Consider the following 57,671-nt stretch of genomic DNA (forward strand, 5'->3'; position numbering starts at 1 on the left):
CTGAAGAGAGAAATACCAGCTTTTGCAGGTATTTTAAGGAATTTAAGGGCTTTGTGATTGACGAGCTAGGACAAAAAAGAGAAAAAAGGATAAATTATTATGTAAGAGACTTGGAAAAAGCCTATGTATGCAGCCTTGATAAGATAAATGAAATCGTGCGGCAAACAAGGTATTACAAAAGCATAAAATTTGCAGGAGATTTTCTAGAAAGCTATGATGCTAAAGAATATGTCAAAGCCATAGGCAACGCCCTTAAGCAGGATAAATTTGCCATATATGAAAAGCTTCTTTTATGAAAAACATTTAAAGGTAGTTTATGAAATATTTACTTGAATTTGAAAATAAAAAATACTCCACTTACGACTTCATAGAAACTTTTTACAAACTAGGACTACAAAAAGGCGATACCTTGTGTGTGCATACTGAACTTTTTAATTTCGGTTTTCCCTTGCTTTCTAGAAATGAATTTTTACAGACTATATTAGATTGTTTTTTTGAAGTTATAGGCAAAGAAGGCACTTTGATCATGCCAACCTTTACTTATAGTTTTTGCAAAAATGAAGTTTATGACAAAATAAATTCCAAAACAAAAATGGGAGCATTAAATGAATATTTTCGCAAACAAACAGGAGTAAAACGCACAAACGATCCTATATTTTCTTTTGCTATAAAAGGAGCAAAAGAAGAATTATTTTTAAAAGATACAACAAGTTGTTTTGGGGAAAATTGTGTTTATGAGGTTTTAACCAAAGAGAATGGAAAATATATGACATTTGGAGGCCAAGGACACACACTAACACATTATGCAGAAGAACAATTTAATGTATTTTACAGATATCATAAAATTTTCTCTGGAATTTTAATTGATGAAAACAATATATCATACAATAAAACCATTAGTTATTATGTTAGAAAACTTGACATATCTTCTGAGCCCAATTTAATTAACATTATCAATATTGTTAATAATACTAAAAATTTTAAAAAAAACAATTTTGCAGGAGATCATATAAATATTTACAACGCTAAAGAATATATAGAAATTTTATGGAAAAAATTAGATATAAACCAAACAATTCTAATAGAAAATTATGATACAATATATTAATTTTCAACATTCTCAAGAAAGTGGTATACAATGGAAAAACAATTTTATGAAATTTTAGAAAATATACTTGAAACCAAAGTAGATGAAAATACAAATTTAAGCATGGAAAACTGCAAGAACTGGACTTCTTTAGCTCATATTGATATCATCATGAGTTTAGAAGAAGAATTTGAAATCAAATTTAACAAAGAAGATTTAAGTCTCTTAAAATCTCAAAGCACTTTACTAGAAAAAATTCAAACCCTAAAGGCAGAAAAATGAAAGAAAATATTGAAAAATTATTTCAAGCCATCGCTCAAAAAAATCCTATCCATTCTAAATATCTTAAAAAAATTGAATTTCCACAAGAAGACGAAGAAGAATTTGATAAATTAATTTCTTATTATATTCAAGATGGTATCAGTATAAAAGAACAATGCGATTGTTATTTATTGATCCTTAACGATACTTTAGAAGAAACAAAATTTTTCATAGAAAATGGGGCTTATCGTTATTCTAGCTTTGATGAAGTTAAGGATAAAGTTTATTTTAATGAAAGTTATATGAAACAATACATGATAGGCCTAGCTCTTTCTTCTTTTGTTTGGATAGCTCATATTAAAGTGAGAAAGTATTTTTCGCAATATTTAAAAAATTTTACTCCAAAAACAACTTATTTTGAAATAGGCCCTGGCCATGGAGAATATTTTGCAAGAGCAGTTAAAAGTGGTAAATTTTCCGCCTTTTATGGACTTGATATCTCTCCAACAAGTTGCGAACTTACTCAAAAAATGGTAAAACAACAAGTAGGGGGATTGATTACAAAATGTGATTTTTTATGTCAAGATTTTTTTATTTATGATTTTGATAAAAAAGCTGATTTGATAGTGATTGGAGAAGTGCTAGAACACGTAGAAAAACCTCTTGAATTCCTTAAAAGATCTAAAGAGCTTCTTAGCGATGGAGGGGAAATTTTTGCAACTATCCCTATCAATGCTCCTGCTATTGATCATATTTATTTATTTTCCCATCCTGATGAAGTTAAAGATTTGATAGAAAAATCAGGCTTAAAATTTAAAGCTTATGAATGTTTTATGGCAAATGATTATAGTTTGGAAAAAGCATTGAAATTTAAAAATGCTATCACTATGGCAGTAGTTTTAAATGCTTAATACAACACTCAATTTACCCCTTCATCATATAGGCGTGGCTTGTAAAAATTTAGAAAAAGAAAGGGAATGTTTTTTTAAACTAGGTTTTTATAAAGAATCAGAATTTATAGATGAAAAACAAGGGGTAAGAGGCGAATTTATCATTCCTTGTAATGAAGCATTTCCACAGTATAGATTTGAACTTTTGCAAAATTTAAACGATAAAGGACCACTAGATAGCTATTTGAAAAATAATACCAAAATGTATCATTTAGCCTATGAAAGTAAAAATATCGCCCAAGATTTAATTCTTTTGGAACAACAAGGAGGCATTTGTATTGTTCCTATTATGCAAGCAAGCTATTTTGCTAAACTTTGTTTTATCATGATGCCAAATAGGCTTTTAATCGAACTTGTGGAGCTAAAATGAATCTTTTTTCACCCCATTTAAAACGCAATGAGCTTATAAAATTCGCCAAAGAATTAGACTTTAGTAAAAGTCAAGATCTTCTTATTAATGTCCATAGAAATCATGCTTTTGAAGGAGTGCAAAGTATCATTGCTCCTTTTTTACATTTTGCTAATTTAAGAGCTGAGTTTAATTTCAGCTCTTATGATGATAGCTTGAGTTTTGATAACTTTAAAGAAGCTAGTTTAGAACTTTTATGGCTAGATTTAACCCGCTATAAAAATAATGTGCAAAATTTTATAGAAGAAAGACTTTTAGAACTAAGAAAAATTTCACAAAACCCTATTTTAGTTCTTAGTTTAGGAGAATTTAAAACAGATAAAAAAATTTTAAATTGTGAAATTTTTAACATAGAAAAACTCATAAAAGAGTATTTTGATGAAGAAGATATTTTAGACTTAGCTAAAGAAGAACTTACAGGCTCTAAGCTTAATAATAAAGCCTTGATTTTTTTAGCACAAATTTTAGGACTTAGTCTCATCCCTGCACTTGTAAAACCCGCTCTTAAAGCTCTTGTACTTGATCTTGATAATACCTTGTATCAAGGAATTTTAGGTGAAGAGGGTATAGATAATCTTAATTTAAGTCCTTTGCACAAAACCTTACAAGAAAAAATTAAAACTTTTAAAAAACAAGGGTTTTTACTTGCCCTAGCTTCAAAAAATGAAGAAAAAGACGCAAAAAAACTTTTTGAAATAAGGAAAGATTTCATCTTACAATGGGATGATTTTGATGCTAGAATGATCAATTGGGAGCCAAAAGGTGAAAATATCTTAAAAATTGCTAAAAAATTTAATATAAATACTAACGCTATGCTTTTTATAGATGATAATATCGCCGAGCTTGAAAATACCAAAATTACAGGCGTTAAAACACTTTTATGCGATGAAAATATACTTTATAAAATCAAACTTTTTCCTAATCTTTTAAAACTTTCAAATACCAAAGAAGATCAAATTCGTGCCAAAGATATAGCAGCCAATGCTTTAAGAGAAGAGCTTAAAAGCTTAAGCGATGAAGAATATTTTCAAAATCTTGAAATCAGCTTAAATTTTAGCAAAAATGATCTGCAAAATATCCCTCGCATTAGCGAACTTTTAGGCAAAACCAATCAATTTATCGCTAATTACACACGCTTAAATCAAGAAAAAGTCGCACAACACATGCAAAAAGAACTCATTGTAAGTGTGAGTATGAGTGATAAATTAAGCGATAGTGGGATTATCGCTATTTTTGTTTTTTCTTGTAAAGAAGGAAATTTATTTATCGATGATCTTTGCATTTCTTGTAGGGCTTTAGGTAGAAAACTTGAAACTAGAATGTTTTTTAAAGCCTTTGAACTAGCTTTACATTTCTTTGATCTTAAAAACAATAATGCAAGGCTTTATTATCAAAAAGGCGAAAGAAATATGCCATTTTTGAGCTTTTTAGAACAAATTTCCAAAGAATTTGAAAAAAACTCAGCCCTTATTCCATTTCAAAATTTAAACTTCAAAGGACTTATAATCCATGAAAACTAGATTTGATAAAGCTAAAATTTCAGGCATTTGCGTAAGCGTACCTGAACATAAAATTTGCATTGATGATGAGTTAGAAAGCGTTTTTTCAAACGATATCAAAACCCTTAAAAGAATGAAAAAAGTCATAGGTTTAAACACGCGTTATATTTGCGATGAAAACACTTGCGTAAGCGATCTTGGAAAACACGCAGCCAATACACTTTTACAAGGTTTAAATATAGATAAAAATAGCCTTGATGCACTCATCGTAGTAACTCAAAGTCCTGATTTTTTCATGCCTTCTACGGCTTGTTATTTACACCAACTTTTAAATTTAAGCTCCAAAACTGTAGCTTTTGATTTAGGGCAAGCTTGTGCAGGGTATTTATACGGCTTATTTGTCGCTCATTCTTTAATACAAAGTGGCTTAGGTAAAATTTTACTCATTTGTGGAGATACTTTAAGCAAATTCATCCACCCTAAAAATATGAATTTAGCTCCTATTTTTGGTGATGGAGTAAGTGCAACTTTAATTGAAAAAACGGATTTTAACGAAGCTTTTTTTGAGCTTGGAAGCGATGGAAAATATTTTGATAAACTCATCATTCCAAAAGGTGCGATGAGAATACCTAAAGCAGATATTTTTAACGATGATTCGCTCATGCAAACTGAGGAGTTTAGACAATTAGAAAACCTTTACATGGACGGAGCAAATATTTTCAATATGGCTTTGGAATGCGAACCTAAAAGCTTTAAAGAAATTTTAGAATTTTCTAAAGTAGATGAAAAAGACATTGCTTTTCATCTTTTTCATCAATCCAATGCGTATTTGGTTGATTGCATCAAAGAAGAATTAAAACTTAATGATGATAAAGTTCCTAATTTTATCATGGAAAAATACGCTAATTTAAGCGCTTGTTCACTACCTACCCTACTTTGCGAACTAGATACTCCAAAAGAATTTAAAGCGAGTTTAAGTGCTTTTGGTGCAGGGCTTAGCTGGGGAAGTGCGGTGTTGAATTTCAAAGATTTATACACAAAAAATATTTTAATTTACACAAAGGAGAAATAATGACAAAAACTGAATTTTTAGAAGAGCTTAAAGAAGCTATGCATAGAGATGAAGACTTAAATGAAGATATGCTACTTGATGATATAGATGAGTGGGATAGTTTGGCTTTTGTATCTGTGATGGTGCTTTATAAAAATCTTTTTACTTTAAAAATCACAGCCGAAGACTTGAAAAATTGTCAAAAAGTAAGTGATTTAATCAATTTAGCAAAGCTTGATTAAAACCTTTAAGGTTTTAATCTTTTATCACTAATTCAAATTTGTCACCCACATCTTTAAATATAAACACTTTATTTCCACAAGGATAAGAGATGGAATTTTCTTGCATAAAAGATTTTCTTTTTTGCAATTTTTCAAGCATTAAAGGAAGTTCTTTTCTAAATAAGGCTTTATCAGGTATACCACAACCATGATCTAAATTTTTAATAAATTTTCCATCAATTTTATTTTCATCTATCAAATTTAAGCTTACATCATATCCTAAAATTTTTAATATTTGCATGGTTTGTTGTTTAAAATTGGCAGGCGTTAGAGGATCTTTATCGCTATGATAACTCACATAAATAATATTTTTATTTTTTTGACTTTGCAAAATCAAATGATCCTTATTTAACAATGTTCTAATAAAATAATTTTCATTATTAAAAAAATAAGGTGAATTTTCTTTACGAGTCCAGTGGGTTTTTAGAAAAAAAATAATCCTATTATGTGGAAAATCTTCATAATAATCACCGTAACTATGTTCCATTTCTCTTCCTAAAATATAATTTAAAGGTGGCAAAGCCGAACCCGAATTATCAATCACACCATCCACATACCAAGGAGCTATCTTTGCTATGAGTAAAGATAGGTATCCTCCATAAGACCCCCCCCCATAAATTTTTGGTAAATCTGCAAATTTTGGAAAGCGTTTAACTAGATCTTTTAAAGCATTGATATGATCAATAGCTGCCATAATGCCATAGTTTTGATAATCTCCATTAGGTGGGATAAAAGTTGAAGTAAAATTTAGTTTAAAGTTATGATCGAGTTTATTTTGCATTTTTAAATTTTCTACATGTTTCACTAAAGAATTCGCTAAAAAAAGCGCATTATCATTATTTATTTCACCATAAGAAAAATGAAACTGATTTAATAAATTTTTAATATTTTCAATATCTTCCTCTTGAAAATATTTGTATGCACTATATTTCTCAACATCTGAACGCCTTTGACAAAAACAATGATAAAAAACATGCACTGCTACAACATCAAAATTTTTAGCAATATAATTTCTATAAGAGTCTAAAAAATATATATTTGCATTAGCTCCATAACCTCCTATTATAAAAACTATAGCTTTAATCTCTTTTTCATCATCATAACTTATACGGTATTCAAGTTTGCTAGTTCTTTTTATATTTAATTCTACATCATCACAAGAATCAATTTCAAAGGTTTGGTTTATGAGCATATATTTTCCTTTTTAATTAATGATCAATTTTAACTGATTTTCTACATCTTTAAAAGTAAACACTTTATTTCCACAAGGATAAGAGATGGAATTTTCTTGCATGAAAGATTTTCTTCCTTGTAGTTTTTCAAGCATTAAAGGAAGTTCTTTTCTAAATAAGGCTTTATCAGGTATACCACAACCATGATCTAAATTTTTAATAAATTTTCCATCAATTTTATTTTCATCTATCAAATTTAAGCTTACATCGTAACCTAAAATTTTTAATATTTGCATGGTTAGTTCTTTAAAATTTGCTGGAGTTAAAGGATCTTCTTTACTATGATAACTCACATAAATAATATTTTTATTTTTTTGACTTTGCAAAATCAAATGATCCTTATTTAACAATGTTCTAATAAAATAATTTTCATTATTAAAAAAATAAGGTGAATTTTCTTTACGAGTCCAGTGGGTTTTTAGAAAACAACTCACAAAAAAATGATCGCCCTGCATATACATATCCCCATTAGTATCTTTGCTTTTAAATTCCAACTCTCTACCAATAATATAATTAAGCGGTGGAACAGCCGAACCCGAATTATCAATCACGCCATCCACATACCAAGGAGCTATTTTTGCTATGAGCAAGGCTAAGTATCCTCCATAAGACCCCCCCCCATAAATTTTTGGTAAATCTGCAAGTTTTGGAAAGCGTTTAACTAGATCTTTTAAAGCATTGATATGATCAATAGCTGCCATAATGCCAAAATTTTGATATTCTCCACGCGAAGGAATAAAAGTTGCACTTAGTCTTTCTTCAAAATCATAAGGCAATCGATTTAACATTTTTAATTCTGTCATAATCTCGCTCAAATATTCACAATGACTAACTACAGTATTATTGGCTAATTGATCACATGGAATATTGTATTTACGAAGCACTTTTTCTATTAATTTTAAATCATCTTTTGTAAAATCTGCTAATGTTGAATACTTTTCAACATCCGAACGCCTTTGACAAAAACAATGATAAAAAACATGCACTGCTACAACATCAAAATTTTTAGCAATATAATTTCTATAAGAGTCTAAAAAATATATATTTGCATTGGCTCCATAACCTCCTATTATAAAAACTATAGCTTTAATCTCTTTTTCATCATCATAACTTATACGGTATTCAAGTTTGCTAGTTCTTTTTATATTTAATTCTACATCATCACAAGAATCGATTTCAAAGCTTTGGTTTATGAGCATATAAAGGCCTTTTTTATTAATTTATCGATATTATATTACAAAAAATTAAAAAGGTAAATCATGACAACTCATATCTATGATTTTTTAGAAAAAAGTTTAATCAAATTTAGCGAAAAAACTGCTTTTGTAGAACCCTTTGTCAAAGAAAGAAAGGAAATCACTTACAAAGACTTTGATCTCTTTTCTAAAAAACTAGCCAGTGAAATTTTAAAAACTTTAGGAAATGATAATCCTACTCAAGCTCCTGTTTTAATCATCTTGCCTAAAGGGATTGATTGTTTGATTTCATTTTTTGGAGTGGCACTCAGTGGAAATTTTTATACACTTTTAGATGAAAAAAGTCCTAAAGAAAGAGTAGAAAAAGTCATAGAAGTTTTAAAGCCTAAACTTTTTATCACTTCAAAGGACTTAAATTTTAACTTAGATTTACCTACGCTTTATACACAAGACTTTGAAAGTTTTAATATAGATGAGAGTTTAATAAAGCATGCCAAAGAAAAACATATAGATACTAATTTACTCTATGTTTTCTTTACAAGTGGGAGCACAGGCATTCCTAAAGGAGTAAGCATAGCTCATAAGAGTGTGATTGATTATACTTTTTGGGTGTGTGAGACTTTTAAATTTGATGAGAATGAAATTTTAGCCAATCAAGCGCCATTTTATTTTGACAATAGCATTTTAGATATTTTTTCAAGTGTAAAATCAGGAGCGACTTTACACCTTTTACCTAATCATCTTTTTGCCTTTCCAAATAAAATTTTAGAATGCCTTGAAAAAGAAAAAGTAAGCACTATATTTTGGGTACCTTCGGTGCTGATTTATTTTGCAAATACTGAAGCTTTGAATAATTTTAGTTTAAACGCCTTAAAAAAGATGCTTTTTTGTGGTGAAATCATGCCCAATAAACAGCTCAATATTTGGCGTAAACACTTACCCAATGCCTTATTTGCCAACCTTTATGGCCCAACAGAAATCACTGATGTATGTTCTTTTTATATCATCAATCGCACTTTTAAAGATGAAGAACTTTTACCGATAGGAAAAGCGTGCAAAAACACAGAACTTTTAGTTTTTGATGAAAATATGAATTTCATAAGTCCTAAACAAATAGGTGTTAAAGGGGAGCTTTTCGTGCGTGGAACTTCTTTGTCTTTAGGGTATTATAATGACAAAGAAAAAACCAAACAAGCTTTTATTCAAAATCCTTTACATGATAATTATTTAGATTTACTCTATAAAACAGGAGATATCGTTTCTTATAATGAATTTGGAGAGCTTTTATGCTACGGAAGAGCAGATAATCAGATAAAATATATGGGACATAGAATAGAACTTGGAGAAATAGAAAGCGTGATAAATTCTCATGTGAATATTAAAAACAGTGCTTGTATTTTTAAAGAAGATATTATTTGTTTTTATGAAAGTGAAGAAGAAATTAATTTTAAAGATTTTTTGAAAGATAAATTACCTTCTTATATGATCCCAAAAAATTTTATTAAACTCGACAAATTTAAGCTTAATCAAAATGGTAAAATTGATAGAAAGGTTTTAAAAGAACTTGTTTAAATAAATATTTTATAATTTCAAAAAACTAAAGGAGAAAAAATGCAAGAAATCAAACAATTTTTTATCAATATAGAAAGAACAGATATCAATGAGAGTATGGAAAATCTAGTAAGTGAAGATTTTATCGATAGTATCGATATCATGGCTTTGGTTGCCGAAATAGAAAAATTTTATAAAAAACCCTTAAAAGCAGAATTTATCACACCTGAAAATTTTGAAAGCTTTGAAAATATCAAAAAAATGCTTGAAACTGCAATGAAAGACTAATCTTTCCTTGCAAGTTCAAGCTGTTCTTTTAAAGAACTGATGATTTCATTTTTAGAAACAATAATTTGTGCTATAAAATCCGCCACATCATCCCAATCTTTACTTAGCATATGGGTTAAAGTATAATTTTGTTCATATTCTTCCCAATTCACAGGAGTAAAAAGAGAATTTTTATGCGGGAAATATTTGTTTTTTACCCATTCAAGTGAAGAAGCAAAATAATCCACATAAGCTTTAGCAATATCTTTTTGCACTGCAAATTTTAATCTTTTTTCTTTGCTGCCTTCAAATTTTCTTCTTGCCATAAAAAGCAAAGAATTAAGATTATCCTGCTTTAAATCTTTTTGATTTAATCTTGACATAAGCTCCATTCCTAAAAGATTAAAACTTTCATTTTTGGTTTGTTTTAAAACAAAACTCTCATCCCATTCAAGTCCTAAATGATAAACAAAATCCTTAAGTAAAGTCCCTCCTACATAATCCTCCCTTAGAAGTCTTACTATCAAATTTTCTTCTCCAAATACCTCAGCATGAGTTTTGCAAATCCATTCATAGTCAAAAATATATTTTCTAGGATGATCTTGCGGAGCAAAATCAGCAGAATAATACCCCATATTGTTTTTATGGTCTTGAGAACAATGTGAGTTTAAATAACCCAAAGTATCTCTAAAATACACAATAATATAAATTTGAGTAAAACCTAACTCTCTCATAATCTTTTCTAAAATTTCTACATGTTTTTTGGTAGAAAAATCCCAAACTATACCCTCAGCTGAAAAAATAAATTTTTTATCTTTATGTAAAGCACTTTCACTTTTAAAATTTTCTATAGCTCTAAGAAGTCTTTCATTTGTGATATGACTTAAAACACTCTCTTTTTTTAAAATATCTTCTTTTTGAACCAATTCTAAAACCATATCCACCAAAGCCCAATGCCTATTTGCCACTCTAAGACTTTTTGGGTAAATATAAGCTTTTTGCAAAAGCTTTTCTTCGTTTTGCATCAAGAAGCCTTGTTTTTCTTGATTTCCTGTATTAGTAGTTCCTATATGTAAATATGCTGTCATTTTATATCCTTTATCTTTATTTTAATTTATCATCTCTAACTCAAATTTATCTTCTAAATCCTTAAACACAAATACTTTATTCCCACAAGGATAAGAGATAGAATTTTCTTGCATAAAAGATTTTCTTCCTTGTAGTTTTTCAAGCATTAAAGGAAGTTCTTTTCTAAATAAAGCCCTATCAGTCATTCTAAGTCCATGCTCTAAACTTTTTACAAATCTACCATCTATATCATTTTCATCCTTTATTAAATGTAAAGTTGCATCATATCCTAATTCCTGATAACACTTATAAAGTTCTATTTTATTTTGCACTGGCGCACCCATATCTTGTATACTATGATAGCTTACAAAAATGGTATTTTTATTTAAATTTGATTGAATTTGAAGATGGTTTGAATTTAAAACTGCTCTGATTAAATAATTTTCATCACCAAAATAATAAGAAGAATTCATATTTCTATTCCAGTATTTATATACAAAACAATAAAGTCTATAACCACTTCCTTCGAAATAAAATTCCCCTTGATTCATTTCTCTTCCTAAAATGCACGCCAAAAATGGCAAGCAAACACCTGAATTATCAATCACACCATCCACATACCAAGGAGCTATCTTTGCTATGAGTAAAGATAGGTATCCTCCATAAGACCCCCCCCATAAATTTTTGGTAAATCTGCAAATTTTGGAAAGCGTTTAACTAAATCTTTTAAAGCATTGATATGATCAATAGCTGCCATAATGCCATAGTTTTGATAATCTCCATTGGGTGGGATAAAATCACAAGAAAGTTCTATTTTTTGGCTTTCATCAACCAAACCTGCTTGTTTCATTTTATTAACTTTTTGCTCTATAAGAGGAATAATTTGTTCAAAATTATCTTTATTAACCGATAAATGTCCTAAATTAATATTTTTTAAAATGCCATTTACACGCTCTAAATCATCTTGATTGGGAATAAGCTTTGGATTATACTTTTGATCAATACTTTGTCTTGCACAAAAACAATGATAAAAAACATGTACCACTACAACATCAAAATTTTTAGCAATATATTCCCTATCAAAATCTAAAAAAGAAATATTTGCATTAGCTCCAAAACCACCCACTATAAAAACTATGGCTTTGATATCTTTTTCATCATCATAACTTATGCGATATTCAAGCTTACTGGTTCTTTTAATACCTAGTTCTACATCATCACAAGAATCAATTTCAAAGGTTTGGTTTATGAGCATATATTTTCCTTTTTAATTAATGATCAATTTTAACTGATTTTCTACATCTTTAAAAGTAAACACTTTATTTCCACAAGGATAAGAGATGGAATTTTCTTGCATGAAAGATTTTCTTCCTTGTAGTTTTTCAAGCATTAAAGGAAGTTCTTTTCTAAATAAGGCTTTATCAGTAATCCTCATACCATGATTTAAATCTTTTATAAATCTTCCATCAATCTCACTTTCGTCTTTTATTAAATGTAAAGTGGCGTCATATCCTAGCTCTTTATACGCTAAAAAAAGAGTTTGTTTATCTTTTGCTGTATTAAATGGATCTTTTAAACTATGATAAGATACTAAAATAATATTTTTATTGACACTAGCTTGTATAGTTAAATGGGAAGAATTTAACAAAGAACGAATCATATAATTTTCATTAGTAAAAAAATAAGATAATCTTTCATCTTCTCTAGTCCAGTACGTTTTAATAAACATGCCTACCAATTTATTTAAATCACTAAAAAAAAATTCGGGTCTACTTAAATCTTTTCCTATTATACATTCCAATAATGGCAAAACAGTTCCTGAATTATCAATCACGCCATCCACATACCAAGGAGCTATCTTTGCTATGAGCAAGGCTAAGTATCCTCCATAAGACCCCCCCCCATAAATTTTTGGTAAATCTGCAAATTTTGGAAAGCGTTTAACTAAATCTTTTAAAGCATTGATATGATCAATAGCTGCCATAATGCCATAGTTTTGATAATCTCCATTAGGTGGGATAAAAGTTGAAGTAAATTTCGCTTGATAATTTTGCGCTAATTTTCCTTGTGATTTTAAAGTAATAATATGCTGAATAAGCAATTCATAATACTTGGTAGAATTTTTACAATCAAGATTCTGTGGATTAATGCCAAAATCTAACAAAATCTTAGATAGACTTAACAAATCCTCCTCCATGAAGCTAATAGAAGCACTATACTTTTTATTATTTGATATTCTTGCACAAAAACAATGATAAAAAACATGTACCACTACAACATCAAAATTTTTAGCAATATATTCCCTATCAAAATCTAAAAAAGAAATATTTGCATTAGCTCCATAACCTCCTATGACAAAAACTATGGCTTTGATATCTTTTTCATCATCATAGCTAATGCGGTATTCAAGTTTGCTAGTTCTTTTTATATTTAATTCTACATCATCACAAGAATCAATTTCAAAGGTTTGGTTTATGAGCAATTTTAAGCCTTTTATTGTATTTTAAAGACAATTATACTTAAATTTTAGTAAAATAAAACACAAAAACAAGGCTTAACTATGAAAAATCTTTGCATAATCCCTGCTCGTGGTGGATCAAAAAGAATTCCTAGAAAAAATATCATTGATTTTCTAGGTAAACCTTTAATCTCTTATAGCATAGAAAATGCTTTAAATTCAGGTATTTTTGATGAAGTGGTGCTTTCAAGCGATGATGAAGAAATCATAGAAGTAGCCTTAAAATACGGTGCAAAAGCTCCTTTTGTGCGTGATAAAAATTTAAGCGATGATTATGCTTCAAGCACTGCTGTAGTGCAAAATGCCATAGAAATTTTACAAAGCCAAAATCAAATTTATGATCATGTCTGCTGCCTTTATGCTACTGCTCCTTTGTTAAATAAAGACATTTTAAAACAAGCCTATGAAAAATTTATACAAAATCAAAGCAAGTTTTTATTTGCTGCTACTGAGTTTGAGTATCCTATACAAAGGGCATTTTATCTAAATGAAAACAATCAAGTTTATATGTTTGATGAAAAACATTATAAAAGTCGTTCACAAGATCTAACAAAAGCTTATCATGATGCAGGAGCTTTTTATTTTGGTACAAGCAAAGCTTGGCTTGAGGAAGATTTTATATTTAAACCTCATTCTAGCGTGTTTGTATTGCCAAGAAATTTAGTTTGCGATATAGACACCATACAAGATTTGGAATTTGCAAAAATACTTTATAAGGTAAATCATGAAAGTGCTTTTTAGAAGCGATAGCTCCAGTCAAATAGGCTTTGGACACATTAAACGCGATCTAGTCTTAGCTAAACAATATAGCGATGTAAGTTTTGCTTGCTTGCCTTTAGAAGGCTCCTTGATCGATGAAATTCCTTATCCTGTTTATGAGCTTAGTAGCGAAAGTATCTACGAGCTTATCAATCTCATCAAAGAAGAAAAATTTGAACTTCTTATCATTGATCACTATGGCATCAGCGTAGATGATGAAAAACTGATCAAGCTTGAAACAGGGGTGAAAATTCTAAGCTTTGATGATGAAATAAAGCCTCATCATTGTGATATTTTACTCAATGTCAATGCCTATGCAAAAGCAAGTGATTATGAAGGTTTAGTTCCTTTTAAATGCGAAGTAAGATGTGGTTTTTCTTATGCTTTAATCAGGGAAGAATTTTATCAAGAGGCCAAAGAAAATAGAGAAAAGAAATATGATTTTTTCATTTGCATGGGTGGAACTGATATAAAAAACCTTTCTTTACAAATTGCTAGCGAATTACCTAAAACAAAAATCATCAGCATTGCAACCAGCTCTTCTAATCCTAATCTTAAAAAATTGCAAAAATTTGCAAAATTACATAACAATATTAGATTATTTATCGATCATGAAAATATTGCAAAATTGATGAATGAAAGCAATAAACTCATCATTAGTGCAAGTTCTTTAGTCAATGAAGCCTTGCTTTTAAAGGCAAATTTCAAAGCTATTTGTTATGTTAAAAATCAAGAATCTACAGCAACTTGGCTTGCTAAAAAAGGGTATGAAGTGGAGTATAAGTATTGATAAAACTTAAAAATTTCACAGAACTTAATTCTCAAGAAATAGAGCTGATTTTTAAATGGCGCAATCACCCCGATATCAATCAATTTATGAAAACAAAATATATTGATTTTGAAGAACATTTAAGATTTTTAAAAAAATTACATCAAGATTCTAGCAAAAAATATTTTTTAGTTTTTCAAGATGAACAGATTATCGGCGTAATTGATTTTGTCAATATCACAACTAAATCTTGCGAATTTGGACTTTACGCAAAACCTAATTTAAAGGGCGTAGGACAAATTTTAATGAATGAAATTATAAAATACGCTTTTGAAAACTTAAAAGTAAATACTCTTAAAGCTTATGTTTTCAAAGACAATCGCAAAGCTTTAAAATTATATCAACAAAATCATTTTACTATTTATGATGAAGATAAAGATTTTTACCATATTTGCCTAAAGCAATCTGACTGCAAAGCCTTGCCTAGCTAATTCTTCTTTTACATCTTTAGGGGTATACTTAGAAAAATGAAAAATATAAGCACCCGCTAAAGCATCAGCACCTAAATTTAAAGCCTCAACTCCATCACTTGGATTGCTAAGTCCTCCATTGATAATAAGAGGAATTTTAAGTTTATTTTGAAAGATCTTTAAAAGTTCTAAATCATAACCCTTTGCCCTTCCTTCAAAATCCACAGAAGTTAAAAGAAGCTCTCCAGCTCCTTTTTTTTCATATTCTAAAGCAAGTTCTAAAGGACTTTTTTCAAGTAAATTTCCCCTGTCATAAACACAAAATTGCCCTCCTTTTCTTTTAACATCTATAGAACAAACTATACATTGAGAACCAAAACGATTAGCCGCTTTACTTATAAAATCCATATCTTCTAAGGCCTTAGAATTGATAGAAATTTTATCCGCACCTAAATTTAAAATCTTTTGTATATCTTCAAGGGTTTTTATCCCGCCACCTATAGTTAAAGGCATAAAACATTCTTTAGCAAGATCTTCTATACTTTCAAAATCTATTTCTCCACTTTTTGAAGCATCTATATCTAAGATAATAAGCTCATCAACATTGCGTGCATTATAAATTCTCATTGTTGAAGTTAAATGCCCTATAGTGCGAAAATCTTTAAATTCTATACTTTTAACAAGTTGTCCGTTTTTTAACAAAACACAAGGGATAATTCTAGTTTTTAACATTTAAAGCCTTGCAAAATTTTCTAAAAGTTTTAAACCTAAATTTTGACTTTTTTCGGGGTGAAATTGTGTAGCAAAAATATGATCTTTTTGTAAAGATGCAACAAATTTATGTCCGTATTGTGCTTTAGCACTTACAAACTCATCTTTGCATTTCACATAAAAAGAATGCACAAAATAAAAATCACTCTTATTATCTATGCCTTGATACAAAGGAACTTGTTTTAAAATTTCAAGCTCATTCCAACCCATATGTGGGATTTTTAAATTTAAATCCTCTTCAAATTTGACTACTTCACCTTCTATAAAACCAAGTCCTTCGCAAACTCCACCTTCATAGCCCCTTTCTAAAAAAAGCTGCATTCCTAAACAAATGCCTAAAATAGGTTTTTTTTGTACTAAAACTTGCTCTTTTAAAGCTTCTATAAAACCAAGTTCTTTTAAATTTTTCATCGCTTCTTTAAAAAATCCCACTCCAGGTAAAAGCAATTTATCTGCTTTTTGCAAATCTTTTGGATTTTTAGCTATGAAATTTATAGCTCCTATTTTTTCAAAAGCCTTAGCAACAGAGTTTAAATTTCCCGCCTTGTAATCAATGAGCGCTATCATTTTAAAACACACTCGTCTTTTCTTACCAAAGAACCATCATAATCTCTTATAAATTTACCATTTTCATCACGTTTAAAAATTTTTTTATTGGTAAAAGAATCTACTATTTTTTGAAATTCTTCCTCGCTAAAACCACTGAATTCAAGGTATTTTTTAATAGCCTTTTTAGGGGGCTTGCCATCGTATTTTTGTACCAAACGCACCCCTTCTTCACGGCTGATATAACCTAAACGAATATCCAAACAAGCATTATCTGTTGCTCTACCAAAGCCGTATTTGCAGTATTTTAAATAATCATGCACATGATTAGAATAACAATCTAAATTTTCAAAATTTTCATAAGTAGTCTCAACAGGATGATCTAGAGTTAAAAAACCATATTTTTTAGAAATTTCAAGAATTTTTTTATAATCCCATTTAAAATAATACCCTAAAAATAGCCCCGTAACCCCTACTCTTTGAAGTTCTTCATCACTTGGATAAGTATATAAAAACAAATCTTTTTCAGTGATACCATTTACCCCAAGCATATCAGAAGCACGATTTCCTAAAAGCCCGCCAAATTCTTCAAGCCACTCTCTGCCTAAAATATTTTTATTTTTACTACTCGCAGGACCGCCATACTCTATCTGCGGACTTTCTCCCCAGATGATCAAAGGCACTCCAAAATTTACCGCTATGCGTGGAACAGAAGTAAAAATTCCCAAATGGTTTTGCCACTCATTATCCCCTGTTCTTATAAAAGCTTCACGGGCAAGTTTTTGATAAACTTTTGGATCACGCTTGATATGGATCAAATCCACGCCAAGATGATTTAAATTGTCTAAATTTTTGCGCCCTATTTTCGTAGGTACGCTAGGCTCAAAACACACACACAAAGGATTAAGTCCAAGTTCGAGCATTTTAACCACTTGAAAAGTAGAATCTTTTCCGCCACTTACTCCGATAACACAATCATAAACAGGATGTTTTTTGTATTTTTTTATAAGCTCAAAAAATTCTTTTTCTCTTTCTTGCCAATTAATATTTTGATTTTTAGCTTCTTGAGAACGACAAGCATCACAAACACCTTCTTCATCAAAATGTAAATCAGGCTTAGTATCTGGCATCACACATTTTTTACAAAATTTCATAAATTTCCTTTAATTAGTCTTAAATATATATATCGTTATAATTAAATTTTATTTTATGATTTTATATATTTATATTATATAAAAATTAAAAAATGAATGAATTCTATAATTTAAATCCATATGGCATTTTTTGAATGAAACCAAGCAAAATCATAACAAAGTTGTAATATTTATATAATATAAATATATAAATTGAAGAAATATATAATATAATTATATATCATTTTAGTCAGGAAATTTACCAAAGAAAGAAAAGTATGCAAATAGGAAATTTTAACACCGATAAAAAGGTTTTTATCATAGCAGAACTTAGTGCAAATCACGCAGGAAGTCTTGAGATGGCACTTCAAAGTATAAAAGCTGCCAAAAAAGCAGGTGCTGATGCGATAAAAATTCAAACTTACACTCCAGATAGCATGACTCTAAATAGCAACAAAGAAGATTTTATTATTAAGGGTGGGCTTTGGGATAAAAGAAAACTTTATAAGCTTTACGAAAGCGCAAAAACTCCTTATGAATGGCATTCTCAAATCTTTGAAACCGCACAAAATGAAGGCATACTTTGTTTTTCAAGTCCTTTTGCCAAAGAAGATTTAGAATTTCTAAAACGCTTTGATCCTATAGCCTATAAAATCGCTTCTTTTGAAGCTAATGATGAAAATTTCGTGCGTTTAATCGCCAAAGAAAAAAAACCTACTATCGTTTCAACGGGCATTGCTACAGAAGAAGAACTTTTTAAAATCTGTGAAATTTTTAAAGAAGAAAAAAATCCTGATTTAATCTTTTTAAAATGCACTTCGGCTTATCCTACTGCCATAGAAGATATGAATTTAAAAGGCATAGCAAGTTTAAAAGAAAAATTTAATGTTGAAGTGGGACTAAGTGATCATAGCTTTGGTTTTTTAGCCCCTGTTATGGCAGTAGCACTTGGAGCTAGAGTGATAGAAAAGCATTTTATGTTAGATAAAAGCATAGAAAGTGAAGACAGTAAATTTAGTCTTGATTTTGATGAATTTAAAGCTATGATAGATGCAGTAAGACAAGCTGAAAGTGCTTTAGGCGATGGTAAGTTAGATCTAGATGAAAAGGCGCTTAAAAACCGTGTTTTTGCAAGAAGCTTATATGCAAGTAAGGATATCAAAAAAGGTGAAATGTTCAGCGAAGAAAATGTAAAATCCGTGCGTCCTTCTTTTGGACTACATCCTAAATTTTATCAAGAACTTTTAGGAAAAAAAGCTACTAAAGATATAGAATTTGGTGATGCTTTAAAACAAGGAGATTTTACATGAAAAATATTTTAGTTACAGGTGCTGATGGTTTTATAGGCTCTCATCTTTGTGAAAGTTTGGTCAAAAAAGGTTTTAAAGTCAGAGCTTTAAGTCAGTATAATTCTTTTAATTTTTGGGGACATTTAGAAAAAAGTCCTTTTTTAAAAGACATGGAAGTTGTAAGTGGGGATTTAAGAGATAGTTTTTTTTGCGAAAAAATCACCAAAAATATAGATGCGATCTTTCATCTTGGCGCCTTAATCGCCATCCCCTACTCCTACACAGCCCCACAAAGCTATGTGGATACCAATGTCAATGGCACTTTAAATATGCTCGAAGCAGCTAAAAAAAACGAAATTTCGCATTTTATCCACACCTCAACAAGCGAAGTTTATGGCACGGCCTTTTATGTGCCCATCGATGAAAAACACCCTTTACAACCTCAAAGCCCTTATTCTGCAAGCAAAATCGCTGCAGATATGATGGCGCTGAGTTATTATAATTCTTTTAATTTAAATGTCAATATTGCACGCCCTTTTAACACCTATGGACCAAGACAAAGCGCAAGGGCTATCATACCTACCATCATCACACAAATTTTAAGCGGAGCAAAGGAAATCAAACTAGGAGATTTAAGCCCTAAAAGGGATTTAAATTTTGTGCTAGATACTTGCGAGGGTTTTATCTCTCTTTTAAATTTAAAACATTTTGGAGAAGTTTATAATATAGGCTCAGGAGTGGAATACTCCATGCAAGAAGTACTTAATCTCATACAAAAAATTTTAGATTCTAAGGTAAAAATCATCCAAGATGAGCAAAGATTGCGTCCTAAAAATAGCGAAGTTTTTAGACTTTGTTGCGATGCAAACAAGCTTAAAAAAGCTACAAATTGGCAAAGCAAAATAAGTCTAGAAGAAGGTTTAAGACAAAGCATAGAGTATTTTAAAGAAAATTTAGAAAATTATAAAAGTGAGCTTTATAATGTTTGAAAAAGAAATTTCTTTTATAAAAAGTCTTTTTAATAAAGAAAATATCGCCCTACATGAGCCTTGCTTTATAGGCAATGAGAAAAAATATCTCTTAGAATGTATCGATAGCGGTTTTGTTTCAAGCGTAGGAGAATTTGTAACGCGTTTTGAAGAAGCTTTAAAAGAAAAAACCAAAGCACGCTTTGTCATCGCTACAAATACAGGTACAGCAGCCCTTCATATCGCTTTATTAGCTAATGGTATCGATGAAAACTGCGAAGTCATCACTCAAAGCATAAGCTTTGTCGCTACGGCCAATGCTATCGCTTATACAGGTGCAAAACCCGTTTTTTTAGATATAGATGAAAACACTCTAAGTTTAAGTCCTAAGGCTTTAGAGCATTTTTTAGAAAATCAAACTTATCAAAAAGATAATCTTAGCTATAACAAAACCACACACAAACCCATCAAAGCTTGTGTTATTATGCACACCTTTGGTTTAAGCGCTCATATAAAAGCCATCAAAGAGCTTTGTGAAAAATACCACATCCTTTTAATTGAAGATGCTGCAGAAGCCTTAGGAAGCACCTATGAAAACAAGGCCTTAGGCACTTTTGGAAAGTGTGGAATTTTAAGCTTTAATGGTAATAAAATCATCACAGGTGGATGCGGTGGGGCGATATTAAGCGATGATGAAAATTTAGCCAAACTTGCAAGACACCTTAGCACCACAGCTAAAATCCCCCATCCTTACGAATACGATCATGATAGGATAGCTTATAATTACCGTCTTTGCAATATAAACGCAGCAATCTTGCTTGCAGGACTTGAAAATTTAGAACTTTTTTTAGAAAACAAAAGAGAACTTGCTAAAATTTACAAGGATTTTTTTAAAAATCACGATAAATGTAAATTTATCGATGAAAAAAGCAATGAAAAAAGCAATTTTTGGCTCAATACCTTGCTTTTTAAAGATGAAAATTTAAGAAATATCTTTTTAGAAGAATGCTTGAAAAATAATATTTTCGTCCGTCCTGTATGGAAAAGCTTACCGAGTTTAAAAGCTTTTCAAAACTGTCAAAGCAATGAGCTTATAAACACTAAAAAATTAGAAAAACGCTTGATTAATTTACCTAGTAGCGTTAGAATAGCAAATAAAAAGGAATGATGCGTTGCAAAATTTAATTCAAAGCATTAAAAAAATTTAATAAGAAAAAATATGAGAATAGCGGCGGGGGGGGGGATTTGATTTTTTTACTTCTTCTTTTAGGAGAAGTGCGTGAAAAATGTCATCATCATAGGAGCGGGTGGCTTTACTAGAGAGCTTTATTCTTATTTAAAAGATGCAAATTACGAAATTATAGGCTATATTGATATACAAGAAAATAATTTTTTTGACTTAAAATATCTAGGCAATGAAGATAATTTCGATAAAAAGTTGATTCAAAAAGCATCTTTTGCTTTAGGTGTAGGACAAATCAATTTAAGAAAAAAAATCCTTGTAAAACTTTCAAAAAAATCATGTAATTTTATCACTTTTATACATCCTCAATCTTTTGTTTCAAAAGAAGCTAAAATAGGACAAGGGGTTATAGTGTGTCCTTTTGTAACCATTAATGCTAATTCAAATATAGGAGATTTTGTGCTTTGTAATATTTATTCAAGCATAGCTCATGATTGTAAAGTAGGAGAAGGAAGTATTTTAAGCCCTTATGCTACACTTAATGGAAATTCAAGCATAGGAAAAAATTGTTTTTTAGCTACTAGAGTTAGCCTGTTGCCTTGCGTAAACTTAGAAGATAACTGCATAGTAAGCAGGTAGTATTATTAGCAAAAACTACACATCCAATCAACTTATTTTTCATAAAAATATAATTAAAACAAGGAAAAAACAATGAAAGAAATTAATATCATAGACTTTGGTTTAATGGGTAAGCAAATAAGTGCTTTATTTTATTTATTAGGCTATGAAATAGGTGTTTATAATAAAAGCAAGCTCAATATATACGAATTTGAAAAACAAATAAAACTTCTACAAAGAAAAATAGATTTTTCTAATTTTAACGCCGGAAAAATAAACATTTGCCAACATATAGAAGATCTTAAAAATAGCTTGACTATAGAAAGCTTAAATGAAGATTTAAATTTAAAAAAAGAAATCATGCAAATTCTTAGAGATAATAATATAGTTTTTTCGAGAGTATGGATGATTTAAACTGCGATTTTATACATTTTTTCAATACTATTTATATCAAATTAATAGAACTTTGTGGTTCTAATTTAGAACGATTTACCCCATTGAAAGATCTTAAAAAATTAGGATTTCATATCATTTGCAGTAAAGGCAATCGAGGAGCTTTAGCAAATTTACTTTTGTTCAATGAAATTTCATCATTTTTTAAAATTATAGAAAAATACGATTATAATTTCAAAGAATGTCAAACAGTTTATGATTTGCTTTATGAAAAAAGAAATTTGTTAAATATTATCGACACTATAGGCATAGAACTTTGTAATAAAATTTGTAAGAATTTAAAAGAAGATGATGAAAATTTTTACCATCCAAAAATCTTTAAAAAGGCCTTATAAAAAGGAATTTTAGGTAGAAAAATAAAACAAACATAAGTGATATTTTATAAAATAAGCAAATATTAATTTAATATTTTATACAATCTAATATTTTTATTAAATTGAAGGGGTGGGGAATGATTTATTGTGATCACTGCGTGATGCCAAATACTAGACCTGGTATTAATTTTACAAAAGATAAAGAAGGTAAAAATATCTGTTCAGCTTGCATCAATCATAAAAATAAAGAAAATATTGATTATAAAGCAAGATTTAAAGAGCTTGAAGCCTTATGCGATAAATACCGCAGAATGAATGGAAAATTTGAATATGATTGCGCTATTGCCGTAAGTGGAGGTAAAGATTCGCATTTTCAAGTGCATATCATGAAAGAAAAACTTGGAATGAATCCTATTCTTTTTAGCGTTGAAGATAATTTCACCATGACTGAAGCAGGTAAGAAAAATCTTAGAAACTTAAGTGAAACTTTTGGTTGTCATATTATTAGCTTAAAGCCTGATATCAAAACTCAAAAAAAAGTTATGCTAAAAACCTTTGAAAAATATGGAAAACCCACTTGGTTTATTGATAGACTGATTTACAGCTATCCTTTTGCTATGGCTTTAAAATTTAATACACCTTTATTGGTTTATGGAGAAAATGTTAGTTATGAATATGGAGGTAGTGATGACAAAGAAACTCCTAGCGCCAAAGAAATATTTTTAAATGGTACAGCTAGTGATTTAGATATAAATGAATTTATAGATAATGAAATCAAAGAAGAAAATCTACAACTCTTTTTTAATCCCAATGCAAATGATATCAACAAACTTAATCCTATTTATCTAAGTTATTTTGTAAAATGGAATTCTTATAGCAATTATATTTTTGCTAAAAGTCGTGGTTTTACTGATCTAGAAGGCGAATGGGATAGAACAATGTGTGCAGAAAATTTTGATCAAGTTGATAGTATAGGCTATATCCTACACGCTTGGATGAAATACCCTAAATTTGGTCATGCTTGTGCGAGTGATTACGCAGCTCGTTTCGTGCGTTATGGACTTTTAAGCAGAAAAGAAGCTATTGAACTTGTGCAAAAAAGAGATCGTAAGCTTGACAATAGATGCGTTGAAGATTTTTGCAATTTCATAGGTATTAGTAAAACTACATTTTGGAAAATAGTAGAAAAACATTACAATATGGATTTATTTTATAAAAATGATTTTGGAGAATTTAAATTAAAAAATAAATTACAATAAAAATATAAAGGAAAGAAATGCAAAACTCATTAGAAACTTATACAATGAAATATAATGAAAATGGATACGGATTACTTTTTCCAGATGGTCATGTAGTACGTTTTTATGAAAGAATTTTAAAATACAAACTAAATAAAATAAATGGAAATTTACTTGATTTTGGTTGTGGCAATGGTGTACATTCAGCGTATTTTCAAAGCAAAGGGTTTAAAACCTTCGGAATAGATATAGTTCCAAGTTTAAAAGAAATTTGGGAGCAAAATATTAAAAAAAAAAAGGGGGGGGGGATATTGTAAAATTATAGAACCAAATTCTAGTATCAAAGGACTTTTTGATGAAAATATGGATATCATCTTTGCAAATCAAAGTCTTTACTATATACCCTTAAAAGAACTCAAACAAAATATTTTAGAATTTTACGAACTTTTAAACACGGGTGGAATACTTTTTGCTACAATGATGAGCAAGAAAAATTATTATTTTTCCCACAGTCAAAAAGAAGAAAAAAATGGCTTGAGTAAAGTTGAAATTAATGGAAGATTAAATGAAACAAGCTTTATACATTTTATTGATAAAGCCCAAGATCTAGAAAATCTTTTTCAACCTTTTGAAACTTTATTTTTAGGAGATTATGATCCTATTAATTTTTATAATTTTGAAGGATCAGCACACCATTATATTTATATAGGTATTAAAAAATAAAATTTTGCCTTTATTTTAAGGCAAAATAAAGGCAAAACTATGAAAAAAACTCTTATCATCGCAGAAGCAGGAGTTAATCACAATGGTGATTTAAATTTAGCTAAAAAGTTAATAGAAATCGCAGCAGATTCAGGCGCTGATTTTGTTAAATTTCAAAGTTTTAAAGCCAAAAACTGTATCAGCACAAAGGCTAAAAAAGCACCCTATCAGCTTAAAACCACAGCTAGTGATGAGAGTCAGCTTCAAATGGTACAAAAACTCGAACTCGATATTAAAGCTCATAAAGAGCTTATCTTACACGCAAAAAAATGCAATATTGCCTTTCTTTCTACTCCTTTTGATCTTGAAAGTGTAGATCTTTTAAATGAGTTAGGCTTAAAAATCTTTAAAATTCCAAGCGGAGAAATCACCAATCTACCCTATCTTAAAAAAATTGCAAAGCTTAATAAAAAAATCATACTTTCAACAGGCATGGCAAATTTAGGCGAGATAGAAGAAGCTTTAAATGTGCTTTGCAAAAATGGCGCTAAACGCCAAAATATCACTCTTTTACACTGCACTACAGAATACCCTGCCCCTTTTGATGAAGTCAATCTTAAAGCCATGCAAAGCTTAAAAGATGCTTTTAAACTTGATGTGGGTTATTCTGATCACACTCAAGGCATACACATTTCCCTAGCTGCGGTTGCCTTAGGAGCTTGTGTGATAGAAAAGCATTTTACCCTAGATAAAAATATGTCAGGACCTGATCATAAAGCAAGTCTAGAACCTCATGAACTAAAAACGCTTTGCACTCAAATTAGACAAATACAAAAGGCTATGGGTGATGGCATAAAAAAAGCAAGCAAAAGCGAACAAAAAAATATCAACATAGTAAGAAAAAGTTTAGTGGCTAAAAAAGACATCCAAAAAGGAGAAATTTTTAGCGAAGAAAATCTTACTACCAAACGCCCCGCAAATGGTATAAGTGCTATGAGATATGAAGAGTTTTTAGGTAAAATTGCTACTAAAAACTACAAAGAAGATGAGCTTATCCGTGAGTAAAAGAAAAATTTGTATAGTCAGTGCAACAAGGGCTGAATGGTATCTTTTAAGAAATTTATGTCATGAAATTCAAAACGATAAAGATCTAAGCCTTCAAATCATCGCTACAGGAGCACATTTAAGCCCTGAGTTTGGACTCACTTATAAAGAAATAGAAAAAGAATTTAAAATCACTAAGAAAATTCCTATCCTACTTGCAAATGATGATAAAATAAGCCTTTGCAAAAGCATGAGTTTAGCTTTTAGTGCTTTTAGCGATGCTTTTGAAGACTTAAAACCTGATATGGTGGTAATTTTAGGCGATCGTTATGAAATGCTTAGCGTAGCAAGTGTATGTCTTTTGATGCACATACCTTTAGTGCATTTATGTGGCGGGGAGCTTACTTTAGGGGCTATTGATGATAGTATAAGACACAGCATTTCAAAAATGTCACATTTACATTTTGTAAGTCATGAAATTTATAAAAAAAGGCTTTTGCAACTTGGAGAAGAAGAAAAAAGGGTTTTTAATATAGGTTCTTTAGCTTCTACTATCATAAAAAATATGAATTTTTTAAACAAAAAAGATTTAGAAAAAGCCTTAGAAATGAAACTAGATAAAGAACTTTACTTAATCACTTATCATCCTTTAACCTTAAATGTAAAAAATACTCAAAAAGAGATTAAAACCTTACTTAAAAAACTTGACACCCTTAAAAACGCAAGTTTGATTTTTACCAAAGCAAATGCCGATGAAAATGGACTTTTAATCAATGAAATTTTGCAAAATTACTGCCAAAAAAACTCACACAAGGCTAAACTTTTTGATAATCTTGGCTCACAAAAATACCTAAGTCTTATGAAAATAGCCAAAGCCATGATAGGCAATTCTTCAAGCGGTATTAGTGAAAGTCCTTTTTTTAAAACTCCTTGCATTAATATAGGCGATAGACAAAAAGGGCGTTTAAGAACTCAAAATATCATTGATTGCGAAATCAACGATCTTGATCAAGCTTTTGAAAAATTAGAAAGCAAAGAATTTAAACAAAATTTAAAAAATTTTAAAAACCCTTATGATAATGATAAAAATCCCAATAAATTCATAAAAACTTGCCTAAAAAATGCAAATTTAGATACAATTTTACATAAAAATTTCATCGATTTATAAGGCTTAGCGTGGATATAAACAAACTCAAACTCACCCCTGATTCAAGCATAGAAGAAGCTTTAAAAATAGTCGGGCAAGAACGCGTTAGACTAGGCATTATAGTTGATAAAAAGGATAAATTTTTAGGAGTCATTAGTGATTCAAACATCAGAAAAGCTTTAATTAGTGGCAAAACTTTAAAAGATAGTATCAAGGATATTTACACTAAAAATCCCATCACCATAAAAGAAAACACAAGCAAAGAACAGCTTTTAAAAATTTCTGCTAAAACCGATATTTATGATTTTCCTGTTTTAGATGAAAAAGGGCAAATTCTTTCCATAAAATCTGTCTCATCGCTTTTAAAAACCAATCCAAACTCCATTGTCATCATGGCTGGAGGCTTAGGATCTCGCTTAAAAGAGCTGACTAAAGATACTCCAAAACCTATGTTAAAAGTAGGCAAAAAACCCATTTTAGAAAGCATAATCCAAAGACTTAAAAATCAAAATTTTGAAAATTTTATCTTTTGTGTGAATTATAAAAAACAAATCATAGAAGATTATTTTCAAAAAGGGCAAAAATTTGGGGTTAAAATTTCTTATATTAAAGAGCGTAAAAAACTAGGTACAGCAGGGGCTTTAAGCCTTATAAAACAAGAATTTAAAGAAAGTTTTATCGTTATGAATGCAGACATTTTAACCGAGCTTAATTTTAATGATCTTTTAAAAGCGCATAAAAAATCAAAAGCTTTAATGAGCGTTTGCGTGCGTGAGTTTGAGCAACAAATTCCTTATGGAGTGATCACTCAAAAACAAGGTTTTATAGAAAATATAGAAGAAAAACCTACCCAAAAATTCCTAGTAAGTGCGGGGATTTATGTACTTGAAAATGAAATTTTAAATTTAATTGCTAAAAATGAATACCTAGATATGCCAGAACTCATCAAACTCGCTCTACAAAAAGGTAAGGTAAATACCTATATCATCAATGATTATTGGATTGACATTGGAAGGCCAGATGAGTTTTTAAAAGCCAATGAGGATTTTAAATGAAAGTCTTAATCATAGGCTTTGGAAGCATAGGAAAAAAGCATTTTTTAGCCTTAAAAAATTTAAAGTATGAAGTAAGTTTGCTTTCTTTAAGTGCTAAAAAAGAAGAGTTTGAAAAAACTCAAATCTATCGTTCCTTAAAAGAATGTCATTTAAATGAATTTGATCTTTTTATCATCGCAAATATCACCACAGAGCATTTTAACACCTTAAAAGCTTTAAATGAGCTTGTAAAAGATAAAATCATACTCGTAGAAAAACCTTTATTTGAAAAAAGCCAAAATTTCACAAGCTCAAAAAATCACATTTATGTAGCATATTTACTGCGTTTTCATCCTGTGATTGTAGCTTTAAAAAGGCTTTTAAAAGGTGAAAAAATTTATTTTGCTAGTTTGGTTTGTAATTCTTATTTGCCCCATTGGAGGGCTTTAGACTACAGGCAAAATTACAGCGCTAAAAAAGAGCTAGGTGGTGGGGTTTTACTCGATCTCTCTCATGAAATCGATCTAGCCTTTTTTCTTTTTGGAAACTTAGAGCTTATATACTCCCAAAATGCTAAAATTTCAGAGCTTGACATAACAAGCGATGATTTTGCCTTTTTGGCTTTAAAAAATTCACAAAAAGCTAAAATTCATATAGAATTAGACTATTTTTCTAAATTCAACAAAAGAGAAATGACCATCCATACTTTAGAAAAAAGCTTTAAAGCCGATTTAATAAACAATAAAATCGAAATTTATCACAAAAATCAAAGTCAAAAAATCTTAAATTTTGAAAATGATACGATAAAAACCCTTCAAAATTTACATCAAGCAGTCTTTGAAAAAGACAAAGAACTTTGCGATCTTAAGCAAGCTTTAAAAGTACTTGAACTTTGTGATGAAGTAAGGAAAAAAAATGGCTGAAATTTTATGTACCATTTGTGCTAGAGGTAGAAGCAAAGGCGTTAAAAACAAAAATATTAAAAAGATTAACGAACTTGAAATGATAGCTTATAGCATCATACAAGCTCAAAATTCAAAGCTTTTTAAACACATAGTCATAAGTACTGATAGTGATGAAATCGCAAGTGTAGCCCAAAAATACGATGCTGAAGTTTTTTTCAAAAGAGAAGCTCATCTTGCCAATGATCGGGCTGCAAAACTTCCTGTCATGCGTGATGCCTTGCTAAGAAGTGAAGAGCATTTTAAAACGCGTTTTGAAACTCTCATAGACTTAGATGCTTCAGCCCCGCTTCGCTCAAGCCTTGATATAAAAAAAGCTTATGAAAGTTTTGTTGAAAATGATAATTCCAATCTCATCACCGCAGTTCCTGCTAGACGTAATCCTTATTTTAACCTCGTAGAAATACAAAATAACAAGGTAGTAAAATCCAAAGAAGGAAATTTTACCACTCGCCAAAGTGCCCCAAAATGCTATGATATGAACGCTAGTATTTATATCTTTAAAAGGGATTATCTTTTAGAAAATGATAGTGTTTTTGGCAAAAACACAGGGCTTTTTGTAATGGATGAAAGCACAGCTTTTGATGTAGATAGTGAACTTGATTTTAAAATCGTAGAGTTTTTAATCTCTTTAAAAAATTTATCGCCAAAGGATTTTTAATGCTTGAAAATAAAATCATCTTTGTAGCAGGAGCTTGTGGACGCATAGGCAAAGTGCTTTGCAAAAAAATACTTCTTAATAAAGGCACGGTCATACTTGCAGATATCAACAAAGAACGCTTAAATAAATTGCAAGAAAATTTAGAAACAAATTTTAAAACAAAACTTTTAAGCTTAGAACTTGACATCACCAAACAAGAAAGTTTACAAATTGCCCTTCAAAAAAGTCAAGAAAGATACGGCAAAATCGATGCTTTTGTTAACTCAAGCTATCCTTTTGGCAAAGATTGGGGTAAAACGCCTTATTATGAACTCAAATACGAACAAATTTGTGAAAGTTTAAATTTACATTTAGCAGGCTTTATGTTGGCTGCTCAAGAATTTGTGAAATTTTTTAAACAACAAGGCCATGGTAATATCATCAATCTTAGCTCCATCATGGGAGTTTATGCGCCAAAATTTGAAAACTATGAAGGCACTTCCATGCAAAGCTCTTTAGAATACAGTGTGATAAAAGCAGGGATTAATCACATGAGCTCTTGGCTAGCTAAAGAGCTTTTTAATCAAAACATACGCGTTAATACCCTAGCAAGTGGAGGAATTTTGGATAATCAAAATGAACTTTTTTTAAAAGCTTATAGAAAATGTTGTGCAAGCAAGGGTATGTTAGATGCTGATGATGTGTGCGGAACCTTGGTATTTTTGCTTAGTGATGAGAGTAGATTTATCACAGGGCAAACCTTAGTAGTAGATGATGGATGGGGCTTATGATGACCTTCACCCCTACTCAAAAAGAACTCTTTAACAAAAACATTGAAGCTTTAAGCAATATTCTTTTAAAAGAAAGTTTAAAAGAAATTAAATCAAGTAAATTTGAACTTGTTTTAGGTAAAGATAATCTAGATATCAATTTAAAAGATACAAGTGATAATACTTTTCTTTATGAAAATGTTATTGATGAATTAAACTCTATGCTAAATACTTATAATGATAAATATCTACTTTATCCTGTATTATATTTTTATGGTTTTGGAAATGGAATTTTATTTAAAGCTTTATTGCAAAATAAAAATCATCAACATATTATTGTTTTTGAAAAAGATATAGAAATCATTTGGGTCATGTTTCATGTTTTAGATTTTTCAAATGAATTACAAAATTCAAGATTGATGATTTTGCAAACAAGTTCTTTGGATATAGAATTTTTTTCTAATTTTTGCTCTAGCAAACCTTTCTTTCAATTTTCTAGAATTTATTTTTTAGAACTGATGAGTCATTATTATGAAAGATTTCATGAAGATATTTTAGGATTGAATAAAAAATTAGCAGAAAATTTTAAAAATATCATTTTAAGAAATGGTAATGATCCTCTTGATGCTCTTCAAGGTATAGAGCAATTTGTTTATAACTTACCTCAAATGATCACTCATCCTAGTTATAAAGAATTACTTTCTAAAAGAAAGGGTATAAGTGATACAGCTATCATTGTTTCTACAGGACCATCTCTTACTAAACAACTTCCTTTGTTAAAAAAATATGCTAATAAAGCTACAATTTTTTGTGCGGATTCTTCTTATCCTATTTTAGCTAAGCATGGTATAAAACCTGATTATGTTTGTATGTTGGAAAGAAAAGCTATTACAGCAGAATTTTTTAATCATGATTTTGGGGAATTTGATAATGGAATTTGTTTTATTATCAAATCCATAGTACATCCTAATGCCATAAATTACCTAACCAAAAAAACCGATAATTTTACTATAGTTTCAACCTATGCAAGTTTTATACAATATTTAAAATTAGATTATTTTGGATATTTTAACATGGGATTTAGTGTTGCACATATGGCTTGTTATCTTTCCTTACATTTAAATCATAAAAACATCATTTTTATAGGACAGGATTTAGCTTATGCTGAAAATGGCAATTCTCATCCTGATGATTATCAAAATTCAGCTAGCTATGAAAGCAGAAGGTATCCGCATCTTTATACTCTTGCTTATGGCGGAAAAGAAAAAATCAAAACTCACCATGTCTGGCTTATGTTTAAACGAAATTTAGAGCAAGATGTGCAAAAAATACAAAAGTATTTAGATACTAAAATTTACAACTGCACCGAAGGTGGAGCAAGGATAGAAGGAACCATAGAAAAACCTTTTCTATGGGCTTGTGAGAATTTACTTCATAAAGATTTAAATAAACCTTTTGAAAAATTAGAACCTTTAAGTTTAAATAAACAAAATGAGTTTTTACTTAAGGCTTATTATAAAGTTTGTAAAAGTATTGAACATTGTAGAGATTTTAGTAATAAATTTATTAAAAGCTATGATAAAATAAAAAATTCTTTTATGAGTTTACAAAATTCTCAAAAAAATGAAATTTTTATTCAAGAAATTATTCAAGATATAGATAAAACCAAAACTCAAATAGATGAACTTTGCAATACTCAAAAAGATTTGATACAAATTTTAGGTCCCCTACTAACTCAATTTGAACTTAATCTTGCTAGAATTTATGTCTTAAATCCTAAAACCAAAGAAGATGCTTTTAATAAAAGTATTCTTTGGATAAAAGAACATTTAGAATTTATGGAATTAGTTTATGGACATATTAAAGCACAAGAAAATGCTTTGATTAAAAATATACTTCCTTTAGAAGAAAAACTTAAAGAAAGAAAATTAGATAAATGGATGGAAAGGGTGAGAAGGTGAGAGAAGAGCTTTTTTTAAAAAATACTCAAGCTTTGTTTGAGGTCGATGAGTTTTTAGCTTGTACACTAAGATCACTTAAATACTTAACTTTTGCACTTATCCAAGATGAAAATGGAATAAATTTTAAAAAAGATGATATTTTTCTTTATGAAAATCCCAATAAAGAGCTTTTAGAAAACCTTACTCTGTTTAAAACCGAATATAACAAATATCCTGTTTTGTTTTTTTATGGCTTTGGAAATGGAATGTTTTATAAAACTTTATGTAAAAACAAACAACATAAACACATTATCATTTTTGAAGACAATCTTGAAATTTTAACTTTAGCTTTTCATTTATTTGATTTTAGCGAAGAATTAAAAAAAGAACAACTAATACTTTTTTATACTCCAAATATTAATACAGCACAACTCACCACACTTTTTACTTATGAAATCATTCAAAAAAGTGTAAAAATTTTTAATCTTTTTATTCATAATGATTTTTATCAACAATTTTATAGCACTCAAATACAAAATATAAATACTCAACTGATAGAAATAATACGATTTATCGTTTTAAACAAAGGTAATGATCCACATGATTCTTTAGTTGGAATCAAACATACCCTAGATAATCTCCCTAAAATGTTAAATCATGGAATTTTTCAAGAATTTCTCAAAGAAAGAAGAGCTAAGGTTGAAAATGCTATCATTGTTTCTACAGGACCAAGTCTTATAAAACAACTTCCTTTATTAAAAAAGTATGCTAATAAAGCTACGATTTTTTGTGCAGATAGTGCTTATGTTATCCTTGGAAAATACGGTATAAAGCCTGATTATGTTTGCATGCTAGAACGTGATGATATAGTTTCTAAATGTTTTGATAATGATTTTGGCGATTTTAACAAAGGCATACTTTTCATACTTGCTTCTGTGGTTCACAAAGAAGTATTAGATTTTTTAGAAAAAGATCAAAGAACTTATATGCTTGTACATCGCCCTTTAAATTTTGCGGCTAGTTTAAAACTTGATGAATATGGATATCTTGGAGTAGGACACAGTGTTTCAAATATGATCTATGAACTAACAGGAGCTTTAAGATTTGAAAATATCATTTTTATAGGACAGGATTTAGCTTATGGCGAGGATGGAAGTTCACATCCTAAAGAGCATATACATGGAAGTCAAGGTGAAGAAATCAGAGGAGAAAAATATACACTAGCTTATGGGGGAAAAGGCAAAGTAAGAACACAACTTACTTGGAATTTATTTCGTCAAGCTTTTGAAAAAGATATATTTTGGGCAAAAGAAAAACTCAATATCACCACCTACAACTGCACCGAAGGTGGAGCAAGGATAGAAGGAACCATAGAAAAACCTTTTCTATGGGCTTGTGAGAATTTACTTGATAAAGATTTAAATAAACCTTTTGATTTTCCAAAATTTCTAGATAAAAAACTAGCCAAAGAAAAATTAGAAAAAATAAAAAAATATCTCCAAAAAAGCATTTTAGAATCTAAAGAATTTATAAAAAAAACTCAAACTCAGCTTCAAAAGCTTAGATACACTTTAGAAAAAAATGACAAGAATTTTCAAACTCTTGAAAAAATCAAAAATGATCTTTTAAATCTTTTTAAAGAATTTAAAAAACTCAAGCTTTTTAATGAACTTTGTCAAGCTATTTATTTTCATAACGAATGCGAAATTTTAAAATTTGAAGTTTTAAACACAAATAAGCAAAAAGAAAATTTAATAGACTTTTTGAAAATACAACACAATTGGTTTATCCAAGGTTTAGGATATCTTGATACTCAAAACAAAACCATAGAAAAAAGTTTAGAAAATTGGAATTTTGACGATATAATCAAAAAATAATTAGGATTTCCAATGACCTTCACCCATGCTCAAAAAGAACTCTTTAACAAAAACATTGAAGCTTTAAGCAATATTCTTTTAAAAGAAAGTTTAAAAGAAATTAAATCAAGTAAATTTGAACTTATCTTAGGTAAAGATAATCTAGATATCAATTTAAAAGATACAAGTATAAAAAATAATGGGGGGGGGTATAATGAAAATTTACTTTATCAAGATCCCATTAAAGAATTGCAAACTATGCTAAATACTTATAATGATAAATATCTACTTTATCCTGTATTATATTTTTATGGTTTTGGAAATGGAATTTTATTTAAAGCTTTATTGCAAAATAAAAATCATCAACATATTATTGTTTTTGAAAAAGATATAGAAATCATTTGGGTCATGTTTCATGTTTTAGATTTTTCAAATGAATTACAAAATTCAAGATTGATGATTTTGGAAAATGATAAATTGCAAGCTCAAGATTATACTGAACTTTGTTCTTCTAAACCTTTCTTTCAATTTTCAAGAATTTATTTTTTAGAACTGATGAGTCATTATTATGAAAGATTTCATGAAGATATTTTAGGATTGAATAAAAAATTAGCAGAAAATTTTAAAAATATCATTTTAAGAAATGGTAATGATCCTCTTGATGCTCTTCAAGGTATAGAGCAATTTGTTTATAACTTACCTCAAATGATCACTCATCCTAGTTATAAAGAATTACTTTCTAAAAGAAAGGGTATAAGTGATACAGCTATCATTGTTTCTACAGGACCATCTCTTACTAAACAACTTCCTTTGTTAAAAAAATATGCTAATAAAGCTACAATTTTTTGTGCGGATTCTTCTTATCCTATTTTAGCTAAGCATGGTATAAAACCTGATTATGTTTGTATGCTAGAAAGAACTGAAATTACTGCTGAGTTTTTTAATCATGATTTTGGGGAATTTGATAAGGATATTATATTTATTTGTGCTGGTGTTGTTCATCCAAAGGCGATTGAGTATTTAAAGGATAGAAATTTAGTCATAACTCAAAAAGTTCTTGCTTTTCCATATTATATAAATCTTAAAGATTTTTCTTATGCTGCTGTAGGATTTAGTGTTGCACATACATTATCTTATCTAGCAACTTATCTAAGTCATAAAAACATCATTTTTATAGGACAGGATTTAGCTTATGCTGAAAATGGCAATTCTCATCCTGATGATTACCAAAACTCAGCTAATTATGAAAGTCAAATGTATGAACATATTTTAACTACAGCTTATGGAGGCAACGGAAAAGTCGAAACTCATAGTATATGGCTTTTATTTAAAAATTGGTTTGAAAATGAAATGATTCCAAATACTAGAAAAATGGGTATCACCACCTACAACTGCACCGAAGGTGGAGCAAGGATAGAAGGAACCATAGAAAAACCTTTTCTATGGGCTTGTGAGAATTTACTTCATAAAGATTTAAATAAACCTTTTGAAAAATTAGAACCTTTAAGTTTAAATAAACAAAATGAGTTTTTACTTAAGGCTTATTATAAAGTTTATCAAAGTATTAAACATTGTAGAGATTTTAGTAAAATACTCAGCAATGATTTTGAAAATATACAAAGTATATATTTGAGTTTAAATGAAAAAGAAGAGGATATCAATTTAGCTATTGAAAAAATAGATAAATTTAAAAATAAACTTGAAGATATAAAACAAATGCAAGATTTATATGAAATTTTACAACCTCTGCGTACTCAATTTGAACTTAATCTTGCTAGAATTTATGTCTTAAATCCTAAAACCAAAGAAGATGCTTTTAATAAAAGTATTCTTTGGATAAAAGAACATTTAGAATTTATGGAATTAGTTTATGGACATATTAAAGCACAAGAAAATGCTTTGATTAAAAATATACTTCCTTTAGAAGAAAAACTTAAAGAAAGAAAATTAGATAAATGGATGGAAAGGGTGAGAAGGTGAGAGAAGAAAATAATTTTAACAAAAATTTAAAAGCTTTAAGCGGTTTTGAGTATAACGACTTACGCAAAAAACTTGAGGATCTAAAAGAGCTTAGAGAATTTACTTTCACTCAAGGAAAAGATAATCTTGATATCAATATCATAAAAAAAAGAAATTTAAAAAAAATGTATCAAGATCCCATCAAAGAGCTTGAAAAAAATTTAGAATATTTTAAAGATTTTACACGCTATCCTGTGCTTTTTTTTTATGGTTTTGGAAATGGAATTTTATATAAAATTCTACTTCAAAATCAAGCACTTAAAAGAATAATCATCTTTGAAAAAGAATTAGAACTTATCTTTTTGGCTTTAAATTTCATAGATTTTAGCAAAGATTTAAGCTTAGGGCGACTCATTATTTTACATCATGATGATATTAATCTTCCTAAAATGGATAAAGTTTTTCGTTTGATAGGGGATTTGTTTTATCGTTCTTATAATCTACACATTGCTAATGATTTTTATGAACACTATAAAGAAGATATTTTAAAACTTAATAAACTCAACATGCAAATCATCAAAAATCACAATCTTATGCGTGGTAATGATCCTAAAGATGCCATGCAAGGTATAGAACAATTTGTTTATAATCTTCCTCAAATGATCACTCATCCTAGTTATAAAGAATTACTTTCTAAAAGAAAGGGTATAAGTGATACAGCTATCATTGTTTCTACAGGACCATCTCTTACTAAACAACTTCCTTTGTTAAAAAAATATGCTAATAAAGCTACAATTTTTTGTGCGGATTCTTCTTATCCTATTTTAGCTAAGCATGGTATAAAACCTGATTATGTTTGTATGTTGGAACGCGATGAAATAGTAGCTGAATGTTTTAATAATGATTTTAAAGATTTTGATAAAGACATCATTTTTCTAGTAGCTTCTTTGGTGCATAAAAAAACCATTTCTTATCTTGAAAAAAATCAAAGAAAATACATTTTAATCATAAAAGGCCAGCCTTTTGCGAGATGCTTGGGGCTAGACGATTATGGATATATTAACGCAGGCATGAGTGTATCTCATATGGCTTATGAACTGGCTGAAAATTTAGGACATAACAACATCATTCTCATAGGTCAGGATTTAGCTTATGCCAAAGATGGGCAAACACATTCTCAAGGTTTCATCCATGCTAATTTACACAATGGAGACTATGAAAGGGACTTAGATAGATTTAGCACTACAGCTTATGGAGGAAATGGAAAAGTTCAAAGTTCTGAAATTTGGACACTTTTTAGACAAATTTTTGAAAATTTCATTGCTTTTAGCAAAAGTAAAACTTATAATTGCACTGAAGGAGGTGCTAGGATAGAAAGCGCTATAGAAAAACCTTTTAAAGAACTTTGCGAAAATTTACTCGAAAATAAAAAAGATAAAAAATTTAAAAAATTACAAGTTTTAAATACTAAAGAACAAGTAAAACTCGGATTAAAAATCTATCAAAAAATCAAAAAAAATATGAATTTATCTTTGAATTTTAAAAAAGAGTGTAAAAAAGTTCAAAAACAAATTCACAATCTTACCCATGGAAAAAACAAGCTCTCTCTTGAACAAATAAACCAGAATATAGACAAAATCAAAGAAAAACTTTCAAATAAAAAATATCTCTTTTTGCAAGAAATTTTAGGCCCTACTTTACATCACGAACAAAGTATATTAACGCCTTTATATCTTAAAGATATCAAAGATGAATCTGATAAACAAAATAAACTTTTTGCTTGGGTTTATGCACACGAAGCTTTGATAGAAAATATCATAGAGCTTTTAGAAGTCCAAGATAAAAGACTTAAGATTGCGATTTTGCCCTTGCAAGACTTTTTAGAAAAGAAAAAAGCACTTTAAAATCTTAGATGCAAAAAGCATCTAAGAAATCTATTGAAGAAGTTTTAAAACATTTTGCTGCACTGCATTAGCCTGACTCATAGCATAAGAACCTGACTGTGCAAGGATGTTATATTTAGAAAAATTTGCACTTTCACTTGCAAAGTCTACATCTCTTATGGTTGATTCTGCTGCTTTAACATTTACTTGAGTTACGGTAATGTTGTTTATAGTAACTTGAAGTTGATTTTGTACTGAACCAATGTCAGCTCTGATTTGATCAAGATTTGTTGTAGCTGTTTCAGCTATGTCCATCACTGCCATAGCACCCTTAAGTGTGGTAACACCTGCGGTTTCATCTTTTACTCCAAAAGCAGTTGTTTTCATAGTTGCAAACTGAGAAAGTCCGCTTTGACTAGAAAAACCTGAACCTGCAGAAACATTATATACCGCAGAAAGTTGCGAAGCAGCTGAAATAGCTATAGCGTTTGCAAAACCTGTGGAATAATTTTTACCGCTACCTACAGAATAACCTGAACCTGAAGAAAATCCACTTCCTGCGCTACTCATATAAGCGCTAACAGAAGAATAACCAGCTAACATAACTCCTTTGTTTACAGAACCAAATCCCATAGCATCGGCAGTATTAGCATCAAATCTTCCTTTTGACTCTCTTAAAGAAACAGAAGCCTGAGAGATAAAACTGTTTGCTCCAAAACCTGCAAAAGAAAGACCTGTACCACTTACTAAAATATCTTTACCGTCATTTTTAACTAAAGATAAACGACCATAATTTTCCATCATATTTGGATTGATAAAAGCACCTCTACCAATACTTCCTTCGATTTTAATTCCTCTTCCCTCTCTTGAGCTAAGTAAAAGTTGTCCATTAGCATCGATTGAAGCTTCAACTCCAGTGGTATCTTTAACCGAATTGATTGCAGCAACTAAGGCTCCATTAGCATCACCATCTTTGTATTCTACTTGACCGATTTTTACCCCATTAATAGCAAAGTCATCTGAAGTAGTTCCAGCCCTAACTGCAGCCATACCTCTAGTTTCTACTGTAAAAGTAGCTCTAACACCGGTTTGATCAGCACTTTTATTAATCTCTTCAACTAAGGCTCCAAGTCCTGTTCCAACTGAAGTTGAAATAACCACTTTTTGAAACTGAAAATCATCTATACCATTGTAATTTTTAAGAGTAAATTGCACTTCACCACTAGATGAAATTCTTCCTCCTGTTTCAAAGCGTGTTAAACCTATCTTAGAAGATTGGGTTGCTCCTATGGTAGCTTTTACAGTTTGATTTGAACTAGCACCGATTTGAAATTCTTGATTGATAAAATTTCCACTTAAAAGTTGCTTACCGTTAAATGAAGTAGTATTTGCGATATTGTCAAGTTCTTCCATTAAACGGTTGATATCTGCTTGAAGCATGGTTCTTGTTTTTAAACTTTGTCCATCTTGAGCCGCTTGAGTTGCCTTAGTTTTAATAGTATCTAAGATTTTAAGTTGCTCATCCATAGCCTTATCAGCAGTTTGTAAGATACCTATAGCATCATTACCATTGTTGATAGCTTGACCTAAAGTAGCTGCTTGTGAACGCAAAGAATCTGCTATAGCCATCCCTGAAGCATCATCTGCTGCGGAGTTGATTCTAAGACCTGAACTAAGTCTGCTTAAAGACTTATCCAGTTCTCTAGCATTAACAACTGAATTTGCATGTGCGTTTAATGCACCGATGTTAGTGTTTATCCTAAAACCCATTTTAAATCCTTTCAAAATATTGCATCGAAAAGATTAAAGCAAGAAGTGTTCCAAGTTTTAGTTTAATTAAAAATTTTAGAGTTTAAAATAAAAAAGCCTAGTTCTAAACTAGGCTTGGATTTGTATATATTGCAGCTTTATTAAATTACTGTAGCAATCTTAAAACATTTTGCTGAACAGAATTAGCCTGTGCCATGGCATAAGAGCCACTTTGAGCTAAGATATTTGCTTTAGAGTAGTTTGCACTCTCGGCTGCAAAGTCTACATCACGGATTTGTGACTCAGCTGCTTTAACGTTTACTTGAGTAACGGTAATGTTGTTTATAGTTGATGTAACTTGATTTTGCACTGAACCAATGTCAGCTCTGATTTGATCAAGATTTGTTATAGCTGTTTCAGCTATGTCCATCACTGCCATAGCACCCTTAAGTGTGGTAACACCTGCGGTTTCATCTTTTACTCCAAAAGCAGTTGTTTTCATAGTTGCAAACTGAGAAAGTCCGCTTTGACTAGAAAAACCTGAACCTGCAGAAACATTATATACCGCAGAAAGTTGCGAAGCAGCTGAAATAGCTATAGCGTTTGCAAAACCTGTGGAATAATTTTTACCGCTACCTACAGAATAACCTGAACCTGAAGAAAATCCACTTCCTGCGCTACTCATATAAGCGCTAACAGAAGAATAACCAGCTAACATAACTCCTTTGTTTACAGAACCAAATCCCATAGCATCGGCAGTATTAGCATCAAGCTGTCCTTTTGACTCTCTTAAAGAAACAGAAGCCTGAGAGATAAAACTGTTTGCTCCAAAACCTGCAAAAGAAAGACCTGTACCACTTACTAAAATATCTTTACCATCATTTTTAACTAAAGATAAACGACCATAATTTTCCATCATATTTGGATTGATAAAAGCACCTCTACCAATACTTCCTTCGATTTTAATTCCTCTTCCCTCTCTTGAGCTAAGTAAAAGTTGTCCATTAGCATCGATTGAAGCTTCAACTCCAGTGGTATCTTTAACCGAATTGATTGCAGCAACTAAGGCTCCATTAGCATCACCATCTTTGTATTCTACTTTACCGATTTTTACCCCATTGATAGTAAAATCATCTGAAGTAGTTCCAGCCCTAACTGCAGCCATACCTCTAGTTTCTACTGTAAAAGTAGCTCTAACACCTGTTTTATCAGCATTTTTATTGATCTCATCTGCTAAAGCTCCAAGTCCTGTTCCAACTGAAGTTGAAATCACAACTTTTTGAAACTGAAAATCATCTATACCATTGTAATTTTTAAGAGTAAATTGCACTTCACCACTAGATGAAATTCTTCCTCCTGTTTCAAAGCGTGTTAAACCTATCTTAGAAGATTGGGTTGCTCCTATGGTAGCTTTTACAGTTTGATTTGAACTAGCACCGATTTGAAATTCTTGATTGATAAAATTTCCACTTAAAAGTTGCTTACCGTTAAATGAAGTAGTATTTGCGATATTGTCAAGTTCTTCCATTAAACGGTTGATATCTGCTTGAAGCATGGTTCTTGTTTTTAAACTTTGTCCATCTTGAGCCGCTTGAGTTGCCTTAGTTTTAATAGTATCTAAGATTTTAAGTTGCTCATCCATAGCCTTATCAGCAGTTTGTAAGATACCTAAAGCATCGTTACCATTAGATATAGCTTGACCTAAAGTATTAGCTTGAGATCTTAAACTGTCTGCTATCGCCATCCCTGAAGCATCATCTGCTGCGGAGTTGATTCTAAGACCTGAACTAAGTCTGCTTAAAGAAGCATCTAAACTTTTACTATTTAAATCAGCGTTTGCTTTTGCATTTAAAGCTGCAACATTGGTGTTAATACGAAATCCCATTTTAAATCCTTTTAAAAAAATTCAAGCTCATCCATGAACTTGTTAAATGCTATATCGTGCAATCAAAAAAATATTTTATACTTTAGCAATAAAATTTCATACTTTTGACAAAGACTTGTATTTTTGCTCTAACTTTTCCATAAAATAAAGCAACCATTCATGGTAAGCTTTAATATAAGCTGTGATGAAATGCGTTTTATCTTGTATATGAAGTTTCAATACATCAGCAATCATTTTTCCACGATAAGCAAAGGCTCCTCTTAAAGTTTCATCCTGTATAAACTCATCTTCATCTAAAGAGTGATTGAAATTTTCTATGTTTTGATAGACTTTTTCTAAAAATTCCAAAGGCAAGATAAAATCTTTACTGAGTATATTTTCTAAAATTTGTTTTAAAGCTAAAGCATCGTCTAAAAATCTTTTAGCATTTTCTTGATCTTTTTGTATTTTTTCTTTGAATTTAACTAGGAGTTTATCACTTCTATTTTTAGTTAAACTTTTTGGAAGTTCAAATTTGGGTTTTTCTTTTGTAAGGAATTTTTCACAACATTCTTTAAAGGAAAGTTCTTCAGTGAAATTAATCCTTGCTCCACCTTCAGTAGCATTGTAAAATTTAGCCTTTTGATCATTGCAAGCAAAAAGATATTCAAGTTTTATACGATAATCATTCCAGGTTATATGAGTTAAAACTTCACCTTTACCTGCATAGGCAGGGACTTTAAGTTTATCTATATTTTCTTCACCGCTAAATTTCTCCCCAAAATCAAAACCTTTTGAGTGTGAATTTCCTTCTTTATCAAAGGCTAAATCTTGCCCTATCATAATAATATTTTTAAATCCCAAAGCCAAAGCTAAAGTATAAGAAAAATGACTTACATGAGTACCTGTATCAATATAACCAAAGTCATTAAGATTGAAGCGTTGATAAAGGGCTTTATTTCTTAAAACAATCATACAATTTTCAGCATTTAAACTACGCACGATATTAGGATGCGTAGCACACTCAAGAGCAATGATGCTTTGTTTTAAATTTTCTTTATTTTGAAAAAATTTCATTGCTAGATCAGTAAAATCTAAATTCGTAACATAATCAGGTATTATGCCTTCTTTTTCAAGCATGCTTAAAGCCCCATCAGCACAAAAGATCACTGCTTTATCTTGATAAGCTTTAAGTAAAGGAAGTTGTTTAGCTAAACTAGGTCCTGCAGAAACTACTATAGCATTTTCAAATTTGTTTTTTCTTTGGCTTAAGATTCTTTGAAAAGGAATGCTTTCAAGCATAGAAGGGATGTTTTGTAAAAACTGTCCATGTGTTAGCAAAGGTAAAAAACAAGTAATATCTGCATTCCTTATTGCTACACTTGCACTTTTAATACAAAGTTCATTTAAAGATAAAATAGAAGTTTCATAGTATTTAAGATAATAATGCGAGCTAATAAACATTTCATATAAACTTAAATACTCTAAAATACTTTGCTGATCAAAAATCATAGCAATTTGAATTTCTAAATCCTTTGCAACACAGTCAAATAATACAACCTTATAAACTTTCAACTCTTCACTCAAATCTATCGTACTTAAAGCTAGGATAAAAAGTTCTATTTCACTTTCAAATACAAAAAGATGTTTATAGTGTTTAGCTAAATTTTTAATCAGTAAAGCATTGCCTATACCATAAATACATATAAAAGGATATCTAGGAGTTTTTTCTAAAATACTTTGATAGAAAAAATTTATTTCTTCTTCTAAGTTTTCATACATGAAAACATTATGAGTTTTATCAAAGATATTTAAATTTTCATCTATATTAAAACGAGAGCAAGTTTTATTTTGTATGAAATTTAAAAGTTTATTTCCTAAGGGTTCATTTACCCCACTTAATAAAGCTTGTATGTTTTTTTCTAGCAAATTCATGGAAGTTCCTTAAAAGAATCGATGATAATATTTATTCTTTGCTCTAATTTTTCCATAAAATAAAGCAACCATTCATGGTAAGCTTTAATATAAGCTGTGATGAAACTAGCATTATCTACAATATTTTCTTTATAAACTAAACTTATCTTAAGTCCTCGCTCATACATCACTGCTTTTAAAATACCATCCTGTATAAACTCATCTTCATCTAAAGAGTGATTGAAATTTTCTATGTTTTGATAGACTTTTTCTAAAAATTCCAAAGGCAAGATAAAATCTTTACTGAGTATATTTTCTAAAATTTGTTTTAAAGCTAAAGCATCGTCTAAAAATCTTTTAGCATTTTCTTGATCTTTTTGTATTTTTTCTTTGAATTTAACTAGGAGTTTATCACTTCTATTTTTAGTTAAACTTTTTGGAAGTTCAAATTTGGGTTTTTCTTTTGTAAGGAATTTTTCACAACATTCTTTAAAGGAAAGTTCTTCAGTGAAATTAATCCTTGCTCCACCTTCAGTAGCATTGTAAAATTTAGCCTTTTGATCATTGCAAGCAAAAAGATATTCAAGTTTTATACGATAATCATTCCAGGTTATATGAGTTAAAACTTCACCTTTACCTGCATAGGCAGGGACTTTAAGTTTATCTATATTTTCTTCACCGCTAAATTTCTCCCCAAAATCAAAACCTTTTGAGTGTGAATTTCCTTCTTTATCAAAGGCTAAATCTTGCCCTATCATAATAATATTTTTAAATCCCAAAGCCAAAGCTAAAGTATAAGAAAAATGACTTACATGAGTACCTGTATCAATATAACCAAAGTCATTAAGATTGAAGCGTTGGCATAAAGGATCATCTCTTAAAATCACACTTTTATTATCTAAAAAATGAACCAAATTAGGATACGTAGCACATGAAAGTATATTTAAAGAAGTTTTATTTTCTTTATTTTGAAAAAATTTCATTGCTAGATCAGTAAAATCTAAATTCGTAACATAATCAGGCACTATACCTTCTTTTTCAAGCATACTTAAAGCCCCATCAGCACAAAAGATCACTGCTTTATCTTGACAAGCTTTAAGTAAAGGAAGTTGTTTAGCTAAACTAGGTCCTGCAGAAACTACTATAGCATTTTCGAATTTGTTTTTTCTTTCACTTAAGATTCTTTGAAAAGGAATGCTTTCAAGCATAGAAGGGATGTTTTGTAAAAGATGAGAATAACACTCAAAAGAAAGATCAGAATTAGAACCTAAATTTCTTATCACAACTTTAATATTTTTCTCGCAAAGCTCGTCTGCTTTATGCCAAATATCCTCATAAAACTTTTTATAATAAACATTATTTACAAACATTTCATATAAACTTAAGTACTCAGATATATCTTTCATATCAAAAAGTATAAGCAGTTGAATATCCACTCTTTCTTCTTCGATATCCACAAGATAAATTTTTCCACTACAAAGCTCTTCACTCAAATCTATCGTGCTTAAAGCTAGGATAAAAAGTTCTATTTCACTTTCAAATACAAAAAGATGTTTATAGTGTTTAGCTAAATTTTTAATCAGTAAAGCATTGCCTATACCATAAATACATATAAAAGGATATCTAGGAGTTTTTTCTAAAATACTTTGATAGAAAAAATTTATTTCTTCTTCTAAGTTTTCATACATGAAAACATTATGAGTTTTATCAAAGATATTTAAATTTTCATCTATATTAAAACGAGAGCAAGTTTTATTTTGTATGAAATTTAAAAGTTTATTTCCTAAGGGTTCATTTACCCCACTTAATAAAGCTTGTATGTTTTTTTCTAGTATGGTCATTAGATTTCCTTAAATTTTATCTATTTTTAGTGATATTTTGTCATCTTTTTCGCTAAATTTATACAACAAATCCTCACAAGGATAAGAGATGTATTTTTCTTTACAATCTTTTTTTGGATTTTGTTTTATTTTTTCTAGCATTAAAGGAAGTTCTTTGGAAATTAAAGTTTTTATAGACATTCCCATGCCATGTTCTAAACTTTTAATAAATCTACCATCAACTTGATCTGGATTTTTTATCATATAAAGCTCTGCATCAAACCCAAATTGTTCTAAATATTTGTAAAGTTCTAATTTTTCATCAGGTGGAGCTATTTCTTTATCATAAAAAGAATGATAACTTGTATAGCATGGTTTTGGATAATTTGTTTGAATTTCAAGATGCTTTGGTTCTAAGATATATCTTATCATTCTCCTTGGTATTGAAAAAAAATTATTTGAACTTGAATTACTTGTCCAAAAAGTTTTTGTCGAGCAATGTGTTTTAATATGATGAAAAAAATCAAAAGTAGAAAATTCGCTATATTGCACAAAATCCATTTCCTTTCCAAAACCTATAAGACGCCAAAGAAATTTAGCATAACTTGAGTTATCTATAACTCCATCTATTAGCCAAGGTGCAATCTTAGCCGCCAAATGCGCTAAATATCCCCCGTGAGAACTACCTATCATGATAACTGGTATACCCCCCCCATAGTATCAAAAGGAGCATGTTTTTTAAGATAAAGTGCAACATTTAAAAGATCTTGAGCTTGCATGATTCCAAAATTTTGATATTCGTTTTTTGCAGGTTGCAAACTCACATGTAAATTTAGAAAATAATTTGGTGTAAAATTACCTTTTTGCTTACCTTCAACTATTTGATTATTTACAAAATGAAAAATTTCACTCATTTGTTTATAATCTTGAATTTTATCAACATCATAAGGAAGCTTGATATCCGCAGCTTCACAACTTACTTTTAAAATAAGCTTGTCTATGTCATCTAAATAAAAAGTTGATCCAGTTTGAGGACGATTACCTATACAATGATAATTCACACTTGCTACAGCCACATTAAATTCGCCTGCTACAAATTCAGCTAAGTGTTCACGGTAATTTTCATCCACATCTCCACCAAGCCCAGGGATGATAAACACTAAAGCTTTTATTTCTTTTTCATCATCAAAACAAAGCTTAAATTCAAGCTTTGATTCTCTTTTTATATCAAGTTCTACATCATCACAAGAGTCGATCTCATAAGTTTTACTCACTATCATTACATTCCCCCTATTAAAAAATAAGTTTTACTCGCTAGGTTTTTAAAATTTTCATTCTTACTTAAAATCACACAAGCTTTATTACTAGAAGAGCTTGTAAAGTCTATATTTTCTAAATCTTCATGGCTTTGATTAGCTGCGTTGATGATAGCATTTTTACTTGCTTCATTGCTTGAAATTCCCATGAGTATAAAATCAGCTTTATTTATAAAAACAAGTTTTAAGCATTCTTTATCATCGCCTACGCGAAAATTTACTTCTTTTATACCGTTAAAATTACTAAGATCAACATTTTCAACCCCGCTTACATTACTCATCGTTTTTATAGAGCTTAAATGATCATTTTTCAAAGTATAAATGCTTATATCATTGATCAAAGTTTTAAGGTTATTTAAAGACTTACTAACCTCGGCTTCATGCTTGCTTGAACTCATTTTTGGTAAAGCAATAGCGGCTAAAATTCCTAAAATAACAATCACAAAAACAAGTTCTAATATGGTAAAAGCTTTTTTCATCTATATCCTTGAAAAATTTTTATTTTTAGGGCTTAAAATATCTTCTTCTATGCTTACAAATTCCTTTTTTTCATAAGCATCAACTGCGGCTCTTGCTATCATCAAAGCATTATCAGAGCAGAATTTTAAAGGAACTAGTTTTAAATTTGCATTATATTTTTGACATAAATTTTGCAAACGCGAACGCAAGTTAAGATTTGCACTAGCTCCACCTACAACGCCAAAATTTTTAAATTTATAAAGATTAAAAATTTTTTCTAATTTATCCATGATATGATCACAAGCTGTATTTTCAAAGGCATAAGCTATTTCTGCTTTTGTGTCTTCATTTAAATTTTCATGTTTTAAAATTTCCAAACGCACTGCATTTTTAAGCCCTGAAAAACTGAAAGCGAGTTCTTTAGAATGCTTTAAAGGTGTGTTAAAAGAGATATTTTTAAGTTTGGCATTTTTTGCTAAATTTTCTATGATGACCCCACCAGGGTAACCTAAATTCATCATTTTAGCCACTTTATCAAAACTTTCTCCAAAGCTATCATCATTTGTACTTGCTAAAAGCTCTAAGCTTGCATCATCTTTAAGATAAAGCACCATGGTATGCCCACCACTAACAAGCAAAATTCCCATATCTAAAGAAATTTTTTCTTCCAAAAAAAGACTATAAATATGACCTTTAAGATGATTTATAGGGATTAAGGGTAAATTTAGCGCACTTGCTAAGGTTTTTGCCATAGAAATTCCACTGAGCAAAGAAACACTAAGTCCAGGTTCATTTGTCACAGCTATGGCACAAAGATTTTTAAAATGCTCTTTGCATTGCTTAAGCATCTTTGGTAAAGCCTCGCTATGAAGTCTTGCAGCAAGTTCAGGTACCACTCCCCCATAGATACTATGATCTAATTCTTGGGAAATTTTTTTATGAAATTTACATTCTAAGGTGTTTTTATCAATGATAGCTATAGAACTATCATCACAAGAACTTTCTATAGCTAGGATAAGATTTTTCATTCAAATTCCACTAAAATAGAACCTAAGAATTTATCTTTTGATCTTGCCATTTTAAGAGTATTTAAATCCAAATTTTTAGCGTTTTTGATCAACTTGCTATTGATATTTGCCTCTAAAAGTTGTTGCAAATTTGCACCTCTTAACTCATAAAATTCCGCTCTATAAATTTTACCTGCCATGTCTAAAGAGTATTGTGTTTGCATATTTTTTTTATGAACTAAAATACCACTTTCATCTTTTGAGTGATCAAAGCCTATGATATTTACGCGCACATTAGCTATCTTTGGAATAAGAAAATTCTCTTTTACTTTTACCTTGGTTCCAAAAGGAACTGTGGTTTCATTGCCATCAACTTGAAAAGTTACTTCATTAAAAGCATCGCTAAATTCTAAATACTCAGGATATAATCTTGTTTGAAAACGATTGCCATATTGGATATAAAAAGAATTTCCTTCTGCGATAACAGCCGTAAGTTCATTGCTTGTGTTATAATTTAACTCTTTATTTACCGGAAAAGGCACATAGTTGATAACCTTTCTTGGATTTTTTAAAGAAAGTAAAATTCTATCATCAAAAAGTTTTACTTCAAGCTCTTTATTTATGGCTTTATCAACTCCTTGTGGAGTGAGTTCGAAATCTCTGCTAAATTCAATTCCTGCAGTTTTTAAATAATTTTCAATTGCCAAAAGATGATAATAAGCTCTTAAATTTACAGGCAGATTTTTACTCGCTTCATTTGCAAAAGCGGCTTTGTGATTTGAAATCACAAAATAAGTTAAAGCTTTAAGCATTTCCGTATCGCCAAGCTCTTGGGTTTTGGTGTTTTTAAGATGATAAGCATGCTTTGGATCGGCAAGCGAAGAATTGACACTATTTACGGTTTGAGTGGCGATATTTTCAAGATCAGGGTATTTGCTTGCATTGATTTCGCTTGTATCAATCACGCTTGAATTTCCCCAACGCTTAGGATTTTGCATCGCATCGATATAAGTGGGTTTATAAAAACCCCAACCATCGTGAAGATTGATCACCATACTAACTTCAGGAAGTAAAATAAGCTCTTTAATGCGTTGAACGGTTTTATAATCAGGATCTTTTGGGCTAATGCTTGCAAATTTACGGTTTAAATCCCCATTATTCCCACGAGAACGCTTGATAATGCTATCAAAAGCTAAATTTGGAGCCACTATAATCTTACCCTTAGTGATATTATAATCACTCAAAAGCAAACTTGCCGCATGAAATCCACCAGGCTCATCGCCTTGAATTCCACCAAAAATTAAAACTGTATTATTATCATCTAGACTTTTTCCATTTTCTCCTACGCTAAAGTCTAGCTCTAAAGCAAAAATGCTTGTTATAAAAAATAAAATTGTTAAAAAAAATTTCATTTTAACTCCTTAAATACTCTCTTGTTTTAAAATCATACTCAAAAACTTCTTCTATGCTTGAAATTTTAGGTACTCCAAAATGATCAAGGGCTTTAAAAATGCATTTAGCAATGTCTAAAAATCCACTTTTATTTTCTAAAAAATTATAAACACCAACTTCATTAGCAGCATTGATGATAACACCTAAATTTGGCTCTTTTAAAAATGTATTTTTAAGCTTAAAAATAGGATATTTTTTTGTGCTGATTGGATGAAATTTTAAAGCAGGCATTTTGCTAAAATCAACAGCCTCTAAAATAGGCGTATCTTGTTTTTCAAATATAGCATCTGAAATAGCTAGTTTCATATCTGCTTTTGAAAAATACGCCGTGCTAGCTCCATTTTTAAATTCACACATTGCATGCACTAAAGATCTTGGTTCTATTAAAGCATCAATTTCTTTAAAATCATATAAATGATAAGCCTCTATAATCTCAAAAAGCTTATTTGCCATAGTCGCACTATCTATAGTGATCTTTGCTCCCATGTTCCAATTAGGATGTTTTAAAGCATCTTTGACACTGACTTGATTTAAATCTTTGATTTTATACCTATAAAAAGCTCCACCACTTGCTGTGATATAAAGTTTTGCTATATTTTTTTTACCTTCGAGTAAAAATTTTAAAGCTGCATGCTCACTATCAACGGGTAAAAATTTAGCCCCTTTCAAAAAACTCCCAGCTACTACAAGACTTTCTTTGTTAGCTAAAGCTATGTTTTTGCCAAGCTCTTTAGCCTTTAAAGTGCTTTTAAGTCCTGCAAAACCTACAATGGCATTGAGTAAAAGCTTATCTTGACATTCTGTTAAAATTTGCTCTAAACCTTCTTGCCCTATAAAAACTCTATCGTGTTTAACTAAATGCTTATTTTTTGAATCTTTTATGGAAACAAATTTGGGTTTAAACCTTGCGATTTGCTCATTTAAAAGAGCGATGTTATCCCCACAAGCTAAAGCAGAAATGGGAATGTTTTTTAAAGCAGCAAGTTTAAGAGCATTTACTCCTATACTGCCCGTACTTCCAAAAAGTATCATAAAAGAGCAACCATCACAAAAGCAGCAATGATCACCGCATCGATCCTATCAAGCACGCCCCCATGACCAGGGATAAGATCTCCACTATCTTTTACACCTGCTTCTCTTTTAAAATAACTCTCAAGCAAATCTCCAATCACTGCAAAAATCGCTACAAAAAACGAACAAAACAAAGAAAGCCAAAAACTATAAACAAAAACTCCCAAAATAGTTCCAATAACACTCGCACAAATCAAGCCACCTATAACACCTTCTAAGGTTTTGTTTGGACTTGTTGGAGAAAAAGGAGTTTTACCCATAAGTTTTCCGATAAAATACGCCCCACTATCACAAGCTGCAACGATAATGATAAGCCAAAAAAGTGCAAACATACCCTGATCTAAATACACTTGCCAAAGTGCTAAAATAGGCAAACTAGGATAAATATAAATAAGAGCTGGTTTTAAGGAAGCCTTTTTATAAACCAAATATCCAACGACTAATAACAAAGCTAAAATCCCAAAAAGCAAAGCTTTATGCGATAAACTTCCCAAAATAAAAGCTATAGCCAAAGGGATAATAGAGATATTTTCTAAAGCAAAAAGTTTTTTTGCTTCACTAAAAGATAGATACAATAAAACCGCAAAAACGATAAAATTGATAAAAAATTGATCAATCAACGCGATAATAATAATAGCCCCTATCATCACAAGAGCTGAAATAATTCTAGTTGTATTAAACATATTTTTCCTTATATACTAATATCTAAGCGATGAATGCTTTGTGCGTCTTTAAAATTTGGATCTTTAGACTCATCTTCTTCATTTTTCTCATCATCGCTGGTTTTAGCTTCTTGATTGTGTTTTTTCTTTTTTTCTTCTTGTTCGGCTTTTTCTTTGATCTCTTCTTTGATTTCATGAGTCTCATTGACTTTCTCAAGCTTGTTTAAAGTTTTTTCTTTTTCATTAAATTCAGCCATATTTAGCGTAGCTGCAAAACCTTCTTTTGCAAGCTCATTGCTTGCTTGTGTAGCTGGATAAGCCATATTCTGATTTATATAATTGATATTTCCTAAAGGGCTAACTGGCATTTTAATCCTTTGTGATATTAATACTTTTAAAATTTGTATAATTTACAAACGCCTTTTGCTGAACCTTAACAAAATTTTTTAAAGTATAATCGACCCAATACGAACCTTTCTTTAACTTAGAAAAGCTTACACAAAGCCTTGCAGCAAATTCTATCACATCGAGGCTGATTTTTTGCTTGTTTGATACAATCAAAGTATGTGCGCTAGGAATATCCCTTACATGAAGCCACAAATCATCTTTTTTAGCATTTTTAAGTAAAAATTCATTGCCTTTTTCATTTTTACCCACGCAAATTTTAAACTCGTTAAAATAAAAATTTGCCACAAGATCTTCTTGTTTATGATCTTGATTTTTTTTGCTATTTTTTTTAGGTAGTAAAATTTCAAGCTCTATCTCACTCTTAGCTTGAAGCAATAATTCTTTCAAACTCAAGGTAAAATCTAACTTTTCTTTTAAATTTTGTCTTTGTATGTTTAAATTTTTAGCTTTTTGTTCTAATTTTTTAGCATTTTTATAATATAAATTAGCGCTTTGCTTAGGATTAAATTCAAGCTTAAATTCAAGCTCTTTGCCTTCAAAATCATCAAGCTTAAATTCCCTTTCATAATCTTTTAAAACACTCAAATTTGCAAACAATACATCAGCCCTTTTTCTGTATTCTAAAGCTTTTAAGAGTAAAGAATTTTCTTCATCTAAACTAGAAAAAAGTTCTTGTAAATTTTGTATTTTTTTATCCACTTGTGCAAGTTTTAAATTTTTTATTTGTTTGATTTTACTCTCATAAATGCTTGTAAATTTGCGAGAAAAATAATCTGCAAAGTCTTTAATTTCCTCAAAATTTTCATCCATTTTATAAGGCTTTAAAGACTCTAAAATCACATTAGGTTTTACAACACGATAACTTTTATCAATGTGTCTTAAAGCCTCTATGATCAAATCTTTTTCATCTGTAAGAATAACATTGGTATTTTTACCCGTAAATTCAAAATAAATTTTGCTCTCATAGCTTTTATAAGCCTTATTAGCTTTTACACTAAAACATAAAATACGATTGCCTTCAAGGACTTTAACTTCCTTTATAAAAGCATTGCTAAAATACTTTTTAAGCATAAAATCAAAAGGTGCATTATAATTTTTTGCATTAAATTTAGCTGTATAAATCGCACTCATTGCACGAGTAAGATCAAAAATAAATCTTTCTCTATCAAAGCTTAATTCCAAAATATTGTCATTGATACGCTTGATAAAATCAATTTTTTTAAACCGAGAAAAAAAAGTTTGTAATTGTAAAAGTTCTGTGTATTTCATAAAAGAAATTATAAAATATTTTGGCGAATTTTGTGGTAGAATTACATTAAAAAGGAAATTTGTGCAGCTTAATGAGCTAAATTGCGTGATTTTATGTGGTGGTAAATCTAGCCGTATGGGACAAGATAAAAGCAAATTGATTCTTAAAAATCAAAATTTAACTCAATTTCAAGTAGATAAATTTTCTAAAATTTTTAAAAATGTCTATGTGAGTGCGAAAGAAGACAAATTTGAAAACCATTTTAGCTTGATAAAAGATTCTTTAGAATTTGAAGTTTACTCTCCTATGCTTGCGCTTTACTCTATACTTTCAAATTTTAAAAATGAATTTGTTTTTGTTTTAAGTGTAGATAGTCCTAAAGTAGGTGAAAATGAACTTTTAAAAATGCTTCCTTTTTTAGAACAAAACTATAAAATAATCATAGCAAAAACCCCTTTGCATAAACATCCCTTATGTGGCTTTTATCACAGCTCTTTAGCTCAAACTTGTAAAAATTTCTTAGAAAAAAATGAACAAAAAATAGGACTTTTATTTTCTGAGATTAAAACCAAATTTGTAGAATTTGAAGATGAAGATGCTTTTTTAAATCTTAATTTTTATGAAGAATATGAAAAATTTAAAAGCAAGTTAAAATGAGAAAAATTGCTTTATTTTTAAGCTTATGCGTTTTTATATGGGCTAGTGATTTACAACAAGCTTTAGAGTATGAAAAACAAGGCGATTATAAAAAAGCTATGGAAATTTACAAAAAACTCGCTTTAAAAAATTCATCTGTTTTGATTTCTCAAGAACAAAATAACTCAAGTCAAGCAACACAAACGCAAAATTCTATCACTATAAAAAAAGAAGAAAAACAAGACTTTTCTCGCTTAGCTTTGGCTAATTATCTTGGTGAAAATGAAAGCTTTAATCCCCTTGGCATTAGCTCTTATAAGATGAATTATTTTTTACCTTTTGCTTATAGTTTTAATTCTTTAGGAGTAAATAATAATAAGAGTGAGGCGAAATTCCAACTTAGTGTTAAAAAAAGACTTTTTGAAAATTTACTAGGACTAGATGAAAAATATTATATAGCCTATACTCAAACTTCTTGGTGGCAAATTTATGAGCATTCTTCTCCTTTTAGAGAAACCAACTATCAACCAGAATTTTTTATAGATCTTCCTTTATATCTTAAAGATTATGAATTTTTTAACAATCTACGCGTAGGTATATTGCATGAAAGCAATGGCAAGGGAGATGAGAATTTACAATCTCGCTCATGGAATAGAATTTATGTATCTACTGCTATTTTATATAATAAATTTTTATTTGTTCCACGCCTTTGGTATAGAATTCCTGAAAACAAAAAAGATGATGATAATCCTGCCATCTTGCATTATATGGGAAATTTTGATGTGAATTTAGCGTATTTAGGTGATGATTATTTTATCAATCTTATGCTAAGAAATAATCTTAAATTCCACAATAACAAAGGCGCTATACAAGTTGATCTAGGATATGATATTTTTAATAACGGAATTTATTGGTATTTACAATACTTTAATGGCTATGGAGAAAGCCTTATAGACTATAACAAACACTTGCAAAGACTTTCCACTGGATTTTTGATTTCTTACTAAAATATCCTTTGTAGTTTTATCATTTCTTAAAACAAATTTCATTACAATTTAATTTTTGATAATTATTATTACTATAAGGAAAGATTTGTTTTTTAAGCATATATTGAGTTTAAAAGTGCTTATAGCTTTACTTTTATTCTTTGGAATGATAAGTTTATTTATAGGAGTTATCAGTATCAATGTAAAAGATATTCTTAATCTTAACTCCACTCAACTAGAAATCATAACTCTCACAAGAATTCCTAGACTTATAGCGATTTTACTCACAGGAATGAGTCTTAGTATATGTGGGCTTATCATGCAACAACTCACGCAAAATAAATTCGTTTCCCCAACTACAGCAGGGACCATGGATTGTGCTAAATTTGGCATACTTATTTCTTTAATATTTTTTACTGGAGCGTCTTTTTTCACTCAAGCTATCATTGCTTCTATATTTGCACTTTTGGGTTCTTTTATATTTATCCAAATTTTAAGAAAAATCAAACTCAAAGATGTGATTTTTGTACCTTTGATAGGCTTGATGTTTGGAGGTATTATTAGTGCTATAACCACTTTTTTTGCCTATGCTTTAAATTATATACAAAATATCCAAGGTTGGCTACAAGGCAGTATGGCAAATGTTATGCAGGGAAATTATGAATTGCTCTACATTTCTTTACCACTTTTTATACTTGCTTATTTTTTAGCTCATAAAATCACCATAGTTGGCATGGGTGAAGATATAGCTTTAAATCTTGGAATTTCTTATAATGGTATATTATTTTTAGGCTTAATGATTGTAAGCATTATCACTAGCTTAGTGATTGTAAGCGTTGGGATTATCCCTTTTTTAGGGCTAATTATCCCAAATTTAGTAGCTCTTTATCTAGGTGATAATCTTAGAAAAAATCTTATCTATATAGCACTTTGTGGAGCTTTGTTTTTACTTGTTTGCGATATCATTTCAAGACTTGTTATCTTTCCTTTTGAAATGCCTTTAAGTATCACTACAGGTGTTTTAGGGTCTTTAATCTTTATCTTTCTTTTACTAAAAAGGAAAGTTTATGCGTAAAAAAATGCTAATTTTAAGCTTTTTAACACTTAACATGATAGGGATTTTTATATTTGTGGGTTTAAATGGCTTTGATGAGTATGCCTTAAAAAGTCGTTTTTTACAAATTGCGGCTATTATTATAGTAGCTATTTGTATCGCTGTTTCAACAGTGATTTTTCAAACTTTATGCAATAACAAAATTCTAACCCCTGCTATCATAGGATTAGATTCTTTATATATGTTGCTTCAAAGTGCTCTTATCTTTTCTTTTGGTGCGGCTAATTTAAGTGTTTATAAAAACGATATCAATTTTTTAATCACTCTAGTTTGTATGGTGGTTTTTTCACTAGGACTTTATAAGATTTTATTTAGTAGTGATAGAAGTATTTATCTTATCATGCTTTTAGGTTTAGTTTTTGGAACACTTTTTAGCACTTTAAGCTCTTTTTTTGAAGTACTAATCGACCCTGATGAATTCATGGTAATACAAGGAAGAATGTTTGCTAGTTTTGATAATATTGCTTTTGATGTTTTAATTCTTGCTTATATTATTAGCTTTTTAAGTTTTATATGGATTTTTCGCTATATGAAATTTTTAGATCCTTTAAATTTAGGCAAAGATTTAGCGATAAATTTAGGGATAAATTATCAAAAAATTTCAAAACAATTGATGATTATCATAGCTATTTTAACTTCTATTAGCACCGCACTTGTAGGTCCTATAACCTTTTTAGGACTTTTAGTAGTAAATATCACTTATGAGCTATTTAAAACTGCAAAGCATAGTATTTTGCTAAGCGCTTGTATACTTATTAGTATTTTGGCTTTGCTTGGAGGGGTGTTTTTTGTCTCTAGAGTTTTTGATTATAATGCCACTATAAGCGTGGTTATTAATTTCTTAGGTGGGATATATTTTATCTATCTTGTATTAAAGGGTAATAAATTATGATTAAACTAAAAAATATCACCAAATTTTATGATAATAAAGTCATTATTTCAGATCTTAGCCTTGATTTTCATAAAGGCAAAATCACTTCTATAATAGGAGCCAATGGCGCTGGAAAATCCACTCTTTTAGCTCTAGCAAGTCGTTTGATAAAACCTAGTAGTGGAGAAATTTATATCGATGGAATGAATTTAAAAAATTATAAAGAGCAAATCTTAGCACAAAAAATTTCCATTCTCAAACAACAAAACAATATCAATTTAAGATTAAAAGTTGAAGAATTAGTCGCTTTTGGGCGTTTTCCGCATTCTCAAGGAAGACTTAATACAAACGATAAAATCAAAATCAATGAAGCTTTAGAATACATGGAACTTAGCAACTTAAGAAATGAATTTTTAGATACATTAAGCGGGGGACAAAAGCAAAGAGCTTTTATAGCCATGATCATCGCTCAGGATACTGAATTTATAATGTTTGATGAACCTTTGAACAATCTTGATATGAAGCATAGCGTACAAATCATGCAACTAATGAAAAATTTAGTCAAAGACTTTAACAAAAGTATAGCTGTTGTATTACATGATATTAATTTTGCTTCGATTTATTCTGATGAAATCATAGCCTTAAAAGATGGGAAGCTTTTAAAACAAGGCTCAAAAGATGAAATCATCAATCAAGAAAATTTAAAACAAATTTATGATATGGATATACCCGTAAGTCAAATTAATGGTAAGAAAATTTGTATTTATTTTTAAAAAGGAGAAAATATGAAAAAATCTTTAGTTTTTGCATTTTTTGCATTTTTTTTAAGTCTAATCTTAACAGCTTGTAATTCAAACTCAAATGAAAACAACGCAAGTTCTACAACAAAAACCAACACTGCTACGGTGAAAGTTTTGCCTATTAGTATGAGCGATGAGGGTGATAGTTTTTTAGTGAAGGATAGTCTAGGAGAAAATAAAATCCCTAAAAATCCTTCTAAGGTAGTGATCTTAGATCTTGGAATTTTAGATACTTTTGATGCTTTAAAATTAAATGATAAAGTCGTTGGCGTTCCTGCTAAAAATTTACCAAAATACCTACAACAATTTAAAAACAAACCTAGTGTAGGTGGAGTACAACAAGTTGATTTTGAAGCCATTAATGCTTTAAAACCTGATCTTATCATCATTTCTGGACGCCAAAGTAAATTTTATGACAAATTAAAAGAAATAGCTCCAACTTTATTTGTAGGTCTTGATAATGCAAATTTTTTAA

The 57,671-nt window shown here is 29.8% G+C and carries 53 protein-coding genes and 4 pseudogenes (2 of these 57 cut by a window edge); 37 read left to right on the top strand and 20 right to left on the bottom strand.

The features are described 5' to 3' along the window. The 8 genes and pseudogenes from FBF20_RS06625 to FBF20_RS06660 form a co-directional block, all read left to right on the top strand. A pseudogene (locus FBF20_RS06625) lies at nt 1-296 on the top strand (AAC(3) family N-acetyltransferase); it begins 495 nt to the left of the window's first position. 20 nt (nt 297-316) lie between these two features. Next, nucleotides 317-1,108, top strand: coding sequence for an N-acetyltransferase LegH (gene legH / locus FBF20_RS06630; protein ID WP_002856586.1), 792 nt, complete (start codon nt 317-319; stop codon nt 1,106-1,108). A 30-nt stretch (nt 1,109-1,138) separates the two neighbouring features. Then, nucleotides 1,139-1,369, top strand: coding sequence for an acyl carrier protein (locus FBF20_RS06635; protein WP_002803470.1), 231 nt, complete (start codon nt 1,139-1,141; stop codon nt 1,367-1,369). Next, nucleotides 1,366-2,259 carry a class I SAM-dependent methyltransferase gene (locus FBF20_RS06640; RefSeq protein ID WP_002803469.1) on the top strand — a complete coding sequence of 298 codons (894 nt, stop codon included), beginning with the start codon at nt 1,366-1,368 and terminating at the stop codon, nt 2,257-2,259. Before FBF20_RS06635 ends, FBF20_RS06640 begins: the two co-directional genes overlap by 4 nt. Continuing rightward, nucleotides 2,252-2,668 carry a VOC family protein gene (locus tag FBF20_RS06645; RefSeq protein ID WP_002791673.1) on the top strand — a complete coding sequence of 139 codons (417 nt, stop codon included), beginning with the start codon at nt 2,252-2,254 and terminating at the stop codon, nt 2,666-2,668. Before FBF20_RS06640 ends, FBF20_RS06645 begins: the two co-directional genes overlap by 8 nt. After that, nucleotides 2,665-4,227: an HAD family hydrolase gene (locus FBF20_RS06650; RefSeq protein WP_002786080.1), complete on the top strand. Its 1,563-nt coding sequence runs from the start codon at nt 2,665-2,667 to the stop codon at nt 4,225-4,227. Before FBF20_RS06645 ends, FBF20_RS06650 begins: the two co-directional genes overlap by 4 nt. Next, nucleotides 4,217-5,278: a beta-ketoacyl-ACP synthase III gene (locus FBF20_RS06655; protein ID WP_002789842.1), complete on the top strand. Its 1,062-nt coding sequence runs from the start codon at nt 4,217-4,219 to the stop codon at nt 5,276-5,278. Before FBF20_RS06650 ends, FBF20_RS06655 begins: the two co-directional genes overlap by 11 nt. Next, on the top strand, nt 5,278-5,499 hold the full coding sequence (locus tag FBF20_RS06660) for an acyl carrier protein (protein WP_002789840.1): 222 nt from the start codon (nt 5,278-5,280) through the stop codon (nt 5,497-5,499). The genes FBF20_RS06655 and FBF20_RS06660 overlap by 1 nt, the downstream gene beginning before the upstream one ends. A 13-nt stretch (nt 5,500-5,512) precedes the next feature. Here the strand turns inward: FBF20_RS06660 and FBF20_RS06665 are convergent, their stop codons facing one another. Beyond that, complete coding sequence (locus FBF20_RS06665) at nt 5,513-6,730, bottom strand: DUF2920 family protein (RefSeq protein WP_010891921.1); 1,218 nt, start codon at nt 6,728-6,730, stop codon at nt 5,513-5,515. 12 nt (nt 6,731-6,742) lie between these two features. Beyond that, nucleotides 6,743-7,969: a DUF2920 family protein gene (locus FBF20_RS06670; RefSeq protein ID WP_002858432.1), complete on the bottom strand. Its 1,227-nt coding sequence runs from the start codon at nt 7,967-7,969 to the stop codon at nt 6,743-6,745. A 60-nt stretch (nt 7,970-8,029) separates the two neighbouring features. On the opposite strand from FBF20_RS06670, the gene FBF20_RS06675 reads away from it, so the two are divergent. Further along, entirely contained in the window at nt 8,030-9,538 is a 1,509-nt protein-coding gene (locus FBF20_RS06675) for an AMP-binding protein (protein WP_002858032.1), read from the top strand. Nucleotides 9,539-9,577: 39 nt separating this feature from the next. After that, a complete protein-coding gene (locus tag FBF20_RS06680) occupies nt 9,578-9,805 on the top strand; it encodes an acyl carrier protein (protein WP_002777686.1) in 228 nt (75 codons plus the stop codon). On the opposite strand, the gene FBF20_RS06685 is transcribed toward FBF20_RS06680, so the two are convergent. The 3 genes and pseudogenes from FBF20_RS06685 to FBF20_RS06700 all read right to left on the bottom strand — a co-directional run bounded on the left by FBF20_RS06685 (nt 9,802) and on the right by FBF20_RS06700 (nt 13,334). Beyond that, nucleotides 9,802-10,872: a hypothetical protein gene (locus FBF20_RS06685; RefSeq protein ID WP_002856137.1), complete on the bottom strand. Its 1,071-nt coding sequence runs from the start codon at nt 10,870-10,872 to the stop codon at nt 9,802-9,804. The genes FBF20_RS06680 and FBF20_RS06685 overlap by 4 nt on opposite strands. Before the next feature lie 21 nt (nt 10,873-10,893). After that, a pseudogene (locus FBF20_RS08990) lies at nt 10,894-12,107 on the bottom strand (DUF2920 family protein). Between the two features lie 12 nt (nt 12,108-12,119). Continuing rightward, on the bottom strand, nt 12,120-13,334 hold the full coding sequence (locus FBF20_RS06700; RefSeq protein WP_015016477.1) for a DUF2920 family protein: 1,215 nt from the start codon (nt 13,332-13,334) through the stop codon (nt 12,120-12,122). Nucleotides 13,335-13,412: 78 nt separating this feature from the next. Here FBF20_RS06700 and pseF point away from each other — a divergent pair, with 78 nt between their 5' ends. The 3 genes from pseF to pseH are packed head-to-tail and all read left to right on the top strand — an operon-like array spanning nt 13,413 to nt 15,389. Then, nucleotides 13,413-14,111, top strand: coding sequence for a pseudaminic acid cytidylyltransferase (pseF, locus tag FBF20_RS06705; RefSeq protein ID WP_002777693.1), 699 nt, complete (start codon nt 13,413-13,415; stop codon nt 14,109-14,111). Then, a complete protein-coding gene (gene pseG / locus FBF20_RS06710; RefSeq protein WP_002830499.1) occupies nt 14,095-14,919 on the top strand; it encodes a UDP-2,4-diacetamido-2,4,6-trideoxy-beta-L-altropyranose hydrolase in 825 nt (274 codons plus the stop codon). The genes pseF and pseG overlap by 17 nt, the downstream gene beginning before the upstream one ends. Beyond that, nucleotides 14,916-15,389: a UDP-4-amino-4,6-dideoxy-N-acetyl-beta-L-altrosamine N-acetyltransferase gene (gene pseH, locus FBF20_RS06715; RefSeq protein ID WP_002781802.1), complete on the top strand. Its 474-nt coding sequence runs from the start codon at nt 14,916-14,918 to the stop codon at nt 15,387-15,389. The genes pseG and pseH overlap by 4 nt, the downstream gene beginning before the upstream one ends. On the opposite strand, the gene wbuZ is transcribed toward pseH, so the two are convergent. From wbuZ to pseA, 3 genes are read right to left on the bottom strand one after another with little or no spacing between them, the layout of a single operon-like run. Continuing rightward, nucleotides 15,354-16,100, bottom strand: a complete 747-nt coding sequence (gene wbuZ, locus FBF20_RS06720; protein WP_002786691.1) for a glycosyl amidation-associated protein WbuZ — start codon at nt 16,098-16,100, stop codon at nt 15,354-15,356. The two genes, pseH and wbuZ, sit on opposite strands and share 36 nt — an antisense overlap. Beyond that, nucleotides 16,101-16,706 (bottom strand): imidazole glycerol phosphate synthase subunit HisH, encoded by a 606-nt coding sequence (hisH, locus tag FBF20_RS06725; RefSeq protein WP_002858423.1) that lies wholly within the window; start codon nt 16,704-16,706, stop codon nt 16,101-16,103. Further along, nucleotides 16,703-17,839, bottom strand: coding sequence for a pseudaminic acid biosynthesis protein PseA (pseA, locus tag FBF20_RS06730; protein ID WP_002784894.1), 1,137 nt, complete (start codon nt 17,837-17,839; stop codon nt 16,703-16,705). The genes hisH and pseA overlap by 4 nt, the downstream gene beginning before the upstream one ends. Before the next feature lie 257 nt (nt 17,840-18,096). Between pseA and pseI the strand changes: the two genes are divergently transcribed. The 18 genes and pseudogenes from pseI (at nt 18,097) to FBF20_RS06820 (ending at nt 37,839) form a co-directional block, all read left to right on the top strand. Beyond that, entirely contained in the window at nt 18,097-19,128 is a 1,032-nt protein-coding gene (gene pseI, locus FBF20_RS06735; protein ID WP_002857933.1) for a pseudaminic acid synthase, read from the top strand. Then, nucleotides 19,125-20,096 (top strand): 4,6-dehydratase LegB, encoded by a 972-nt coding sequence (gene legB / locus FBF20_RS06740; protein WP_002857901.1) that lies wholly within the window; start codon nt 19,125-19,127, stop codon nt 20,094-20,096. Before pseI ends, legB begins: the two co-directional genes overlap by 4 nt. Then, nucleotides 20,089-21,243: an aminotransferase LegC gene (gene legC, locus FBF20_RS06745; protein WP_002858192.1), complete on the top strand. Its 1,155-nt coding sequence runs from the start codon at nt 20,089-20,091 to the stop codon at nt 21,241-21,243. Before legB ends, legC begins: the two co-directional genes overlap by 8 nt. Nucleotides 21,244-21,354: 111 nt before the next feature. Further along, a complete protein-coding gene (locus tag FBF20_RS06750) occupies nt 21,355-21,897 on the top strand; it encodes a transferase (protein ID WP_002815677.1) in 543 nt (180 codons plus the stop codon). Between the two features lie 72 nt (nt 21,898-21,969). Next, complete coding sequence (locus FBF20_RS08820) at nt 21,970-22,290, top strand: 3-hydroxyacyl-CoA dehydrogenase NAD-binding domain-containing protein (protein WP_002891138.1); 321 nt, start codon at nt 21,970-21,972, stop codon at nt 22,288-22,290. Beyond that, entirely contained in the window at nt 22,278-22,664 is a 387-nt protein-coding gene (locus tag FBF20_RS08825) for a hypothetical protein (protein ID WP_002782233.1), read from the top strand. The genes FBF20_RS08820 and FBF20_RS08825 overlap by 13 nt, the downstream gene beginning before the upstream one ends. Nucleotides 22,665-22,780: 116 nt before the next feature. Next, nucleotides 22,781-23,902, top strand: coding sequence for an N-acetyl sugar amidotransferase (locus FBF20_RS06760; RefSeq protein ID WP_002891140.1), 1,122 nt, complete (start codon nt 22,781-22,783; stop codon nt 23,900-23,902). Between the two features lie 17 nt (nt 23,903-23,919). After that, nucleotides 23,920-24,604: pseudogene (locus FBF20_RS08995) on the top strand (methyltransferase domain-containing protein). 39 nt (nt 24,605-24,643) lie between these two features. Then, nucleotides 24,644-25,648 (top strand): N,N'-diacetyllegionaminate synthase, encoded by a 1,005-nt coding sequence (gene legI, locus FBF20_RS06775; RefSeq protein WP_002890597.1) that lies wholly within the window; start codon nt 24,644-24,646, stop codon nt 25,646-25,648. Continuing rightward, complete coding sequence (gene legG, locus FBF20_RS06780) at nt 25,641-26,795, top strand: GDP-N,N'-diacetylbacillosamine 2-epimerase (hydrolyzing) (protein ID WP_002811473.1); 1,155 nt, start codon at nt 25,641-25,643, stop codon at nt 26,793-26,795. The genes legI and legG overlap by 8 nt, the downstream gene beginning before the upstream one ends. A gap of 8 nt (nt 26,796-26,803) precedes the next feature. Then, on the top strand, nt 26,804-27,829 hold the full coding sequence (locus tag FBF20_RS06785) for a nucleotidyltransferase family protein (protein WP_002890598.1): 1,026 nt from the start codon (nt 26,804-26,806) through the stop codon (nt 27,827-27,829). Then, the gene (gene ptmF / locus FBF20_RS06790; RefSeq protein WP_002890600.1) at nt 27,826-28,731 is read left to right on the top strand and encodes an L-glutamine-D-fructose-6-phosphate isomerase subunit; all 906 of its coding nucleotides are present in this window, start codon (nt 27,826-27,828) and stop codon (nt 28,729-28,731) included. The genes FBF20_RS06785 and ptmF overlap by 4 nt, the downstream gene beginning before the upstream one ends. Then, nucleotides 28,724-29,431, top strand: a complete 708-nt coding sequence (legF, locus tag FBF20_RS06795; protein WP_002890602.1) for a CMP-N,N'-diacetyllegionaminic acid synthase — start codon at nt 28,724-28,726, stop codon at nt 29,429-29,431. Before ptmF ends, legF begins: the two co-directional genes overlap by 8 nt. Then, entirely contained in the window at nt 29,431-30,201 is a 771-nt protein-coding gene (gene ptmA, locus FBF20_RS06800; RefSeq protein WP_002890604.1) for a flagellin modification protein PtmA, read from the top strand. The genes legF and ptmA overlap by 1 nt, the downstream gene beginning before the upstream one ends. Continuing rightward, nucleotides 30,201-32,141: a motility associated factor glycosyltransferase family protein gene (locus tag FBF20_RS06805; protein ID WP_015016479.1), complete on the top strand. Its 1,941-nt coding sequence runs from the start codon at nt 30,201-30,203 to the stop codon at nt 32,139-32,141. The genes ptmA and FBF20_RS06805 overlap by 1 nt, the downstream gene beginning before the upstream one ends. Continuing rightward, nucleotides 32,138-33,997 carry a motility associated factor glycosyltransferase family protein gene (locus tag FBF20_RS06810; RefSeq protein ID WP_015016480.1) on the top strand — a complete coding sequence of 620 codons (1,860 nt, stop codon included), beginning with the start codon at nt 32,138-32,140 and terminating at the stop codon, nt 33,995-33,997. Before FBF20_RS06805 ends, FBF20_RS06810 begins: the two co-directional genes overlap by 4 nt. Before the next feature lie 12 nt (nt 33,998-34,009). Continuing rightward, the gene (locus FBF20_RS06815) at nt 34,010-35,956 is read left to right on the top strand and encodes a motility associated factor glycosyltransferase family protein (RefSeq protein ID WP_015016481.1); all 1,947 of its coding nucleotides are present in this window, start codon (nt 34,010-34,012) and stop codon (nt 35,954-35,956) included. Further along, nucleotides 35,953-37,839 carry a motility associated factor glycosyltransferase family protein gene (locus tag FBF20_RS06820; protein ID WP_015016482.1) on the top strand — a complete coding sequence of 629 codons (1,887 nt, stop codon included), beginning with the start codon at nt 35,953-35,955 and terminating at the stop codon, nt 37,837-37,839. Before FBF20_RS06815 ends, FBF20_RS06820 begins: the two co-directional genes overlap by 4 nt. A gap of 30 nt (nt 37,840-37,869) precedes the next feature. On the opposite strand, the gene FBF20_RS06825 is transcribed toward FBF20_RS06820, so the two are convergent. The 12 genes and pseudogenes from FBF20_RS06825 to FBF20_RS06880 all read right to left on the bottom strand — a co-directional run bounded on the left by FBF20_RS06825 (nt 37,870) and on the right by FBF20_RS06880 (nt 52,809). Continuing rightward, entirely contained in the window at nt 37,870-39,588 is a 1,719-nt protein-coding gene (locus FBF20_RS06825) for a flagellin A (protein WP_052784323.1), read from the bottom strand. Nucleotides 39,589-39,733: 145 nt separating this feature from the next. After that, entirely contained in the window at nt 39,734-41,452 is a 1,719-nt protein-coding gene (locus FBF20_RS06830) for a flagellin (RefSeq protein WP_015016484.1), read from the bottom strand. 96 nt (nt 41,453-41,548) lie between these two features. Next, a complete protein-coding gene (locus FBF20_RS06835; protein WP_021036356.1) occupies nt 41,549-43,366 on the bottom strand; it encodes a motility associated factor glycosyltransferase family protein in 1,818 nt (605 codons plus the stop codon). Then, entirely contained in the window at nt 43,363-45,186 is a 1,824-nt protein-coding gene (locus FBF20_RS06840) for a motility associated factor glycosyltransferase family protein (protein WP_054829500.1), read from the bottom strand. Before FBF20_RS06840 ends, FBF20_RS06835 begins: the two co-directional genes overlap by 4 nt. Before the next feature lie 9 nt (nt 45,187-45,195). Next, nucleotides 45,196-46,445: pseudogene (locus tag FBF20_RS06845) on the bottom strand (DUF2920 family protein). Continuing rightward, nucleotides 46,445-46,960, bottom strand: coding sequence for a prepilin-type N-terminal cleavage/methylation domain-containing protein (locus tag FBF20_RS06850; protein WP_002903863.1), 516 nt, complete (start codon nt 46,958-46,960; stop codon nt 46,445-46,447). The pseudogene FBF20_RS06845 and the gene FBF20_RS06850 overlap by 1 nt, the downstream one beginning before the upstream one ends. Further along, nucleotides 46,961-47,968 carry a tRNA (adenosine(37)-N6)-threonylcarbamoyltransferase complex transferase subunit TsaD gene (gene tsaD / locus FBF20_RS06855; RefSeq protein ID WP_002889944.1) on the bottom strand — a complete coding sequence of 336 codons (1,008 nt, stop codon included), beginning with the start codon at nt 47,966-47,968 and terminating at the stop codon, nt 46,961-46,963. It abuts the gene before it with no gap. Continuing rightward, a complete protein-coding gene (locus FBF20_RS06860; RefSeq protein WP_002869556.1) occupies nt 47,965-49,359 on the bottom strand; it encodes a M99 family carboxypeptidase catalytic domain-containing protein in 1,395 nt (464 codons plus the stop codon). Before FBF20_RS06860 ends, tsaD begins: the two co-directional genes overlap by 4 nt. Nucleotide 49,360: 1 nt before the next feature. Beyond that, nucleotides 49,361-50,431 carry a 1-deoxy-D-xylulose-5-phosphate reductoisomerase gene (gene dxr, locus FBF20_RS06865; RefSeq protein ID WP_002864243.1) on the bottom strand — a complete coding sequence of 357 codons (1,071 nt, stop codon included), beginning with the start codon at nt 50,429-50,431 and terminating at the stop codon, nt 49,361-49,363. Further along, on the bottom strand, nt 50,428-51,153 hold the full coding sequence (locus tag FBF20_RS06870; RefSeq protein WP_002889945.1) for a phosphatidate cytidylyltransferase: 726 nt from the start codon (nt 51,151-51,153) through the stop codon (nt 50,428-50,430). The genes dxr and FBF20_RS06870 overlap by 4 nt, the downstream gene beginning before the upstream one ends. An 8-nt stretch (nt 51,154-51,161) precedes the next feature. After that, entirely contained in the window at nt 51,162-51,500 is a 339-nt protein-coding gene (locus FBF20_RS06875; protein WP_002852397.1) for a hypothetical protein, read from the bottom strand. Between the two features lies 1 nt (nt 51,501). Then, nucleotides 51,502-52,809: an NFACT family protein gene (locus FBF20_RS06880; RefSeq protein WP_002864240.1), complete on the bottom strand. Its 1,308-nt coding sequence runs from the start codon at nt 52,807-52,809 to the stop codon at nt 51,502-51,504. 61 nt (nt 52,810-52,870) lie between these two features. On the opposite strand from FBF20_RS06880, the gene FBF20_RS06885 reads away from it, so the two are divergent. The 6 genes from FBF20_RS06885 to ceuB all read left to right on the top strand — a co-directional run. Next, nucleotides 52,871-53,446, top strand: a complete 576-nt coding sequence (locus FBF20_RS06885; RefSeq protein WP_002867312.1) for a molybdenum cofactor guanylyltransferase — start codon at nt 52,871-52,873, stop codon at nt 53,444-53,446. Then, nucleotides 53,443-54,432 (top strand): phospholipase A, encoded by a 990-nt coding sequence (locus FBF20_RS06890; RefSeq protein ID WP_002864239.1) that lies wholly within the window; start codon nt 53,443-53,445, stop codon nt 54,430-54,432. Before FBF20_RS06885 ends, FBF20_RS06890 begins: the two co-directional genes overlap by 4 nt. Nucleotides 54,433-54,517: 85 nt before the next feature. Next, nucleotides 54,518-55,486: an ABC transporter permease gene (locus FBF20_RS06895; protein ID WP_002872671.1), complete on the top strand. Its 969-nt coding sequence runs from the start codon at nt 54,518-54,520 to the stop codon at nt 55,484-55,486. Continuing rightward, entirely contained in the window at nt 55,479-56,417 is a 939-nt protein-coding gene (locus tag FBF20_RS06900; protein ID WP_002854141.1) for an iron chelate uptake ABC transporter family permease subunit, read from the top strand. The genes FBF20_RS06895 and FBF20_RS06900 overlap by 8 nt, the downstream gene beginning before the upstream one ends. Next, a complete protein-coding gene (locus FBF20_RS06905; RefSeq protein WP_002858409.1) occupies nt 56,414-57,169 on the top strand; it encodes an ABC transporter ATP-binding protein in 756 nt (251 codons plus the stop codon). Before FBF20_RS06900 ends, FBF20_RS06905 begins: the two co-directional genes overlap by 4 nt. A 12-nt stretch (nt 57,170-57,181) precedes the next feature. Next, on the top strand, nt 57,182-57,671 hold the 5' end (the start) of the coding sequence (ceuB, locus tag FBF20_RS06910) for an enterochelin ABC transporter substrate-binding protein CeuB (RefSeq protein ID WP_002852385.1). The gene runs 503 nt beyond the window's last position; 490 of the gene's 993 nt are visible here — the first part of the coding sequence; the start codon lies at nt 57,182-57,184; its stop codon lies off the right edge, out of view.

This window comes from Campylobacter sp. CFSAN093259 (assembly GCF_012889985.1).
In the GTDB taxonomy this organism is placed as follows: domain Bacteria; phylum Campylobacterota; class Campylobacteria; order Campylobacterales; family Campylobacteraceae; genus Campylobacter_D; species Campylobacter_D jejuni.

What these genes read in the sequence shown, in the direction of transcription:
- legH (WP_002856586.1), top strand. Translation starts at nt 317, where the DNA reads ATGAAATATTTACTTGAATTTGAAAATAAAAAATACTCCACTTACGAC.
- FBF20_RS06635 (WP_002803470.1), top strand. Translation starts at nt 1,139, where the DNA reads ATGGAAAAACAATTTTATGAAATTTTAGAAAATATACTTGAAACCAAA.
- FBF20_RS06640 (WP_002803469.1), top strand. Translation starts at nt 1,366, where the DNA reads ATGAAAGAAAATATTGAAAAATTATTTCAAGCCATCGCTCAAAAAAAT.
- FBF20_RS06645 (WP_002791673.1), top strand. Translation starts at nt 2,252, where the DNA reads ATGCTTAATACAACACTCAATTTACCCCTTCATCATATAGGCGTGGCT.
- FBF20_RS06650 (WP_002786080.1), top strand. Translation starts at nt 2,665, where the DNA reads ATGAATCTTTTTTCACCCCATTTAAAACGCAATGAGCTTATAAAATTC.
- FBF20_RS06655 (WP_002789842.1), top strand. Translation starts at nt 4,217, where the DNA reads ATGAAAACTAGATTTGATAAAGCTAAAATTTCAGGCATTTGCGTAAGC.
- FBF20_RS06660 (WP_002789840.1), top strand. Translation starts at nt 5,278, where the DNA reads ATGACAAAAACTGAATTTTTAGAAGAGCTTAAAGAAGCTATGCATAGA.
- FBF20_RS06665 (WP_010891921.1), bottom strand. Translation starts at nt 6,730, where the DNA reads ATGCTCATAAACCAAACCTTTGAAATTGATTCTTGTGATGATGTAGAA.
- FBF20_RS06670 (WP_002858432.1), bottom strand. Translation starts at nt 7,969, where the DNA reads ATGCTCATAAACCAAAGCTTTGAAATCGATTCTTGTGATGATGTAGAA.
- FBF20_RS06675 (WP_002858032.1), top strand. Translation starts at nt 8,030, where the DNA reads ATGACAACTCATATCTATGATTTTTTAGAAAAAAGTTTAATCAAATTT.
- FBF20_RS06680 (WP_002777686.1), top strand. Translation starts at nt 9,578, where the DNA reads ATGCAAGAAATCAAACAATTTTTTATCAATATAGAAAGAACAGATATC.
- FBF20_RS06685 (WP_002856137.1), bottom strand. Translation starts at nt 10,872, where the DNA reads ATGACAGCATATTTACATATAGGAACTACTAATACAGGAAATCAAGAA.
- pseF (WP_002777693.1), top strand. Translation starts at nt 13,413, where the DNA reads ATGAAAAATCTTTGCATAATCCCTGCTCGTGGTGGATCAAAAAGAATT.
- pseG (WP_002830499.1), top strand. Translation starts at nt 14,095, where the DNA reads ATGAAAGTGCTTTTTAGAAGCGATAGCTCCAGTCAAATAGGCTTTGGA.
- wbuZ (WP_002786691.1), bottom strand. Translation starts at nt 16,100, where the DNA reads ATGTTAAAAACTAGAATTATCCCTTGTGTTTTGTTAAAAAACGGACAA.
- hisH (WP_002858423.1), bottom strand. Translation starts at nt 16,706, where the DNA reads ATGATAGCGCTCATTGATTACAAGGCGGGAAATTTAAACTCTGTTGCT.
- pseA (WP_002784894.1), bottom strand. Translation starts at nt 17,839, where the DNA reads ATGAAATTTTGTAAAAAATGTGTGATGCCAGATACTAAGCCTGATTTA.
- pseI (WP_002857933.1), top strand. Translation starts at nt 18,097, where the DNA reads ATGCAAATAGGAAATTTTAACACCGATAAAAAGGTTTTTATCATAGCA.
- legB (WP_002857901.1), top strand. Translation starts at nt 19,125, where the DNA reads ATGAAAAATATTTTAGTTACAGGTGCTGATGGTTTTATAGGCTCTCAT.
- legC (WP_002858192.1), top strand. Translation starts at nt 20,089, where the DNA reads ATGTTTGAAAAAGAAATTTCTTTTATAAAAAGTCTTTTTAATAAAGAA.
- FBF20_RS08820 (WP_002891138.1), top strand. Translation starts at nt 21,970, where the DNA reads ATGAAAGAAATTAATATCATAGACTTTGGTTTAATGGGTAAGCAAATA.
- FBF20_RS08825 (WP_002782233.1), top strand. Translation starts at nt 22,278, where the DNA reads ATGGATGATTTAAACTGCGATTTTATACATTTTTTCAATACTATTTAT.
- FBF20_RS06760 (WP_002891140.1), top strand. Translation starts at nt 22,781, where the DNA reads ATGATTTATTGTGATCACTGCGTGATGCCAAATACTAGACCTGGTATT.
- legI (WP_002890597.1), top strand. Translation starts at nt 24,644, where the DNA reads ATGAAAAAAACTCTTATCATCGCAGAAGCAGGAGTTAATCACAATGGT.
- ptmF (WP_002890600.1), top strand. Translation starts at nt 27,826, where the DNA reads ATGAAAGTCTTAATCATAGGCTTTGGAAGCATAGGAAAAAAGCATTTT.
- legF (WP_002890602.1), top strand. Translation starts at nt 28,724, where the DNA reads ATGGCTGAAATTTTATGTACCATTTGTGCTAGAGGTAGAAGCAAAGGC.
- ptmA (WP_002890604.1), top strand. Translation starts at nt 29,431, where the DNA reads ATGCTTGAAAATAAAATCATCTTTGTAGCAGGAGCTTGTGGACGCATA.
- FBF20_RS06805 (WP_015016479.1), top strand. Translation starts at nt 30,201, where the DNA reads ATGACCTTCACCCCTACTCAAAAAGAACTCTTTAACAAAAACATTGAA.
- FBF20_RS06815 (WP_015016481.1), top strand. Translation starts at nt 34,010, where the DNA reads ATGACCTTCACCCATGCTCAAAAAGAACTCTTTAACAAAAACATTGAA.
- FBF20_RS06825 (WP_052784323.1), bottom strand. Translation starts at nt 39,588, where the DNA reads ATGGGTTTTAGGATAAACACTAACATCGGTGCATTAAACGCACATGCA.
- FBF20_RS06830 (WP_015016484.1), bottom strand. Translation starts at nt 41,452, where the DNA reads ATGGGATTTCGTATTAACACCAATGTTGCAGCTTTAAATGCAAAAGCA.
- FBF20_RS06835 (WP_021036356.1), bottom strand. Translation starts at nt 43,366, where the DNA reads ATGAATTTGCTAGAAAAAAACATACAAGCTTTATTAAGTGGGGTAAAT.
- FBF20_RS06840 (WP_054829500.1), bottom strand. Translation starts at nt 45,186, where the DNA reads ATGACCATACTAGAAAAAAACATACAAGCTTTATTAAGTGGGGTAAAT.
- FBF20_RS06850 (WP_002903863.1), bottom strand. Translation starts at nt 46,960, where the DNA reads ATGAAAAAAGCTTTTACCATATTAGAACTTGTTTTTGTGATTGTTATT.
- tsaD (WP_002889944.1), bottom strand. Translation starts at nt 47,968, where the DNA reads ATGAAAAATCTTATCCTAGCTATAGAAAGTTCTTGTGATGATAGTTCT.
- FBF20_RS06860 (WP_002869556.1), bottom strand. Translation starts at nt 49,359, where the DNA reads ATGAAATTTTTTTTAACAATTTTATTTTTTATAACAAGCATTTTTGCT.
- dxr (WP_002864243.1), bottom strand. Translation starts at nt 50,431, where the DNA reads ATGATACTTTTTGGAAGTACGGGCAGTATAGGAGTAAATGCTCTTAAA.
- FBF20_RS06870 (WP_002889945.1), bottom strand. Translation starts at nt 51,153, where the DNA reads ATGTTTAATACAACTAGAATTATTTCAGCTCTTGTGATGATAGGGGCT.
- FBF20_RS06875 (WP_002852397.1), bottom strand. Translation starts at nt 51,500, where the DNA reads ATGCCAGTTAGCCCTTTAGGAAATATCAATTATATAAATCAGAATATG.
- FBF20_RS06880 (WP_002864240.1), bottom strand. Translation starts at nt 52,809, where the DNA reads ATGAAATACACAGAACTTTTACAATTACAAACTTTTTTTTCTCGGTTT.
- FBF20_RS06890 (WP_002864239.1), top strand. Translation starts at nt 53,443, where the DNA reads ATGAGAAAAATTGCTTTATTTTTAAGCTTATGCGTTTTTATATGGGCT.
- FBF20_RS06900 (WP_002854141.1), top strand. Translation starts at nt 55,479, where the DNA reads ATGCGTAAAAAAATGCTAATTTTAAGCTTTTTAACACTTAACATGATA.
- FBF20_RS06905 (WP_002858409.1), top strand. Translation starts at nt 56,414, where the DNA reads ATGATTAAACTAAAAAATATCACCAAATTTTATGATAATAAAGTCATT.